Raw genomic sequence first — 46,157 nt, 5'->3', positions numbered from 1 at the left:
CGGCCGCCGGCCCCCCGCCCCCCCGGTGTGGGTTTCGGGCCGGGGGGCTCCCTGGCGCGGGGGGGGCCCCCGGGGCCGCCCCCCCCGGGGGCCCCCCCCGCGCAGGGGAGGGGCGGCGGCTCCCGCGAATCCGCACGAAAGCGTGCCGTTCGCGGGCGGCCGGTACGCACGGGCGGCGCTGCCCCTCCGGGGGCGGAAAGGCCAGCTCACGTCGCGTGTCGGCATCGCTCGACAACGGTCCCTCGCTCGCCGCTCACCCCCTTTTCCATCCGTGTCGGAGATTCGGACATCGCGGCAGGTCTTGACAGAAGCCGGTAGGGATTACAGCCTATGGCAACGTTGTCATCCGAGTTGAGAGCCGGGCCGATCGTTCCGTCGGCTCACGTGGGATTGGACTTTTTGAACATGTCGGATCAGCCGCACCTTTCCCGGCGAAGGATCGTCGCCACCGGCTCCACCCTCCTGGCGGGCTTCGGCCTGGGCACCGCCTTTCCCACGGCTGCCTCCGCTTCCACCCCGGCCCCCGCCGCCGGGCCCGCGGCGCCGTCGGGGACCGCCGCCGCGCGGGCCGAACTCGCCGCCTACCGCCCGATCACCGTGTCGTCCACGGACTACGCGCCCACGCCCGGCGAATTCGCGGTCGACGGGATCGGCACCGTCGGCGTACGCGGCACCGGCTGGCGGGCCGCGGCGGGCGACCCGCAGTGGATCTGTGTCGACCTCCAGGCGGACTGCGAGGTCGACTCCGTGAAGCTGACCTTCGAGGCCACGGTCAACGACCCGGTCTTCACCCCCTCCGACAGCGGCAATCCGCGCGACAGCACCACAGGGCAGGAGATCCTGTCGAGCTGCGCGGTGGACTTCGTCATCGAGACCTCGCGCGACCAGCACGCCTGGACCACCGTGTACCGGACCACCTCGGGCACCGGCGGCGTCGTGGACATCGCGCTGGACCGCAAGGTCACCGCGCGCTGGGTGCGGCTGACCGTGCGCAAGCGCTCCAACGCCAACCCGCTGGGCCTCAACGGCTTCGCGGTGTACGGCACTTCGCGCGCCCACCGCCCCGCCGCCACCGGCTGGACCGACTGGGGCACCCATCACCACCACGCCCCCGCGCTGAAGACCGCCGCCGACGGCACCGTGCCGCTGGAGTCCGGCTGGACGCTCACCATGGACGACTGGGCGGGCGGCGAGGGCGCCGACCTGTCCCGCCCGTCGGTGGACACCAGCCGCTGGCTGCCCGCGACCGTGCCTGGCACGGTCCTGGCCTCACTGGTCGAACAGGGCCATCTGCCCGACCCCGTGTCCGGCCTGAACAACCTGCACATCCCCGAGGCGCTGTCCCGCCACTCGTGGTGGTACCGGCGCGGCTTCGAGCTGCCCCGTAACCTGACGACCGGCTCGGGCCGCCACATCTGGCTGGAGTTCGACGGCGTCAACCACACCGCGGACATCTGGTTGAACGGCAAGCGGGTCGGCGGCCTGACCTACCCCTTCGCCCGCTCCGCCCACGACGTGACGGCGCTGCTCACCGCCCGCGGCGAACAGGCCCTCGCCGTGAAGATCACCCCGATGCCGTTCCCCGGCAGCCCCGGCGACAAGGGGGCGGCCGGACTGGCCTTCGTGGACGCGGGCGCCACCATGATGAACCGCAACTCGCCCACCTACCTGGCCTCTTCCGGCTGGGACTGGATGCCCGCCGTACGCGACCGCGTCTCCGGGATCTGGAACCACGTACGGCTGCGCTCCACCGGCCACGCCGTCATCGGCGACCCCCGCGTCGACACGGTCCTGCCCGACCTGCCCGACACCCGCAGCGCGGAGGTGACGATCGTCGTCCCCGTGCGCAACGCCGACACCACCGAGCGGCGCGTCACCGTCACCGCCGCCTTCGACGACGTCAAGGTGACCCAGACGGTTACCGTGCCCGCGGGCGGCGGCAAGGACGTCACCTTCACCCCGTCCGTGTACGGCAAACTGCGGCTGCGCAACCCCAAGCTGTGGTGGCCCAACGGCTACGGCGAGGCCGCCCTGCACGACCTGACACTGACCGCGACCGTCGACGGCCGCACCAGCGACCGGCGCACCACCCGGTTCGGCATCCGGCAGTTCGGCTACGAATTCGCCGTGCCGCTGCCCTTCACCGCCGGCGGCGACGCGTACACGCAGTCCGTCGACCTCGGGGCGCGGACCGCGCGGTACGTACGGGTGCGCTGCCTGACCCGCGCCACCGCCTGGGGCTCGTCGTTGTGGAGCCTGTCGGTGGTCAACAGCGCCGCGCCCGGCACCGACCTCGCGCTGCGCAAGACGGCCACCGCCTCGTCGGTCGACGAGGACGACCACCAGCCGGGCAATGTCACCGATGGCGACCAGGGCACCCGCTGGTCCTCGTCCTTCGAGGACGACCAGTGGGTCCAGGTCGACCTCGGCGCCCAAGTCGCCTTCGACCGCGTCGACCTGACGTGGGAACAGGCGTACGCGCGCACGTACGTCGTCCAGGTCTCGGCCGACGGCTCGGCCTGGACCGACGCGAAGTCCGTCGACAACTCCGCGGTCCCGCTGCCCTTCAACGGCGGCGACGCCAGCCTCCAGACCGAGGACTTCAGCGCGGTGACCGCCCGCTACGTCCGGATCAACGGCGGTGCCCGCGCGACCAGTTGGGGCAACTCGCTGTGGACGCTCTCCGTGGTCGACAGCGCCAGGCCCGGCACCGACCTCGCGCTCCACAAGACCGCGAGCGCCTCCTCCGAGGACTCCGGCAGCCCGGCGTCCCACGCCACCGACGGCGACCCCAACTCCCGCTGGTCGTCGGAGTATCTGGACAACCAGTGGATCCAGGTCGACCTCGGCTCGGCCCAGAGCTTCGACCGCGTCGTCATCGTGTGGGAAGCGGCCTACCCGAAGACGTACACGATCCAGGTGTCCGCCGACGCGAAGACCTGGACGGACGTGAAGTCCGTCGACAACACGCCCGAACCGCTGAAGATCAGCGTCAACGGCGTCCGGGTCTTCTGCCGCGGCGGCAACTGGGGCTGGGACGAACTGCTGCGCCGGATGCCCGCCGCGCGGATGGACGCCGCCGTGCGGATGCACCGCGACATGAACTTCACGATGATCCGCAACTGGGTGGCCAGCAGCAACCGCGAGGAGTTCTTCGCCAGTTGCGACGAGCACGGCCTGCTGGTGTGGAACGACTTCCCCAACGCGTGGGGCATGGACCCGCCGGACCACCAGGCGTACAACGACCTGGCGCGCGACACCGTACGGCGCTACCGCGTCCACCCCAGCGTCGTCGTGTGGTGCGGGGCCAACGAGGGCAATCCGCCCGCCGCGATCGACACCGGCATGCGCGACGCCGTCACCTCCGAGGCGCCCGGCGTGATGTACCAGAACAACTCCGCGGGCGGCATCATCACCGGCGGCGGCCCCTACGGATGGGTGGAGCCCGCCCGTTACTACGCGCCGTCCACGTACGGCAGCGGCAGCTTCGGCTTCCACACCGAGATCGGCATGCCGGTGGTTTCCACGGCCGCCAGCATGCGCAATCTCGTCGGCGACGAGCCGGAGTGGCCGGTCGGCGCGGCCTGGTACTACCACGACTGGAGCACACGCGGGAATCAGGCGCCGCAGAACTACCAGGCCGCCATCGAGGCCCGCCTCGACACCGCCACCGGCCTCGACGACTTCGCGCGCAAGGCGCAGTTCGTCAACTACGAGAACACCCGCGCCATGTTCGAGGCGTGGAACGCCAACCTGTGGAAGGACGCCAGCGGCCTGATGCTGTGGATGTCCCACCCGGCGTGGCACAGCACGGTGTGGCAGACCTACGACTACGACTTCGACGTCAACGGCACCTATTACGGGGCCCGCAAGGCGTGCGAGGCGCTGCACGTCCAGGCCGACCCCGACAAGTGGCAGGTCATCGCCGTCAACCACACCCCGCACACGGTCACCGGCGCCCGGGTGACGGCCAACTACTACGACCTCGACGGCCGCCGGCTCGTCCCGGAACAGCGCAAGTTGGTGAACATCGCGCCGTCGTCGTCGGTCACCGCCTTCACCGCCGACCGGATGGACACCCTGCCGTCCTTCCACCTGCTCCGGCTCCGCCTGGAGGACCCGCTCGGCCGCGTGCTGTCCGAGAACACCTACTGGCGCTACCGCGACACCAAGGACATGCGGGCCCTGAACAAGGCCAAGCAGACCCGCCTGTCCACCGACCTCGGCCGCCTCTCCCACTCCGGCGCCCGCCGCAACCTCACCGCCACCGTCCGCAACCGCGGCTCCGCCGTCGCCGCCATGGTCCGGCTGTCGCTCCTCGACGACCACACCGGCGAGCGTGTCCTGCCCACCCTCTACAGCGACAACTACCTCTGGCTGCTGCCCGGCGAGTCCCGCACCCTCACCCTGACCTTCCCCGCCGCCGCCCTCCCCTCCTCCCGCCCCGCCCTGCGCGCCGAGTCCTACACCACCCCCACCACCCTCACCCGCCCCTGACCCCGGGACGCGAGGCGGGCGGCGGCGGGGGAATCCGCAGGTCAGTCCTACCCCCGCCGTCGGCGGACGGCGGGGGACACGGAGAATGGGGGCATGGATTCGGTGGATATACGTTTTTCGCGTGACGAGCTGATCGACCATCTGCGACGGACCCGCATCGCCGGGGACGTCGCCACCCCGCGGCAGGGGAATCTGCGCCACTACAGCGAGCTGGTGAAGGGGAACCGGCGCTTCTGGCTGGGGCTGGAGCTGGGGGAGCGGTGGACCGAGGAGACGGTGCTGGCCGTGATGGCCGAGCGCGTCGGCGTGGTGGCCGACCCCGGACACCTCCAGGGTCAGGACACCATCGACGCGCGGCTCACCGTGGAAGGACTCGACCGGATGGCGGCCGTCCTGCGGGAGGCGGCCCGGCAGTGGTGGCGGGTGCTGGTCGCCACCGGGCACCCGGGCGGGCTGCTCGATGTGCACCAGGCCATCGCGCGGGCGCTGCGCGCGGCCGGGGCCACCGTCGTCGCCATTCCCAAGGGCCTGTCCACCACCGAGGGCGACGACGACTCCTACGGCGACGTCCGTCAGTTCGGCAGCGTCGCCGTGCTGGAGGACGGTGCCACCCTGTGGCACACCCACGCGCCGCAGCCGATGTCGGCCATTCTCGACGCGCTGACCGCCGCGGGCGAGCCGCTGCCCGACCTGGTGGTGGCCGACCACGGCTGGGCGGGCCGCGCGGGCCAGCGCGGGATCAGGACCGTCGCCTTCGCCGACTGCAACGATCCGGCGCTCTTCCTCGGCGAGGCGGAGGGCACCATCGCGGTGACCGTCCCGCTCGACGACCACGTGGTGGACCCGCAGGCGTACGAGCCGATGACCGCCTATCTGCTGTCGGAGGCCGGGCTCACCGCCTGAGACCCGCGCGAGCCCGTACGACGCGCCGGTACGACCGCGACCCGTCCCGTACGACCCCGCGGAACGCAGCCGCGTCGCCCCGGCGGGACCCACCGGCCGCCCACGGCCAGTAGGCTTCCCGTGGGTGCCCGAAGCACCGCAGAGGCCGCCGCGGACGCCCCGGAACACGGGGCGTCCGCCGTGTGTTACCGCCATGGAACACGAGGAGGACTGAGATGACCGCTCAGACACAGAAGGCCGTCCTCGCCGGCGGATGCTTCTGGGGCATGCAGGACCTGATCCGACGCCTGCCCGGCGTGACGGACACCCGGGTCGGGTACGCGGGCGGCGACGTGCCGAACCCCACGTACCGCAACCACGGCACCCACGCCGAGTCGATCGAGATCACCTACGACCCGGAGCGGACCGACTACCGGGCGCTGCTGGAGTTCTTCTTCCAGATCCACGACCCGAGCACGAAGAACCGCCAGGGCAACGACATGGGCCTCAGCTACCGCTCGGCCATCTTCTACGAGGACGACGAGCAAAAGCGCGTCGCCGAGGACACGATCGCCGACGTCGACGCCTCCGGCCTGTGGCCAGGCAAGGTCGTCACCGAGGTGTCGCCCGCCGGTACCTTCTGGGAGGCCGAGCCCGAGCACCAGGACTACCTGGAGCGCTACCCCGACGGCTACACCTGCCACTACGTACGCCCCGGCTGGCGCCTGCCCGCCCGTACCAAGGACTGACGCCCGGCACGCCCAGCAAACTCAGCAAGCCCGGCACGCCCGGCGCCGCTGGTTACGGCATCCGGCCTTTCCCCGCCGGCCGTCCGACGCCCCATTGATAGCGTCGGACCGTGGCGCATACAGTGCGCGCGGCGACTGGTATCCGGGGAGGCCAGATGTCGGGTTCACCGTCGGGCGGGACGCCGAGGCGCGCCGTGGGGCGAAGGGCTCTGCTGCTCGCGGGCGCCGCCTCCGCGGCGGCGGCCGGCGCCGGATCCCTGGCCTCCGCGGAGCCCGCGCACGCGCGCCCCGGTGGCCCGGGGGCCGAGTGGGTCGGCAGTTGGGCCGGGTCGCCGAACGCCGCGCCGACGGCCGCCGTCGTACACCTGGAGAACCAGACGGTCCGCCATGTGCTGCGTCTGAGCCTCGGCGGCTCCGCGCTCCGGTTACGGCTGACGAACGAATTCGGTGAGATCGCCGCGTCCATCGGCGAGGTACGGGTCGCCCGCCGCGCGGGAACGCGGGGCACGGCGATCGTCCCGGCCACCGACCGCCGGGTGACGTTCGGCGGCAGCGGTTCCGTCCTGATCCCGGCCGGGGCCCCGGCCGTCAGCGATCCCGTCGACCTGGCCCTGCCCGGCGGCGCCGACCTGGTCGTGAGCCTCTACCTGCCGGAGCGTACGGCGGCCACCAGCCTGCACGCGTACGCCCTCCAGAAGAACGCCGTGGCCGCGGGCAACGTCACCGGCGCGACGACGGTCACGCCGACCGCCGAGCCGCAGGCGGTGTATCTCGTCTCCGGTGTCAGCGTCCGGTCCGGACGGCAGGCGTCCGCGATCGTCGCGCTCGGGGACTCGATCACCGACGGCGGCAAGAGCACCGTCGGCGCCGATCTGCGCTGGCCTGACCAGCTCGCCGCGCGGCTGCGGTCGTCCCGCCCGGCCGCCGACCGCGCGGTGGTGAACGCGGGCATCTCCGGCAACCGCCTGCTGCACGACCCCAATCCGCCCGCGGGCGACCCGGCCGAGGCGTACGCGCTCAACTTCGGACCGAGCGCCCTGCGCCGCTTCGACCGCGACGTGCTCGCCCAGCCCGCGGCGGCGTACGTCATCACCCTGATCGGCGTGAACGACCTCGGCCACCCGGGCACCGTGGCGCCGCTGTCCGAGACGGTGACGGCCGAGCAACTGATCGCCGGGCACGGGCAGTTGGCGGCGCGCGCGCACGCCGCGGGCCTGATCGCCATCGGCGGCACGATCATGCCCTTCAAGGACGACACCTTCGGCTTCTGGAGCCAGGCCAACGGCGAGAAGCGGAACGCCGTCAACGACTGGATCCGCACCAGCGGTGTGTACGACGCCGTGATCGACTTCGCCCGCGTCACCGCCGACCCGGCCGACCCGGACAAGCTGGCCGCCGCGTACAGCAGCGGCGACGGCCTGCACCCGAACGACGCGGGCCACACCGCGATGGCCGCCGCCGTTCCGCTCGACCTGTTCCGCTGAGCCGTCCCCGTACGGCTCGGCGGCCACGGCGCGCGGCGGCAGGACGTCCCCGGCCTCGGCCTTGAGCGACCCGTGCCCGGCACTCCGGCACGGCCGCCCCGGCACGCCACCAAGCCCTCCTGGACGGGTCGCTGACTGGCCGTCGGACGCGCGGCGGTCGGCGCCGAGCCCCGTACTAATACGTATTATCCCTTGACTTCCGGGAATCCGGAAGCCACGATCCCTCACGGCGCCGAGCGTCTCCCGATCGGCCGCGCCGCTCCCGTGGCCGATGTCCTCCCCCCCAACCGTGAGGGTGCTCCATGTCCGTTGACCACTCGTCCCGCGGCCTCACCCGTCGCTCCGCCCTGATGGCCGGCGCCGCGCTGGCCCCCGCGTGGTTCCTCGGCACCGCCGGCGCCGCGCCCAGCCGCGCCGCCGCGGCGACGGCCTCGGACTTCGCGACGGTCCGCACCCAGTGGGGCACCACGCTGATCGGCAGCTACGACGCCTCCGACCAGGTGATCTCCGCCTACGCGCAGGCGATGGCCGACACGGCGAACGGCCTGTGGTCGACGCTGAACACCGCCAACTCCCGCACCTACCTGTGGGCGGACCTGAACAGCTCCACCGTCTCGGCCGTCCAGCGCGACGTGATCGGACGGCTGCGCCAACTCGCCCTCGCCTACGCCTCGCCGGGCTCGTCGCTGGCGGGCAACGCGACGCTCCTGGCGGACCTCACATCCGCGCTCGACTGGTTCCTCGCCCACAAGTACGGCGTCACCGCGCGGTACGACAACTGGTGGGACTTCGAGATCGGCATACCGCTGGCCCTCAACGACACCTGCGTCGCCCTGTACGACCACCTCTCGGCGAGCCAGATCTCGACCGCGATGGCCGCGATCACCCGCTACGCGCCCGACCCGACCAAGGTCAACGGCGGGACGGCCACCGGTGCCAACCTCAACTGGAACTGCGCCATCGCGACCGTGCGCGGCGCGCTGAGCCAGGACGCGGCCGTCATCGACAGCGCCATGGCGGCGATCGCGCACCTCTTCCCGTACAGCACCAGCGGCGACGGCTTCTACCCCGACGGCGGCTTCATCCAGCACGCGGTCTACGCCTACAACGGCTCCTACGGGGTGTCGCTGCTCCAGTACCTGACCTACCTGCTGGTCACCGTGCAGGGCACCCCGTGGGCGGCGACAACGGACCAGGTGCAGCGCGTCTACACCTGGACGCAGGCGAACTACCGGCCGTGGATCTACCGCGGGGCGTTCATGGACATGGTGCGCGGACGCGCGCTCTCCCGCTTCTACGAGACCGACCACCGTATCGGCCGCCTCACCACCGCCACCCTGCTCCAACTCGCCCGCGTCTTCCCGGCCGACCAGGCGCTCACCGTCCGGTCGCAGGCCAAGGGCTGGATCGGCGCGGACACCTACCAGGACTTCTTCGCCTTCGACGCGGCGCCGCTCGAACAGGTGCGGATCTCGTCCATCGCGCTCGGCCGCGCCGTCGTCGCCGACAGCGCCATCCCGGCGGCGGCGGAGTCCACCACCTCCGTCGTGTCGACCTCGATGGCGCGGATCGTGCACCGGCGGCCCACGTTCGCCTTCGGCATCGCGATGGACAGCACGCGGATCAAGCCGTACGAGTCCGCGAACAACGAGAACCTCCAGGGCTGGTACACCGGCGAGGGCGCCACGTACCTGTATCTGCCCACGCAGCCCGGTCACTGGGTGAACGGATACTGGCCGGCCGCGGACAAGTACCGGCTGCCCGGGGTCACGCTCGACACCAAGACCCTCGCGCTCGGCGCGAACCGCGGCTCGACCAACACCTGGGCGGGCGGCGCGCTGCTGGACGGGAACGTGGCCGCCGGTATGGGGCTGTCGTTCGCCGTCCAGACCCTCAAGGGCCACAAGTCGTGGTTCTGCGTCGACGACATCGTCATCTGCCTGGGCGCGGGGATCACCAGCGACGACGGCCATACGATCGAGTCGGTCATCGAGAACCGCAACACCGGCCCCAACGGGCAGGCGAACATCCACGTCGATGGCAACGTTGTCCTGTCCACGCCGAGCAACACGCCGACGGTGGTCCAGCCGCGGTCGATCTTCGTGGACAACCTCGGCGGCTATGTCTTCCCGGTCGGCGGCCACGTCACCCTCCTGCGCCAGGACCGCACCGGCAAGTGGACCGACATGGACCACCGCGGCGTCTACGACGACACCGCCGCGTACACCCGCAGGTTCGTCACCATGTGGGTCGACCACGGCGTGAGCCCGACCGCGGGCAGCTACCGCTACATCCAACTGCCCGCCGCCACCTCGGCCCAGACCTCGGCGTTCGCCGCGTCGAACGACGTGACCGTCGCCTCGAACACCGCCGCCGTGCAGGCCGTCAGCCGTTCCGGCTCCGGCGTGGCCATGGCCAACGTCTGGCAGGCCGGAGCGCCCAAGGCCGCCGGAATCCAGGTCGACAGGACCGCCTCGGTCGTCACGCACCGGACGAACGGAACGCTCAGCGTGGCCGTGAGCGACCCGACCCAGCAGCTCACCGGGTCGGTCGTCGTCACCGTCGACGGCGCCGTCTCGGCCGCCACCTCCGTCGACCCCGGGGTGACGGTCCTCGCCACAGCGCCCGACCTCCGCCTCTCGGTAGCGGTCGCGGGAGCGGCCGGAAAGACCTTCGTCGCACGCTTCACCGTCTGACAGCCGTCGGCCCGGCACCCCGTCGGTCCGTCGGCCCGCGAGGTAAGGAAGTCGCACATGCGCATGAGGGCTTTAGCAGTGGTGATCGGCATGCTCGTCGCGAGCTACGGCGTGACGTCGGGCTCGGCGCACGCCGCGTCATCGCTCTACGAGGCGGAGAACGCCACCGTCTTCCACGGGACGGTGGACCGCGACCACCTGGGATACACCGGGACCGGCTTCGTCAACACCGCCAACGAGGCGGGCGCGTACGTCGAGTTCAGCGTGAGCGCACCGGCCGCGGGCGGTTTCGCGCTGGCCCTGCGCCACGCGAACGGGACGGGGGAGGGACGCGCGGGCACCGTCAGCGTCAACGGCACGGTGATCTCCGCACCGGCCTTCGCCGCGACCGCGGACTGGAACACCTGGGCCGTCACCCGGATACCGGTGACGCTGCGGGCGGGAACCAACGCGATCCGCGTGACCGGCGCCACGGCGGGCGGCCTGCCCAACCTCGACTCGCTGACCGTCTCAGACCCGCGGGGCACGGACTGGGCCGACGCATTGGTCGACTCCACCATGCGGCGCTACACCCCCGCGACCGTCGGCGGCTGGAGCTACCCGGTCGCGCTCTACCTGATGGGGCAGTACCAGGTCGCCCGGCACACGGCGGACCCCGCGCGCCGGGCGGCCCTGATCGCGTACATCAAGGCGTGGGCCGACCGCTTCGTGGACGCCTCGGGGCACATCGGCATCACCTTCAACAGCCTGGACAGCATGATGCCGGGTCAGGTGATGATCGCCCTGTACCGCGAGACCGGTGAGGCCAAGTACGGCCTGGCCGCCAAGCAGATCCACGACCGGCTGCTGCCCGGCGCCGGGTACCCGACCACGAGCGACGGCGGCTTCTGGCACGCCAACAGCGCCGACCGGGCCAACCAGCTCTGGTCCGACGGCACCTTCATGGCCGACCCCTTCATGGCGCAGTACGGCAGGTACATCGGCGACAGCGCGCAGTCCTACGACATCGCGGCCAAGCAACTCGTGGTCTACGCCGGCCATCTGCAACAGGCGAACGGGCTGCTGAAGCACGCCTACGACGCGTCCAAGGCGGCGACCTGGTCCGACCCGACCAGCGGCCTGTCCTCCGAATACTGGTGCCGCGCCGTCGGCTGGTACGGCGTCGCCGCCACCGAGATCCTCGACCTGATCCCGGCCGACCACCCGCTGCGCGCCCAGTTGACCGCGACCCTACGCGATCTGGTGCGCGGCATCGCCGCCTACCAGGACCCGGCCAGCGGGCGGTGGTTCCAGGTCGTGGACAAGGGGAGCAGCGCGGGGAACTGGACCGAGACGTCGTGCTCGGCGATGTTCACCCTGACCGCCGACGCGGCGATCAAGCGCGGATACGTCCCCGCCGCCACGTACCAGGTCACGGTGGACGCCGGAAAGCGCGGCGCATTGGACCGGATCTCCCTGCACAGCGACGGTCTGACGTATCTGACCTCGATCTCGGTCGGCACCAATGTCGGGGACTACGCGTATTACACCGCCCGGTCCCGGGCCACGAACGACTTCCACGGGCTGGGCGCCTTCCTCTACTTCTTCGAGCAGGTCAACGGCTGAACCCGGCTCCTGCGAGCAGATCCGCGGCGGGGGAGTGGCGGTGGAGCGCCGTTCCCGGTTCTGGAACGCTACGACCGTCGGCCCGACAGGCCGACGGCACCGCTCTCCTCGACCCGGTGAAGGAACGACGCCATGACCACCGCGCACCCCATCGCGCTGGAGCCCACCGCGATCCATGTGGCCGACCGCGTCCTCGACGACCTGCGCACCCGTCTCGAACTGACCCGTCCGCCGCTGGACGAGGGGAACGAGGACTGGTCGTACGGCGTCCCGGCCAGCTATCTGCGGGAGTTGGTCGCCTACTGGAAGGACGGCTACGACTGGCGGGCGGCCGAGCGCGCCATCAACGCCTACGAGCACTACCAGGTGGAGGTCGCCGGTGTCCCCGTGCACTTCCTGCGCAAGCCGGGGCGCGGCCCAAGCCCGATCCCGCTGATCCTCACCCACGGCTGGCCGTGGACGTTCTGGCACTGGTCGAAGGTGATCGACCCGCTCGCCGACCCGGCCGCCTTCGGCGGCGACCCCGCCGACGCCTTCGACGTGATCGTGCCGTCCCTGCCCGGCTTCGGTTTCCCCGGCCCGCTCACCGGCTTCCCCGACGTCAACTTCTGGAAGGTATCCGACCTCTGGCACACCCTGATGACCCAGACCCTGGGATACGAGAAGTACGCCGCCGGGGGCTGCGACATCGGCGGGATCGTCACCAGCCAGCTCGGCCACAAGTACGCCGACGAGCTGTACGGCATCCACATCGGCTCGGGGCTGCCCCTCGACTTCTTCACCGGCCCCCGCGCCTGGGACTTCGCCCGGAACCGGCCCCTCACCGACGACCAGCCCGCCGACATCCGCGCCCGCATCATCGAACAGGACCGCCGCTCGGCGACCCACCTGGTGGCGCACATGCTCGACGGCGCCACCCTGGCCCACGGGCTGAGCGACTCACCCGCGGGACTGCTCGCCTGGCTGCTCGAACGCTGGAACGCCTGGAGCGACAACGGCGGCGACCTCGAATCCGTCTTCACCAAGGACGACCTGCTCACCCACGCCACGATCTACTGGGTCAACAACTCCATCGCCACGTCGATGCGGTACTACGCCAACGCCAACCGCTACCCCTGGACCCCCGCCCACGACCGCACCCCGGCCGTCGAGGCCCCGGTCGGCCTCACCTTCGTGACGTACGAGAACCCGCCCGGCGTTCACTCCGCCGCCGACCGCGTCCAGGCGTTCAAGACGGGGCCGCAGTCCCGCTGGTTCCACCACGTCAACGTGAACGCCCACGACCACGGCGGCCACTTCATCCCCTGGGAGAACCCCGACGCCTGGGTCACCGACCTCCGCGGCACCTTCCGCACGCGCAGGCCCTGAGCGCCGGAAGGTCGCTCCCTCCCCGGACGGCAGAATTGACACAGCGGTGATAAAAATCGACACGGTGTAGACTTTTCGATGTGGGAGGACGTCGACTCCCCGCGTGACCGCCGAGGAGGAGCACATGGAGACGCGGAACTGGCTCATCACGGGCGTCAGCACGGGCCTCGGGCGCGCTTTCGCCCGGGCCGCGCTGACAGCCGGGCACACCGTCGTCGGCACCGTCCGCTCGGAGAAGGACCTGCGGGCCTTCGAGGAGCTGGAATCCGAGCGCGCGCACGGCCGCGTCCTGGACGTGACCGACGGCGACGCCGTCACGGCCGTGGTCGCCGAGGTCGAGCGGAGCGTCGGCCCGCTGGACGTCGTCGTCGCGAACGCCGGCTACGGCCTGGAGGGCACCTTCGAGGAGACGCCGCTGGCCGAGGTGCGGCGGCAGTTCGAGGTCAACGTGTTCGGAGCCGTGGCCACCTTGCGGGCCGCGCTGCCCCCCATGCGGCGCCGTCGCCGCGGACACCTGATGGCCGTCACCTCCATGGGCGGGCTCATGGCCGTGCCCGGCATGTCCGCCTACTGCGGCAGCAAATTCGCCCTGGAAGGCATCCTCGAAGCGCTGGGCAAGGAGGTCGCACAGTTCGGGATCCATGTGACGGCGATCGAGCCCGGCTCCTTCCGCACCGACTGGGCCGGACGGTCCATGACGCGCGCCGAGCAGTCCGTCGACGACTACGACGAGCTGTTCACCCCCATCCGCGAAGCGCGGCGGAAGGCCGGCGGGAACCAACTGGGCAACCCGGCCAAGGCCGGAGAGGCGGTCGTGCACATCGCGTCGGTCGACCGGCCGCCCGCCCACCTCGTCCTGGGCTCGGACGCGCTGCGCCTGGTCGCCGCCGCGCGCACGGCCGTCGACGAGGACATCCGCGCATGGGAGACGCTGTCGCGTACGACCGACTTCGCCGAGGGCGCTCAGCTCTGATGCCAGGCCACGAACCCGCCCGAGGCCGCCGGACCGCCGAACGCAAGGGCGATGTCCGGGAGCGCGCCATCCTCGACACCTGCGAGGCACTGCTGGCGACCAAGGGCCACGAGGCCATGACGGTCGCCGACATCGCCCAGGGCGCGGGCATCACCCGCGCCGCGCTGTACTTCTACTTCGGCTCCAAGCAGGAGGTGGTCACCGCGCTCGTGGCCAGAACGGTCGAGCACCTTTGGGAGCGGTCCAGGACCACCGCCCAGGCCGACGAACCGCGCCAGGCCGTCGCGGCGGCCATGCGGCGCACGGTCGAGCTGTGGAACGCGCACGGCCTGGTCATGCGCACCGCGATCGACCTGTCCTTGACCGTGCCGGAGATCGGCGAGCTGTGGAACCACACGGCCGACCTCTTCATCACGGCCATCACGGCCGTCCTGGAACGCGCCGGAATCGCACCGGGCACCGCGCCCCACCAGTCCTCCGCCCTGGCCCGCGCCCTGTGCTGGATGATCGAGCGGACCTTCTACCACGCCTCGCGGGAGTCCCCGGAAAAGCTGCGCGAGGCGTCCGCGACCTGCGAACACATCTGGCTGACCACCGCCGGCCTGACCGCGTGAGCCGTCCGCGGCGACCTCCCGACGATCGAACGGCATGTGCGCACCGGACACTTCGATGTCCTGCTCACCCCCCCAACCGCTGGACCCTGGTCAACCGTTTCGCCGGTCCGCTCATCGACCTGGCGGTGTCGATGAACGCCGGGGTCGTCAACGCCGCCGTGTCCGGCGGCCAGATCCTGGCGACCGGCGTCGGCGGCTCGCGGCGGTGCCCCTACCGCGAGAGGCCGAACTGCTCGCCGCCATCGGCGCGATCGAAGAGGCGTGCCGTGACCGCGGTGTGCCGCTCGCAGCGGCGGCGGTGCGTTTCTCCACGCGCGACCCGCGGATCGCCAGCACCGTCATCGGCACCTCGCGGCCCGAACGGATCGAGCAGACCCTCGCGCTCGACGCGACCGAGGTGCCCGACGCGCTCTGGGACGACGTGGACGCCATCGCCGCGCGCGTCGATCCCGCACACCTGCCCGCCTGGGGCCGACGCGCCGTCATCTCGAAGCCCTCGAAGTCCTCGGAGTCCGATGAGGAGCCCCATGTCCGACCCCCTGCGCGTCCTGCTGTTCGGCTACGGCCTGGCGGGCCGCGTGTTCCACGGCCCGCTGCTCGCCACGAATCCGCACTACACGGTCCGGGCGATCGTCACCTCCGATCCGGCCCGCGCCGCCGCCGCGGCCCGACCACCCGGACGCCCGCGTGGTGGCCGACGCCGACACGGCGTTCGCGGCGGCCGACGGCTACGACCTCGCGGTCGTGGCCACGCCCCACCAGACGCACCTCGAACTTGCCGGGCGCGCTCTGAAGGCGGGTCTGCACGTGGTCGTGGACAAGCCGCTCGCGCTCACCGCCCGTGACGCGCAGGAGCTGGCCGACGCCGCCGACGCCGCGAACCGCGCCCGGTCGGTCTTCCAGAACCGGCGCCGGGACGGCGGCTTCCTCACCCCCGCTTCGGCGCCACCGCGCTCGTGGTGGGCGGTTCGATGACCGGCTCCTGGGATCTGATCAGCTCGGCACTCACCGCGGGGCTCCCCGTCGGCCTCCCGCCGCCGCTGCCCGCGGCCCGGCCGGCCGAAGCCGGGCTGATCGGCGCGGCGCGGTACGCGGCCGAGGTTCCGGAAGACAACGATGCCTCTATTCTCTAGTCAACGAGCCGAGAGGGAGACCACCGTGGCCGGCGCGCCGCTCACCACCGCACCACCGACCATGAAACAGGTCGCCGCCCTCGCCGAGGCCAGCGCGATGACCGTGTCCCGCGTCCTGCGCGGCGACACCGGGGTGTCGGCGGACAGACGCGCATGCGTCGAGGCCGCGGTACGGCAGCTCGGCTACCGGCCCAACGCTCTGGCCCGCAACTTCCGGCACGGACAGGGCACCGGCACCATCGGCCTGATCGTCACGAACCTCGCCAACCCCTCCTGCGCCCGGCTCGCGCTCGGCATCGAGGCGGCGGTCGCCGAGGAGGGACTGCGGGTGATGATCACCAACACGGCCGGTGACGCGGGCCGCGAGCGCGACGCCGTCCGGCACTTCTCCGCGCGCCGGGTCGACGGCGTGATCCTCGTCCCGGCGGGGGCCGACCAGGCGTATCTGGCCGAGGAGTTGCCCACCTCCCCGCCCGTGGTCACCGTCGCCCGGCCCCCGGCCGGATTCGAGGCGGACTGCGTCCTGGTCGACGACTTCGGCGGCGCGTACGCGGCGATCAGCCGACTGCTGGCGGCAGGACACCGCAGGATCGGCTTCCTCGGCAACCCGCCCTCGGTGTACACCGGTTCCGAGCGCTACCGCGGCTACAGCGCGGCCCTCCTCAAGGCGGGCATCGACCCCGACGACGCCCTGGTCAAGCGCGGCCAGGAGGATCTCGCCTCCGCCGAGGCGGCTGCCGCCGAACTGCTCGCGCTGCCCGAGCCGCCCACCGCGGTGTTCTGCACCGACAACCGCAACACCCTGGGCGCCTACCGGGCGTTGCGGCACCACGGCGCCAGCGCGACGCTCGCGGGGTTCGACGGCTTCGACCTCGCCGACGTGCTCAGCGTGCCCGTGCTGGTGGTGGACCACGACCCCGACGAGATCGGACGCCGCGCCGCCCAGTTGCTCGGCGAGCGCCTGGCCCGCCAGGGCGCCGGAGCGCTGCCGCCGCGCCGGGTCGTGGTGCGCACCACGATCATCGCCCACGGGGAGGACCGCGGCCCGGACCGGGACGTGTCCTAGCCGCGCGCCACGGACAACGCGCCCCGGAAGCAGGCGCGTTGCCCGTCCGGAGCCTCGCGGTCCCCGAGCCCCGCCTCCACCGCGCCACGTCCGTCAGCCACTCGACCCGGCCGCCCACCACACCCCGGAGCCCGTACATGCACGACGACCGCAGCCTCATCGAGTCCCGCCTGGAACGCGTCCTCAACGAGCGCGTCCGCCCCGCGGTCTACGGGGAGCGGGTGCCGCTGACCGTCGGCATCTGGGACGCGCCCGACGAGCCGGTCCCGGTGGCCGAAGGCATCGCCGCGGCCCGCAGGCCGATCGCGCCCGGCGAGCCGTGGGGTCCGCCATGGGGAACGAGCTGGCTCACCGTCAGCGGTACCGTGCCCGAGGAGTGGGCGGGCCGCACCGTCGAGGCGCTGCTGGACCTCGGCTTCGAGCGGGACACCCCCGGCTTCCAGTGCGAGGGCCTGGTCTACCGGCCGGACGGCACCCCGGTGAAGGGCCTCAACCCGCGCAATCAGTGGGTGCGCGTCGGCGACCCCGTCACCGGCGGTGAGCGGATCCTGCTGCACGTCGAGGCCGCCTCCAACCCGATCGTGCTGGACAACCCGCCCTTCCGCCCGACCGCTTTGGGCGACAAGGCGACGGCGGGCCGCGCGCCGCAGTACGTCCTGGGCCGGATGGACCTGGCCGTGCTGGACCGCACGGTCTGGGAGCTCGTGCAGGACCTCGAAGTGCTGGGCGAGCTGATGCCGGAGCTGCCCGCCGACTCGGCCCGCCGCTGGGACATCCTGCGCGCGGTGGAACGGGCGCTCGACGCGATCGACCTCCAGGACGTGGGCGGCACCGCCGAGGCGGCCCGAGCCCTGCTGGCCGACGTGCTGGCCGCGCCCGCGCACGCGTCGGCCCACCGGATCAGCGCGGTGGGCCACGCGCACATCGACTCCGCGTGGCTGTGGCCGCTGCGCGAGACCGTCCGCAAGGTGGCCCGGACCACCGCGAACATGACGGCCCTGATCGAGGACGAGCCCGACTTCGTCTACACCATGTCCCAGGCGCAGCAGTACGCCTGGATCAAGGAGCACCGCCCCGAGGTCTACGCCCGGGTCCGACAGGCCGTCGCCGACGGGCGGTTCGTGCCCACCGGCGGAATGTGGGTCGAGTCGGACACGAACATGCCCGGCTCCGAGGCGATGGCCCGTCAGTTCGTGCACGGCAAGAGGTTCTTCCTGGACGAGTTCGGCATCGAGAGCGACGAGGTGTGGCTGCCGGACACCTTCGGCTTCGCGGCCGGGCTGCCGCAGATCATCCGGGCGTCCGGGTCGAGTTCGCTGCTGACCCAGAAGATCTCCTGGAGCCGCACCAACTCCTTCCCGCACCACACCTTCGCCTGGGAAGGCATCGACGGCAGCCGGGTCTTCACGCACTTCCCGCCGATGGACACCTACAACGCGGGCCTGGAAGGCCGCGAAGTCGCCCACGCCGCACGCAACTTCAGGGAGAAGGGCATGGCCGGGCGGTCGCTGGCGCCGACCGGGCTGGGCGACGGCGGCGGTGGCACGACCCGCGAGATGATCGCCAAGGCCGCCCGGCTGCGCGACCTGGAGGGTTCGGCCCGGGTGGAGTGGGAGTCCCCGGCGGAGTTCTTCGCCAAGGCCCGCGCCGAGTACCCCGAACCGCCTGTCTGGGTCGGGGAGTTGTACCTCGAATTGCACCGCGGCACGTTGACCAGCCAGGCCGGCACCAAGCAGGGCAACCGCCGCAGCGAGCACCTGCTGCGCGAGGCGGAGCTGTGGTCCGCGACCGCCGCCGTACGGGTAGGACTGCCCTACCCGTACGAGGAGTTGGACCGGATCTGGAAGACGGTGCTGCTGCACCAGTTCCACGACATCCTGCCCGGCTCGTCCATCGCGTGGGTGCACCGCGAGGCCGAGGCGACGTACGCGGCCCTCGCGGTGGAGCTGCGGTCGATCATCGACGCCGCCCAACTCGCCCTGGCCGGTGGGCCGTCGCGGGAGGGGGACCAGGAGGGAGAGGGGGCCCTGGTCTTCAACGCGGCCCCGCACGCCCGCGGCGGTGTCCCGGCAGGAGGCGCCGCGCCCGTCGCCGACCCCGGCGTCGACGGGACGGTCACCGCTTCGGCCCGCCCCGGCGGCGGCCACGTACTGGACAACGGCCTGCTGCGGGTCGAGATCGACGACCGCGGCCTGGTGGTGTCGGTCCACGACCTCGCCGCGGACCGCGAGACCCTCGCCGAGGGACGCCCGGCCAACCTGCTCCAACTCCACCCCGACTTCCCCACCATGTGGGACGCCTGGGACGTGGACGCGTACTACCGCAACACCGTCACCGACCTGACCGCCGCCGACCGCGTCGAGGTGACCGCCGCGACGGCCCACGCCGTCACCGTCCGGGTCGAGCGCTCGTTCGGCCACTCGCGCGCCGTGCAGGACCTCACCCTCACCGCCGGGCACAAGCGCCTGGACGTCTCCACCGAGGTCGACTGGCGCGAGACGGAGAAGTTCCTGAAGGTGGCCTTCCCGCTGGACGTCCACGCCGACCGCTACGCGGCCGAGACCCAGTTCGGCCACGTCTATCGGCCCACCCACACCAACACCAGTTGGGACGCCGCCCGTTTCGAGGCGTGCAACCACCGATTCCTGCACCTCGCGGAGCCCGGCTGGGGCGTGGCCCTGGTCACCGACTCCACCTACGGCCACGACGTCACCCGCTCCACGAGCGGCAGCGCCCCCGGCGCCGCCGTCACCGTGCGCCTGTCCCTGCTGCGCGCGCCCCGCTTCCCCGACCCGCGGACGGACCAGGGCGTGCACCGCTTCCGCTACGCCCTGCTTCCCGGCGCGTCCATCGGCGACGCCGTCCGCGAGGGGTACGCCATCCACCTGCCCGAGCGCCGCGTGCCGGGCGCCGCCGCGGTCGAACCGCTGGCGACGGTCGGCCACGAGGGCGTCGTCGTCAGCGCCGTGAAGCTCGCCGACGACGCGAGCGGCGACATCGTCGTACGTCTCTACGAAGCCAACGGCGCCCGGACCCGCACCACCCTCACGCCCGGCTTCGCCCTCCACACCGCCACCCCCTGCGACCTGCTGGAACGCCCCCTGACCGACCAGCCGCCCGCCGAGATCCGCGACGGTGCCGTGGACCTGCGCCTGCGACCGTTCGAGATCGTCACGCTGCGCCTGACCCCCTCGACGGACACCGCGCCGCCCCTGGCCGAGCACTGACCCGCCCGTCGTCGGCACCGCCCGCTGTCGGCTTGCGCTTTACGCCGCGTCAACTTCTACGGTCGTCCATGTGGCCGGAACGACCGGCCGGCGAGGGGAGGCAGGGCGATGGCCTGGTCGATCGCGGACGTGGCCCGGCTGTCCGGAGTGACGTCCCGGACGCTGCGGTACTACGACGAGATCGGTCTGCTGCCCCCTGCGGGGACCGGCCGCAACGGGCACCGCTCCTACGAGCAGCGGGATCTGCTGCGGCTGCAACAGATCCTGCTGATGCGGGAGTTGGGCCTGGGCCTGCGGGACATCGCGGCGGTCCTCGACAGGCACGCGGACCGGGTGGCCGTGCTCCGGGAGCACCACCGGCGTCTGCTGGCGGAGCGGAACCGGCTCGACACCCTGGTCCGCACGGTCGGCCGCACCATCGCGGAGTTGGAGGAAGGAAAGGACGGGGACGACATGGCGGAGATCAACAGGCCGGAGAATCTGTTCGAGGGCTTCGACGCCTCGCGCTACGAGGACGAGGCGCGCGAGCGGTGGCCGCGCGAGTACGAGCGGTCCCGGCGGATCGCCGGCCCGCTCACGGCCGAGGACCAGGAGCGGACGCAGCGCGAGATCACGGCGCGGATGGTCCGCATGGCCGATTTCATGGCGGTTGGCACGCCAGTGGCCGACCCGGCGGTGCAGGCCGAGACGGATGCCCACTACCAATGGCTGTGCGGGTTCTGGACCCCCAGCGCGACCGCGTACAAGGGACTGGGGCAGATGTTCACCGACGACCCGCGCTTCCGTTCGGCGTACGACAAGATCGCGGCCGGGCTGGCGGAGTACCAGCGCGACGCGATGGCGGTCTACGCCGACGCCCGGCTGAGCTGACCCACCGCTGACGCCCGTCGGGCACGCGGTCGTCGCCGCTGTCACCCGCTCAGCGCGCGCCGGGCTTCAGACGGCTCGCGCGGGACTCCAGGAAGCGGCGCTCGGTGAGGCTGGCCGTGCCGCGCGCGGCCAGAAGATAGTGCTCGCGGGCGGCCGGGAGGTCGCCGGAGCGCTCCAGGAGATGGGCGCGGACGACATGGAGCCGGTGGTGGCCCTCGACGCGGGCGTCGTCGTCCAAGGTGGCCAGCAGGTCGAGCCCGGCCCGCGGCCCCTGGATCTCGGCGAGGGCGACGGCGCGGTTGAGGGTGACCATCGGGTTGGGCGCGATCCGCTCCAGGATCTTGTACAGGGTGTGCACCTGGTGCCAGTCGGTGTCCTCGGTGCGCTCCGCGGCGGCGTGCGTCGCGGCGATGGCAGCCTGGAGCTGATACGGCCCGAGCGCCGAGCGGGCCATGGCCGTACTGATCAAAGCGGTGCCCTCGGCGATCAGGTCGGCGTCCCAGAGCGTACGGTCCTGCTCGTCCAGCGGGATCAGGTCGCCGCCGGGCCCGGTCCTGGCGGCGCGGCGCGCGTCGGTGAGGAGCATGAGGGCGAGCAGGCCGGCGACCTCGCCGTCGTCGGGCAGCAGCCGATCGACCACACGGGTCAGCCGGATCGCCTCGCGGGCGAGGTCGGCGCGGTGCAGCGCGGCCCCGGAAGTCGCGGTGTAGCCCTCGTTGAAGATCAGGTACAGCACGTGCAGGACGACCCGCAGCCGTTCCTCGCGCTCGCGTGCCTCGGGCAGGGTGAAGCGGCTTCCCGCCGCCTTGATCCGCTGCTTGGCCCGGCTGATCCGTACGGCCATGGTGGCCTCGGGCACCAGGAACGCGTGGGCGATCTCCGCCGTGGTCAGACCGCCGACCGCGCGCAGGGTCAGGGCGGTCTGCGAGCCGGGCGTCAGCGCCGGGTGGCAGCACAGGAACAGCAGTATCAGGGTGTCGTCACCCTCCGGCGCGCCGTCCTCGCCGGGACCCGGGCTGACGCCCGCCTCCCGCTCGGGGGACTGGGCCGCCGCGGCCGTCTCCCGCGCCTTGCGGGCGTGGTCGCTGCGGATCTGGTCGATCAGCCGACGGGAGGCAGCGGTGATCAGCCAGCCGCGCGGATGGTCCGGCACACCGTCGGCCGGCCACTTCACGGCCGCGGCGAGCACCGCCTCCTGCACGGCGTCCTCGCACTCCTCGAACTGGCCGTGCCTGCGGACCAGCACACCGAGGACCTGCGGCGTCAGCTCGCGCAGCAGGTCCTCGGTCACGGTGTCGGTGCTCACATCTCCAATTGTCCACCGGAGAACATCACCTGGCGCACCTCGATGCCCAGCCCCTCCACCTTCGCGTCGGGGATCATCGCGGCGAGCTCCAGAGCGCGCTCGCGGTTCTCGCAGTCGACCAGGTAGAAGCCGCCGAGGTACTCCTTGGTCTCCAGGTACGGCCCGTCGGTGACGACCCGCTGCCCGTCGCGGACCCGCACGACGGCGCTCTGCGAGATGTCGGCCAGGCCCTGGGTGAGGATCATCTCGCCCGACTCGGTGACCGTGTTGATGAAGGCGTCGTGGCCGCCCATGACCTCGTTGCGCTCCTCCTCGGTCAGCGCGTTCCACACCGCCGGGTTCATGTGCATGATCAGCAGAAACTTCATCGCCACTCCTCTGTCCCGCGTGGACGCCGTCCGCCGATGTCCTGCTCGGACGTCCCGCGCGTATGTCGTACGTGTGTGCCGTACGCCGAACCCCTTCCGGGTCCGTGCACCACACGGTCGGAGCCGCGGACGGCTTCTTGACATCGGCGGCGCATCGAATTCCGGCCCGTTCCGATCCGTGCCGATACGTTTCGATCCGTGCCGATCCGCTCCAATACGGCCCGCTCCGAAAAATTCTTCCAGCCGGACCTCAAGAAGCCCGTCGCCGCTCCGACCGGTGCGGGAAAGAGACCCGACACGGCGGAGGAGCGGACATGCCGGACAACGGGGATACGGGCGCGCCGGGCGGACCGGCGCGAGTGGCTGGGCCCGACCCTGCTCGCCCTGCCGACGCTGCTGGTGGCGACGGACATGACCTCGCTGTTCCTCGCGCTGCCCCGAGTGACCGCCGACCTCGGCGCGAGCGGTGTCCAGCAGCGGATGTCGGGCGCGCCGCCCGACGCGGTCCCCGCCGCCGTCGGCCGTACGCTCGCCGGTGCCACCGCCGCCAGTGACCGGCTCCCGCCCGGTCCGGCCGCCGAGCCGGTGCGCACGGCCAGGTCGCCCTTCACTGCCGGGGTGAACCTCACCGGAGTCAGCGCGACCGGGGTTGACGTACGGCGGGCGCGGTCATCTAAGCTCCATTGAGTTCACAAGGACACTCATCGTTCATGTCCTTGAATTCGCCGGTGAGTGGGCGTCCCGTACGCGCCACCCGCGCGTCACCCGCATCAAGAGCCGAGAGCCGAGCCGTACCGACGCCACCACCGGCCGTCCATGCCCGCAGCGCACCTAGCACGCACGGCACTTGGAGACTCCGATGGACCGACGCCACTTCCTGATCGGCGGTGCGGCACTCGCCGCGACCGCCACCGCGACCGCGATCCCCGCCACCGCCCGCGCCGCGGCCTCTGCCGCCGCCCCGCCCTCCCCGGTGCTGCCCTCCAGGGCGGCCGTCGTCACCGCACTGCGCCGCGTCGCCGACCACTGGATCGGCGCCCACACCGACCCCGGCAACAACCAGTGGGCCAACGCCACCTTCTTCAGCGGCCTGACCGCCCTGTACCGGCTGACGTCCGACACCCGCTATCTGGCCTATGCGCGCTCCTGGGCCGAGCGGAACAACTACGGCCTCAACGGCGGCACGACCACCCGCAACGCGGACAACCAGTGCGCGGGCCAGGTGTATCTGGACCTGTACGAGATCGAACCCGACCCGGCGAAGCTGACCGCGATCGAGACCTGCCTGCACCGCATGGTCTACACCGACCAGGCCGGCAAGGACGACGACTGGTGGTGGGACGACGCGCTGCACATGGCGATGTCGCCCTTCGCCCGCCTGGGCGCGCTGCGCGGTGACGCGAACTACCACCGCAAGCTGCACGACCTGTACCGGCACACCAAGTCGGCCGAGGGCGGCCCCGGTCTCCACGACCCGGCCACCGGGCTGTGGTACCGCGACAAGAACTTCCTGCCCGGCGGCATTCTCTCGCCCTCGGGCAAGCCCGTGCTGTGGTCGCGCGGCAACGGCTGGGTCGCCGCCGCGCACACCAAGACCCTCAAGGCGCTGCCCGCCGATCAGGCCGACACCGCCGAATACCGCGCCACGCTCAAGGAGTTGGTACGGGCGGTCGCCGCGGTGCAGCGCTCCGACGGCTTCTGGAACGTCAACCTCGCCGACCCCGCGCACTTCCCCGGCCCCGAAACGAGTGGAACCGTTTTCTTCGCCTACGGCACCGCGTACGCGGTACGCGCGGGACTCGTCGACCGGGCCACGTACCTGCCGGTCGCCGCGCGCGCCTGGAACGGCCTGCTGGCCACGGCGGTTCACCCCGACGGCATCCTCGGCTGGATCCAGAAGGTCGGCGACCGGCCGGACTCCAGCCAGCCCGTGACGTACGACAGCACGGCCGACTTCGGCGTCGGCGGATTCCTGCTCGCCGGGACCGAACTCGCGGCGCTCGCCACCTGATCGCGAGCCGGGTTCGGCCAACTCCCGCACCGCGCAGGGGCTTGACGGGGGTATTAGTCCGTACCTATGGTCTGCGGTCAGTCAAGTGTTCAGAAATGCAAGCTCGGTTCACACTCAGGAACGCCATGGTGCACACCGGGGAACACGCGCTCACCAACGCGCTCACCCGGGAACGCGCCCGCTCACGAACAGCCCCCCACTCAAGATCGGATGGTCACCGCATGGCAGGCACCCCCACGCCCTCGCCCGCGCGCCACCGCCGCCGCGTACGGCGCCCCGTTCTGCTGGTCACCGCCGCCTGTGCGGCCGCGGCCCTTGTAACCGGTTTCTCCGCCTGGCCCGGAGGCGCCCAGCGCGCCAGCGCCGCACCGGCCGCCTTCGTCCACCCCGGAGTGACCGTCTCCGCCGCCCAACTCGACTTCGCCCGCGCCAAGGTGCAGGCCAACGCCGAGCCGTGGAAGAGCGCGTACAACCAGATGATGGCCAGCTCGTACGCCTCGCTGACCCGTACGCCCAAGCCGCGCGCGAACGTCGAGTGCGGCTCCTACTCCAACCCCAACAACGGCTGCACGGACGAGCGCGAGGACGCGATCGCGGCCTACACCGACGCGCTGGCCTGGTACTTCACCCGTGACGCGCGCTACGCGCAGGAGTCCATCAAGCTGATGGACGCGTGGTCGGCGACGATCACCCAGCACACCAACAGCAACGCCCCGTTGCAGACCGGCTGGGCGGGCTCGTCGTGGCCCAAGGCCGCCGACATCATCAAGTCGACCTACACCGGCGGCTGGCCGAACGCCGGGCGCTTCGGCACCATGCTCCGCAACGTCTACCTGCCCGAGATCATCAACGGCTCGAACAGCAACGGCAACTGGGAGCTGTCGATGATGGAGGCCGCCGTCGGCATCTCCGTCTTCCTCGACGACAAGACCGACTACGACAAGGCGATGGCCAAGTTCCGCACCCGCGCCGCGGCCTATGTCTACATCGCCGCGGACGGGGCGCTCCCCAAGACGGTGCCGAGCCAGAACCTCGACACCAAGGCCAAGATCGTCAGCTACTGGCAGGGGCAGTCCACCTTCGTCGACGGGCTGACCCAGGAGACCTGCCGCGACTTCACGCACACCGGATACGGCATCTCCGCGATCTCGCACATCGCCGAGACCAGCCGCATCCAGGGCGACGACCTGTACGGCACGGACATCGGCGAGCGGCTGCGGCAGGCGCTCGGCTTCCAGTCCAAGTACGAACTTGGCACGGCGCCGCCGAGCTGGCTGTGCAATGGCAGTGTCAACCGCGGCCTCGGCCCGATCACCGAGACCGGCTACAACGCGCTGCACACCCGGCGCGGGGTCGCGATGACCAACACGCAGACCCTCACGCAGAACAACCGGCCCGCCGGTTCCAACAACCTTTTCGTGGCCTGGGAGACCCTTACGAACGCCGAGAACCCCAACTGACCCACGCGGACGGCGAATCACGCGAGGGCCGCGCACCCCACCGGGCTGCGCGGCCCTCGTCGCGCGCTCTGCGCGGAGCCCCGCGGCCACGGCGTCCGGCAAGCGCCTGACGGACACCGGATGTTCGGCCCCGGCAGCGGCGGCCGACAGTGTCGCCGAGAGCGAAAACCGGAGGGAATCACGCGGCGCGGTGCGTACCGTCTGCCGGATGACTCTCTCTTACGACACGGCGGGCGACGGCCCCGCACTGGTATTCCTGCACGCCGGGGTCTGCGACCGGCGGATGTGGGACCCGCAATGGCAGCCGCTGGCCGACGCCGGTTACCGCGTCATCCGCTGCGACCTGCGCGGCTTCGGCCGGACCCCCGCGCCGGACGCGCCGTACAACAACGCCGACGACGTGATCGGACTCCTCGACACGCTCGGCATCGGTCAGGCGGCGCTCGTCGGCGCCTCCTACGGCGGCAAGACCTCGCTGGAGATCGCCGCGCGCCACCCCGAGCGGGTCGGCGCGATGGTGCTGCTGTGCCCGGGATTGGCCGGGCACGAAGCCTCCGCCGAACTCGACGCGCTGGACGAACGCGAGGAGGCGCTGCTGGAGGCGGGCGACCTCGCGGGCGCCGTCGAGCTGATGGTCGAGACCTGGATCGGCCCCGAGGGCGACGAGGCCGCCCGGCGGGCCGTACGCGTCCAGCAGCGGAACGCCTACGAAGTACAGCTCGCCGCCGGGGAGTTCGACCAGCTCCGCCCGCCGTACGACCTCGCGGCGGTACGGGCGCCGTCCCTCGTCGTCTCCGGCGCCCACGACCTGGCGGACTTCCGGCAGATCGCCGCCCGGCTGCCCGGACTGCTCGCCGACGCCGGCCACCTCGAACTGCCCTGGGCCGGACACCTGCCCAGCATGGAACGGCCCGCCGCCGTCACCCACCTGCTGAAGGACTTCCTGGGGGAGCGGTGGAGCGAGACCCCGCGCGCGCGGCTCAGGTGACGCCGAAGGTCACCCGGTAGTCGCACCGCCCCTTGCACGACATCGTCGCCGCGTCGTCGAAGGCGTACGAATAGGCGTACGGCGCGGCCTTCTTGAACACCTGCGTGTAGTCCACCGGCCACTTCGACGGCACGCAGTTCTCCCGCCCGGCCCACGCGCCTTGGCAGCAGTAGGTGTCCCCGCCGAAGGCCGCGCACGGCGGCTTGCAGCCGACGACCCGGCCGCCCGACATGGCCCGCATGGCGCTGGGGCAGTCCACCGGCTTGGTGCACGCGCCCTTGTAGCAGCCCGTCGCACTCACCGGATCGGCGGTCACGGTGTGCGAGATGTTGATGTACATCGGCAGATTCGCGCCGTCGACCATGCTCACGTCGTAGAAGTCGAGCCCGGCGTACGCGTCGAAGGTGAACTCACCCAGTGTGGTGGGCGGGTTGGCGCCCGAGCACTGCGACGTGCAGTCCCCGGTCAGGCACGCGCCCTGGCCGCCGGACGTGCAGCCGGTACGGCCCCAGATCCGGCCGCCCCATTTGTTGCCCACGGTGAGGGACGTGCTCTGCCCCGGCCGCAGCTCCCGGCCGTTCGGATACGCGGCGGTGCCGGTGACGATCGCCCACACCGTCTCCTGCGTGCGGTTGACGACGGTGATCGTCCGCCCGCCGCCCGAACCGGCCCCGGCCGCCGCTGACTTCGGCGCGGACGGCTTCGGCGGCGACGGCTTGGGACTCGGCCGCTGCGACGGGCGCGCGGTCGCCGACGGCGAGGCGGACGCGCGGGTCGCGGCCGCGGACGCCGTCGGCGACCCGGACATGGTCGGGGCCGCCGGAGCCGAAGCCGCGGCCTGGCGGGTCACCGCCTCCGTACTCGCGGACCCGTCACCGCCCGGCGAGGACGGCCAGTAGTAGACCACCCCGCTCGCGACCACGGCGGCCACGACCAGCCCCCACCAGCCCCGTACGGATCTCGTCCGCCGCCTGCGTCCCATCGTGCCGCCTCCAGCCGTGCCACGTGCATCGGTACACGTCGGAGACCCCGTGGGACGCGGCCGGATAACACAAACCGTCCGGCGACGGCATGGCGAAGGGCGGGAACACCCCCGTGGCTCCCGCCCCTGTCATTCGGACCGCAACCGCCGTCGCGCCCCGGCCGTCCGGCCGAGGCGCGGAGGAAGGGCCGGCGCCTGCCGTCCGGGATTCCGCTAGGTCTCGTCGTCGTGGAACGGGAGCCAGTTGGCGCGGCGGCGGGCCGCCTTCGGCTTGTTGAGGTGCATGATCGGTTCCTGTCTGTCGGCGAACCGTCCGTGGACCGCCCTCATGGGCGACGGACGGGCCGCCCCGTGGCCGGGGTCCGCGGGTGGCGGGTCCGACCTGGGGCATGCACAGGCAAGCCTGCCGGTCACGGCGCCTGCCTGTCGTTAGCAGCCGGTCGCCTGACGACTTGGCAATGCGTCCACAACGGCCGGAGCCACCCTAGGAACCCGCACCCGGACGTACGGACCGCTGGCGGTGGTCGGTGGGCGCCGCCCCGTGGACGGCGCGGTAGGCGCGGCTGAAGTCCGCCGCCCGCGGAAAGCCCCAGCGGGCCGCGATGAGATGGATCGGCGTCTCCAGCAGCGCCGGATCGGCCAGGTCGCGGCGTGCGCCCTCCAGCCGCAGGCGGCGTATGTACGAGGCGACCGTCTCGTCCTCCGCCTGGAAGAGCCGGTGCAGGTAACTGCGCGAAATGTGGTGCACCGCGGCGATATGACGAGGCGTCAGCTCTGGGTCGTGGAGATTCTGCCGGATGAAGGACTTCACCCGCAAGGTGAGCGCCCGGGTCCGCGTCTCCGGTGTCAGCGCCGCCTCGGCGTCCAGGGCGTTCGCGAGGAGCGCCGCCACCAGGTCGACCAGCACGGCGCCCAGCCGAGGACCGTCGGAGGGCGCGTACGGCACGGTGTCCGCGGCGAGCTGGGTGAGGAACTGCGCGAGCAGCGCGCCCACGCCCTCGCGTCCGGTGATGTGCCGCCCGATCACCTTGTCCAGCCGGTGCTGCGGAAGCGGCAGCAGCACCTTGGGGATCTCGACGCCCACCGAGGAGATCGACCCGTGCCCGGTCCAGATCTCGTACGGCCGCGAGGAGTCGTTGGTGTGGATGTCGAACGCGCCGTAGGAGTTCTCCTCCCGGCCCCACGACACCCCGGCCTCACCGCTCAGCAGGAGCGAGAGGTGGTAGACCTCGGGGTCCGACTGCCGGATCAGCTTCGGCGTGCGCAGGAAGACCAGCTGCTCGAAGGTCGCGGGCCAGATCGACACCGCGCCCAGCCCGATCAGCCGCTGATGCGCCTTGAAGTCGGCCGCGCACTCGCTCTCCAGCCGCATCGGGGCGTGCGTACGGTTCATGCACTCGCGCCAGGCGTCGAATCGGTCCTCGACCGCCAGGTCCTCGCTGCGGAAGACCGTCTCCGCCAGCATCGCCACACCCACTTCCGCACCGCGACATCGCGCCGCCGACGTGGTGCCCGCCCCGGCCGTCCCGGAAAGCGGAACGTACGGCGCCGCGTCGGCGACCCCGGTGAGTTTGCCATGCGCCCCGGCGAGCCCCGCACGGCACCCGGCCGGGCCGCCGCCCCGGCACACCCTCCGGTCAGGTCCTTCGCGCGTCACCGCGCCGGACGCGGTGCCCGTACTCGGCGATCAGCGGGTCGAGGTCCGGCTCACCGAATTCGGCGATCAGCGCGCGGAACGCGACCACCTTGTCCGGGCCGAACCGCGCCACCTTCCCGGCGTACGCGGCGGCGTCCAGGAACTTCGGCGGGCTCGACTTCGAATGGAACTTGTCCGCGTACATCACCAGCCGCTCCTCGACGGACTCGGCGACGTACTCACCGGGCGGGATGGGCAGCCGCTGTCGCTCGATGTCGGCGCGCGTCAGCCCGACGCCGGTGTGGTGGGAGGCGAAACGGCACAGCTCCTCCGGCAGGCCCTCCGCGCGCAGCAGCTCGTGGCCGAGCACACCGTGCCGGACGTACGCGTCGTCGCCCAGCCGGTAGACACCGATGTCGTGCAGGAGCGCACCGGTCTCGACGAGCCCGGTGTCCACCGGCTCGGGCGAACGCGCGGCCAGGTCGAGGGCGATCCGCGCCACGATCTCGCAGTGGGTGCGGACGAGGGACAGGGACTCACGGGTCGGAGCGTACTTCTCGTGCAGCGCGCGCACGCTCTCGGCGGTGGGAAGAATCACTTCCGCAGCGTATGACCCGACACCCCGCGCCGGGGGCCCGCGGGCGGCCGTACGGAGTGCGATGCTCTGCTGATGACCACAGAACCGGACGCGGCGCGGCGAGCACGACGACACGGGGCACCGCCGTGCTGAACGTCCTGAACTGGCTCCGCACCCGCGACGCGGACCTGTCCGCGCTGCGCCGCGCCGGACGCGCAGCGATCGTCATGCCCGCCCTGTTCGCCCTGTGCGACAAGGTCGTCGGCAACCCGGCCATGGCCACCTTCGCCTCGTTCGGCGCGCTGTCCGGCCTGCTCTTCGTCGACTTCAGCGGCGCCATGGGCCAACGGCTCGCCGCGCAGACCGGTCTGGTGGCGGCGGGCGCGGTCCTGGTCACCGTCGGGACGCTCGCCTCGCGGACGGCGTGGCTGGCCGTCCTGGTCACCCTCGTCGTCGGCTTCCTCGTGCTGTTCGCCGGGGTCGTCAGCTCGGTGCTGGCCAGCGCCTCGACCGCGCTGCTGGTCGCCTTCGTGCTGCCGGTGACGCTGCCCGCCCCGGTGAGCGCGCTGCCCGACCGGCTCGCGGGCTGGCTGCTGGCCGGCGCGGCGTCGGTGATCGCCGTCGGCCTGCTGTGGCCCGCGCCCCGGCGCGAACCGCTGCGGCTGGCCACCGCCACGGCGTGCGCGCTGCTGGCCCGGCGGCTGCGCTCCGAGGTCGACTGCGTCCGCGGCGGCTTCGGACCGGTCGGCGCGGCCGAGTACCGGGCGCTGTCCGACGAGGCGGGCACCGCCGTCGCCGCGCTGCGCACCTCGTTCTTCGGGACGCCGTACCGCCCCACGGGGCTGTCCACGTCGGCGCGCACGCTGGTCCGGCTGGTCGACCAGGTGGTGTGGCTCGACGCGATCTTGGAGCGCATGCCGCTCGACGAGGAGCCCGGGCCGACGGACGCGGTCGTCTGCGACGTGAAGGTGGCCGCCGCGACCCTGCTCGAACACGGCGCGGCCAGCCTGGAGTCGGTCTCCGACAGCTCCGCGGAGCTGGAGCGGGACCTGCGGCGGCTGGAGGCCGCCCGCGAGGCGATGGAGACGGCCGTCACCGGCGATCTGCCGCTGCACCGGCCCCGGACGACGAAGTCAGGCTCCGCCGGCGCGCCGGGCCCGTCCGGCGCGCCCGACACCCCTGCCGCCGACGACGCCATGGCCGGAATCCTCGGCGCCCTCGAACCGAGCTTCCGCGCCCAGGAGATGAGCTTCGCGATCTCCGCCATGGCCACCAACATCGGCCTCACCGTCGCCGCCCTGCGCCGCGGCTGGTGGGACCACGTCCTGGGCCGCGGGCCCTCGGGCGTGCCGTCCTTCCTGTCCTCCGCGCAGGAACGCGCCGGGGCCCACGTCGAGCGCCACTCCGTCTGGCTGCACAACAGCGTCCGCGGCGCCATCGCGCTCGCCCTGGCCGTCCTGCTCGCCGAGTCGACCGGAGTCCAGCACTCGTTCTGGGTCGTCCTCGGCACCCTCGCGGTGCTGCGCTCCAACGCCCTGAGCACCGGCCAGAACGCGCTGCGCGGCCTGCTCGGCACGGGCGTCGGCTTCGTCATCGGCGGCGGCATCGTCTACGGCGTCGGCACCCACACCACCGCCCTGTGGCTGCTGCTGCCCTTCGCCGTGGCCTTCGCGGGACTCGCGCCCGCCGCCATCTCCTTCGCCGCCGGACAGGCCGGATTCACCACCGTCCTGCTCATCCTCTACAACATCATCGAGCCCGCGGGCTGGCAGATCGGGCTCGTCCGCGTCGAGGACGTCGCCCTCGGCTGCGGGGTCTCCCTGGTGGCCGGGGCGCTGTTCTGGCCACGCGGGGCAGGACGCGCCCTCGGCCAGGCACTGGCCGACGCCTACGAGGAAGGCGCCCACTATCTGCGCGGCGCCATCCAGTACGGCGTCGCCCGCTGCGACGCCGCCGCCCCCGCGCCCGCCACCCCGCAGGACGAGCGGCGCCGGGCCGCCGCCGCCTCGCGCCGCCTCGACGACGCCTTCCGCGGCTTCCTCGCCGAGCGCGGCACCAAGCACATCCCGCTGGCCGACGTGACGACCCTCATCACCGGCGTCGCCGCACTGCGGCTCACCTCCGACGCGATCCTCGACCTGTGGGAGCGCGAGACCGTCACCTCGCAGGAGGACAGGACGGCGGCCCGCGGCGAGATCCTCTACGCGGGCACCTTGCTGGTCGACTGGTACGAGGCCGCCGCGCGGGCCCTCGCGGGCTCCGGCGCCGTCCCCGACCGTGCCGCCCGCGACGAGGCCGCGGACGGGCGGCTGCTCGACGCCGTACGCCGCGACCTCACCGCCGACGACGGGCGCGGCACCTCCACCGCCGTCAAGATGATCTGGACCTTCGACCACATCGACGCGGCCCGCCGCCTCCAGGCGGGCATCCTGCGCCCGGCGCGGGCCGCCGCGACCCTGCGACAGGGCCGCGGCCCGTTCGGCCCGCGTCCGGCGCTGCGGGTCAGGTCGTCGCGGGCGTGAGGCTCAGGTCGAGCCGCTGCGGACCGCGGACGAACACCCCGCTGTCCGGGGCCGGCGTCCCGTCGGCGAAACCCATCTCGGTGAAGGCGTCCAGGAGTTGGTTGGCGCCGACCTCCACCTCGGCCTTCGCCAGCAGCGCGCCCACGCAGAAGTGCCGCCCGAGCGCGAACGCCAGGTGGTCGGCGGCGGCGCTGAAGGCGTTCGCGGTGGTCAGGTCCGTGCGGTGGATGTCGAAGGTGTCGGGCCTGTCGTAATGCCGCTCGTCCCGGTTGGCCGCGCCGATCAGACAGGTGACCGTCGCGCCCGCCGGGATGGTGACGCCGTGGAGCGTGACGTCCTGGGCCGGCTGCCGCATGATCATCTGGAGCGGGGGAGTGAACCGCAGGGACTCCGCGAAGGCCGCCGCCACCAAGTCGCGGTCGGCCCGCACGGCCTCCAACTGCTCGGGGTTGGCCAGCAGATTGCGGAACATCCCGGAGATCGCCTTGTCGGTGGTCTCGCCGCCCGCGGACAGCAGCAGGCTCACGAACGAGGTGATGTCCTGGTCGGTCATCACCGTGCCGTCGATCTCCGCCGTGCACAGCGACGACAGCAGGTCCTCGCCCGGCTCGGCCCGCCGCCGGTGGACGATCGGCACCAGATACGCGGCCAGCTCCCGGCTCGCGCGCATCCCGGCCTCGGCGACCTCGGGGTCCTGCGCGAGATTGGCGAAGAAGCCGACCACGGCGGCGTACCAGGCGTGGAAGCGGTCGTGGTCGTCGCGGTCGAGCCCGAGCATGTCGACGATCACATTGACCGGGAAGCGGGTCGCGAACTGATCGACCAGGTCCGCCTGTTCGGCGTCACGGAAGGCGTCGATCAGATCGCGCGCGTTGCGCTCGATCACCGGCAGGAACCGCTCCCGTAACTCCCGGCCGCGGAAGGCCGGTGCCACCAGCGCCCGGTGGACGGAGTGCTCCCGCCCGCTCATCTGCACGATGGTCCGCCCGCCGTGCACCGGTTCGAGCTGCCAGGCGTAGTTGTCGGTGGTGAACACCGGGTCGCGGAAGGCCCGTTCGACGTCCTCGTACCGCGACAGCAGCCAACTGCCGGTGCCCTCGTGGAAGACGACGGGGTAGTGCTCCCGCAGGACGCGGTAGGCCGGATACGGGTCGGCGGCGAACTGCGGCGAGAGGATGTCGGGCGGTTGCGGTATGACGGTCACGATACGTCCTCTGCTTCCCTGCTCACGGGCGCGTACGGCATGCGGGCGGTCACGACGCTAGGGCACGGCGGGCAGCCGCACCTAGGCGCTTTCGCGCCCTGTGCGGACCTCTACACTCCTGGCCATGCTGCCTCTGGACGACCCCCGCTGGACCACGCTCGACCACCGCGACCGGTCGAACGGCAAGGGCGGTTCCGACGCCCCATGCGTGCCCGACGAACTGCGCCACCTGCTCGACCACCCCGGCGACCGCGAACGCTTCGACGACCTGTGGCCGTACCTCTGCTCCGAGGGCACCGCCTGGCCCGCCGCGTACGCCGCCGTGCCGCACATCGTCGCCATCGCGCGCGGCCTTCCGGCGGCCGAGAGGGACGACTACCTGTACGTGATCGGGCTCGTCGCCATGTGCTCGGGCGAGTACGGGCAGGTCTGGGACGGCCTGCCCGACGACCTCGCGCAGGCGTACCGGCAGGCGCTCCCCGAGGCGCTGGCCCTGCTCGGGGAGACACTGGTGGCGGGCGACCACGACCAGGTCACCACGGGTTATCTGCTCGCGGCCACGGCCGCGCTCAAGGGACACGGCGAATACGCCGAAATCCTCAACGACCTCGATGTGTACGCCGAATGCCAGTCCTGCGGCGAGCCGATGCTCGAACTGCCCTGATCCGTGCCGACCGTATACGGCGCCGAACCGGTCAGACCGATTCGCCGAAGCCGGGAAGAATGGCGAGGCGCCGCACGGTCGCCTTCTTGGCGATCTCGATGCCGGGCGCGTAGGTGTCCGAGTTGTACCAGGCCCGCGCCTGCTCCACGCTGCTGAACGACAGCAGCGTCAGGCCCTTGGCACCGTCCCACGTGCCCTCGACCGCCTCGGGCCTGGCGTTGATCATCAGGTACTCGCCGCCGAATTCGGCCACCGCCTTCTGGGCGATCTCCCGGTAGTCCGCCATGGCGGCCATGTCGGTCACTTGGATTTCCAGCAGGACGTACGCGGTCATCTGCGGTCTCCCCGAATTCGGCTGCGAAATACGTCACATGACGTGGAACGCTGTGGATCACATGTGATCCGGCGCTCAGCATGCCGAATTCGGGACGGCCGCGCAATGGCCCCAAAGTCCCCGTGCCGTGCGGGAATTGGCGTGACTGTCACGCTCCGGCCCGCGATTGGCTCACCGACCCGCCGCGGTGAACCGCCAGTGGCCGGAACCGATCGCGTAGACCGCCTCCTCGCCGTCGCTGTGCAGCAGCCGAGCGCCGTGCGTGGCCTCGACCCGCGGATGCCGTGCGTCGGGCAGCGGCAGATGGACGGTCGCGGTCGAGCCGACCGGCACCGTGACGTCGAGCGTGGTCCGGCCGTTCGCGACGGTCCAGGAACTGGCGACCGTGCCGCGCGGGGTGGCGATCGAGGCCGCGGCGTGCCGCATCCCCGCAGGGATACGCGGCGCGACCGTCACCGTACGGTAGGCCGGCCCGGTCGGCTCGATGCCCGCCAACCGCGTGTAGAGCGAGGCGTTGACACCGGCGAACATCGCGTGGTCGTGGGTCTCCATGTTGGAGTAGTACGTCCACTGCTCCCACGAACTCGTCGCGCCCTGGCCGATCTCGTACCCGAAGCCGGGGTAGGTGCGCTGGTCCAGCACCGTCATCGCCACATCGATCCGGTCGATCGCGGCGAGCGCGTCCATCAGGTAGCGGGTGCCGAAGATGCCGGTGTCGAGGTGTCCGCCGTCCTTCTCGGTGATGGTGGCGACCAGTTGCCGTCCGACGGCCGCCACATGCGCCGCGGGCACCATGCCGAAGGCCAGCGGCAGCACGCTCGTGGTCTGCCGCCCGTCCCCGTAGGTGTCGCCCGCCGCGTTGAGGAACGCGGCGTTGAACGCGTCCTTGATGTCCCGCGCCAGCGTCCCGTAGCGGGCGGCGTCCGCGCTGTGGCCCAGCGCCGTCGCCGACTTGGCGACATCCACCGCCTGGAGGTAGGACAGCGCGGTGTTCACCACCGACACCTCGCTGGTGCAGGCGCCCGCGTTCGGCCCGCCGCGACCGCCGTTGGCGTTGGCGCCGCGGTCCGGCGGACACCAGTCGCCGAAGCCCCGGTCGCTCGGCCAGATGTGCCCCGGCACATCGGCGGCGTTCTTGTCGACGAACGCCTTCATCGCCGGATACGTGGCCGCCAGCGTCGCCCGGTCGCCGTACTGCTCGTACAGCGTCCACGCCAGCGTGATCTGGTCGCCGCCCATGTCGGGCTGCTGCGCGTTGCCCGCGTCGTTCGGCAGGGCCGTGCCGGGCGGCATGTCCTGGAGGTACTTGGCGTAGTAGCGGTCCATGCCGAACTCACGGGTGGACGCGTCGTGATACGCCTGCACGTCCATGCCGGGAGGAGTCCGCTCGTCGCGGACCGGATTGTCGGTCGGGACGCTCATCGAGTTGTTGAGGACGCTCCACCGGTTGTTCCGCCAAATCTGGTTCAGCAGCGCGTCGGAGGAGGAGAAGGTGCCCGTGGAGGCCACGTCGGCGTGCACCACGCGCGCGTCCAGGCTGCTCAGGGCCGGTCTGCCGGGGAAGCCGGTGACCTCGACATAGCGGAAGCCGTGGTAGGTGAAGCGCGGCTCGTACGTCTCCGCCGTACGGGCGCCCGCCAGGGTGTAGGAATCGGTGGACGCCGCCGACCTGTTGGTGGCCGTGTCCAGCGTCCCGTCCGCGCCGACCTCCTCCGCCGTCCGCATCCGCACGGTCGTCCCGGCGGGACCCGTCACCCGCAGCCGCTCCCAGCCCGCGATGTTCTGCCCGAAGTCGTAGACGTAGACGCCGGGCTGAGGCTGCGTCAGCTTCACCGCGCGGAGCGTGTCCGTCACCCTGACCGGCGGCATGGTGTCCGCGACGAGCTTGTCGGAGGGCGCCGCCACCGTCCGCACCGGCTGCCAGCCGGAGTCGTCGAACCCGGCGCGGTCCCAACCCGGCTTGTCCAGCAGGGCGTTGTAGCTCTCACCCGCGTAGAGGTCATTGGCGGTGACGGCGCCGGTCGACCACTTCCAGGAGTCGTCGCTGACGACGCTCTGCCGGGTGCCGTCGGAGTAGCGGACATCGAGCAGCACGACGGCCTGCTTGGGCCCGGTCCAGCGGAAGCCGTACGGGCTGAACCGTGGCCCGTATCCGTTGCCCAGCCAGAGGCCGACCGTGTTGGCGCCCTGCTTGAGGGAGCCGGTGATGTCGTACGTGGCGTACAGATCGCGCTGGTCGTACGGCGTGCTCGCCGGTGCGAGCACCCGGTCGCCGACCTTCGCGCCGTTCAGGTGCATCTCGTAGAAGCCGAGCCCGTAGACGTACGCCCGCGCCCTGGTGACCTTCTTCCGGCCGTCGAGGGTGAAGCCCTTGCGGAGCAGGGGCGCCGCGGGGTTCGGGTCGAGCAGTGCCGGGTCGCCCTTGGGTTCGAGCTGCCCGTCGGTGACCGCCGAGTCGGGGAAGGACGGGTCGGGCGAGGTGGAGAAGTCGTCGGAGAACAGCGTGGCCCCGTCCAGGCCGCGCACCACGAGGTTGTCGTACAGGGCGTCCTCGGCGACATGGCCGGTGGTCGAGGTGCGGAAGCCCAGGGTGCCGGCGGTGAAGGTGGTGTCGGTCCGGGTGTCCACCCGCGTGCCGTCGACCGAGGTGGTGATCGTGGCGCCGTCCGCCCGGACGCTCAGGTGGTGGGGCGCTCCGGCGTTCGCCGTGGTGACCACCGGGCTGAGGTCGACCTCGCCGAGGGTGGCGAAGGAGCCGTCCTTCTGGACGTGCGGGCGCAGCAGCACCTTGCCGGGCGTCGAGGCCGCGTTGATCTGCCACATGTAGTAGTCGCGGCTGTCCTTGACGCGGAACAGGACGCTCGCCGCGCCCGCCTTGATGGTGAAGTCCGTGTCCAGGGTGAAGTCCGACCAGGAGGCGGCGCCGCCGGTGTCCGGGGTGATCCACCGCGCGCCCTTCCAGTCCGCCGAGTTCAGCAGGCCCATCTCCCAGCGCCCGACCGGACTCCAGGCCGACGCCCGGCCGTAGGCGTCCCAGACCTGCACCTTCCAGTAGTAGGTGCGCGAGGACTCCAGCGCGGGACCGCCGTAGGGCACACCGGTCGAATCGTCCGTCGCCACCCGGCCGCTGTCCCAGACGTCCGCCTTCGGGGAGTTCAGCCGGGCCGGGTCGCTCGCCACCAGCACCCGATAGGCGCTCTGCCGCTGGCCGTTGGCCGCGGCGCGCAGTTTCCAGCCGAGCGCGGGACGCGGATCGTCGATGCCCAGCGGATCCGTCGTGGCGTCAGCGGTCAGCTCACCCACGGAGATTCCGCCGGACGCGGCCTGCGCGGCCGGGGGGCGAGCGAAGGGCGCGCCGCCCAGGGACAGCGACGTCACCAGCACCGCGACGGCGATCCCGTACGACAGTTTTTCCCGCGCAAAACCGGACATCGGACTCCTTGCGGTGAGTGAAACGATTCACTCCATTGGGGCGTGAGAAACGTATGAGAACGCCCGGCGGGGCGTCAATACTTCTGACGCGGCCCGGTTGCGTGCAGCCGCCATCCGGGGGTGTGTACCCGATCCATCGGATCAGACATCGTTGTCGACATTGAAAGACGTTTCAATTTCCTTGTCGTGGGCTTTCGGGTAATTCCGGGCGCATGCCTATTGACCGGCCGCTGAGATGGACTTAGGTTCTCCACGGCTCCTGTTGAATCGTTATATGGTCTGCCCCGCTTCGGATACGGCGCGTCCCCCGTGGCCCGCGCCCGGCGACCGGCCCCGCACCGCCCCTGTGAGGCGGGCCCGTTCGGCGCGACGACGGAATGAATCGATTGACCGGGCAGGCGGCGCCGCACCACGGCCGCGCACCGCGCGACGTACTCCAGAGGGGACACCGATGACCGCACACCCCGCAGCGCAGCCCGACGGCGGACGGCCCGCACGGGCCCGACCCGCCAGGCTCGTACGGGCGTTGACCGCCGCCCTGCTGCTCACCTCGGCCACCGGACTGCTGCCCGCCGTCACCGGACAGGCCGCGGCCGACAGCGGCACGGCCGCCTGTCCCTGGCTGCACTCCAAGGCCGCCCCGGAACAGCGGGCCGCGCAGGTGCTCGCGCGGATGACCACCGACGAGAAGCTGTCGATGACCCACGGCAGCCAACTCCCCGGCTACGCGGGCGTGGTGGCCCCCCTGCCCCGGCTGTGCATACCCGCGCTGAACCTCAACGACGGGGGAGCGGGCGTGGTGATGGGCGGCACGACGGCCATGCCCGCTCCGGTCGCCGCCGCCGCCACCTGGGACCCGGCCGTGGAGACCGCGTACGGACAGGTCGTCGGCGCCGAGGCGAAGACCAAGGGCGTCAGCGTCAACCTCGGACCCGATGTGAACCTGGAGCGCGACCCGCGCGGCGGACGCGTCTTCGAGATGGCCGGTGAAGACCCCTACCTGTCCGGCGCGATGGCCACCAAGTACGTCCAAGGCGTCCAGTCCCAGGGCGTGATGGCCGACCTCAAGCACCTCGCGGCCAACGACACCGAGCAGAACCGCAACAACGGCAACGCCATCGTCGACGAACGCACCCTCAACGAGATCTACTACCCGGCGTTCAAGCAGGCCGTCCAGCAGGGCGACGCCGCCTCCATCATGGCCGCCACCAGCCTGGTCAACGGCGTCCACTCCAACGAGGACGCGTATCTGCTGAACCGGACCGCCAAGCAGGACTGGGGCTTCGACGGATTCGTCGTCACCGACTGGGACGGCGCCCGCAGCACCGTCCGGGCCGCCAACGCCGGTCTCGACCTCACCATGCCCGCCCCCGGCAACTTCGGCCAGCCGCTCGCCGACGCCGTCCGCTCCGGGCAGGTCGGCATGGCCGTGCTCAACGACAAGGTCGCCCGGCTGCTCACCGAGGAATTCGCCTACGGCCTCTTCGACACCGCACCGGGCTCGCCCTCCGCGACCGCGACCACCCCCGCGCACGTCGCCACCGCGCGCGACATCGCGGCGCAGGGCACCGTCCTGATGAAGAACGCGGGCCGGCTGCTCCCGCTCGACCCCGCCAGGACGCCCACGGTCGCCGTGATCGGCGCCGCCGCCAAGGACGCGCCGATCACCGGAGGCGGCGGCAGCTCGCACGTACCCGTGGACGCCTCGTCCGTCGTCACCGTCGCCGACGGCATCGCCCAACGGCTCGGGACGATGGGCCGCGTCGACTACCTCGGCGCCTGGGCCGCCCGGGCGTCCTCCTCGGCCGGCCCCTCCGACCAGCCGCACAACATGGTCGACGGCAACGCGGGCACCCGCTGGTCCAGCGGCACCCCGATGGCCGACGGCCAGTGGGTCAGCGTCGACATGGGCGCCTCGCACAGCGTCGACCAGGTCACCCTGGACGCGGGCAACAGCACCGACTACGCCCGCGGTTACCGCGTCCTGCTCTCCGCGGACGGCGCCACATGGGGCGACCCGGTCGCCGAGGGCGCCGGCACCGGACAGGTCGTCACCGCGACCTTCGCCGCCCGGCAGGCCCGCTACATCAGGATCGAACAGACCGGCACCGCCGACAGTTGGTGGTCGATCGCCGAACTGACCGCCTTCGGCGCGGACGGCGCCGGCGCCCAGGTCGCCATCGGCAGAACCGGAGTCGACGTCCCCGGCGTGACCGACAAGCTGCCGACCGTACCGGCCGCGACCTTCACCACCGCCGACGGCCGACCCGGCCTGACCACGCAGTACTTCAACAACCTCGACCTGTCCGGCGCTCCCGCGCTCACCCGCGTCGAGCCGACCGTCGACGACCACTACACGGCCGCGCCCGGCCCCGGTGTCAACCCGGCCGGATTCTCCGTGCGGTGGAAGGGCTACCTGACGGCCCCCGTCACCGGCACGTACACCTTCTCGATGGCCAACACCGGCGGCATCCGGATGACCCTCGACGGGCAGCCGGTCTTCCAGGACTGGGCGCAGTACGGCCCCGGCGTGTCCGCCATCCGTCTCAAGGGCGGCGTGCGGACCCCGATCACGGTCGAGAACTACCAGCCGGTCAACGGTCCCACGGGACCGGTCGCCGGGACGCCGACCAGCCCGCCGGGCAACGGCTCGGTCACCCTGGGCTGGCAGGTGCCCGACACCGCGGCCATCGCCGCCGCGGCGGCCGCCGCACGACAGGACAGCGTCGCCGTGGTCGTCGTCAACGACGACGAGAGCGAGGACGGCGACCGGCAGAATCTCACCCTGCCCGGCGCGCAGGACGACCTCGTCGCCGCCGTCGCCGCCGCCAACCCGCACACGATCGTCGTCCTCAACACCGGCGCGCCCGTGCTCATGCCGTGGCTCGGCAAGGTCGACGGCGTCCTCGAGTCCTGGTACGGCGGCCAGCAGAACGGCGCCGCACTGGCCTCCGTCCTGTTCGGCGACGTCAATCCCTCGGGCAAGCTGCCCCAGACCTGGCCCGCGAGCATGGCGCAACTGCCGACCGCTAACCCGTCCCGCTACCCGGGCACCGTCGATGTGGCCACCAACACCACCGACTACCACTACAGCGAGGGACTCGAGGTCGGCTACCGCTGGTACGACGCCCACCACCTCACCCCGCTCTTCCCGTTCGGCTACGGCCTGACCTACTCGTCCTTCTCCTTCAGCGGGCTCACCGTCTCACCGGGCGTCACCGGCACGACCGGGCCGGTGAAGGTCTCCGCGACGGTGAAGAACACCGGCACCCGTACCGCCTCCGAGGTCGCCCAGCTCTACGTCGGCGACCCGGCGGGCGCGGGCGAACCCCCCAAGCAGCTCAAGGGATTCCAGCGCGTCACCCTCCGGGCCGGACAGTCGCGGCGCGTCACCTTCACTCTCGCGCCCGACGACCTGCGCACCTGGGACTCCAAGGCCCACGCCTGGACGACGATTCCGGGCACGTACCGGATCTACGTCGGTAACTCCTCCCGCGATCTGCCGCTGACCGGTGCCCACACCCTCACCACGACCACCGGCGCCCGTACCGTCACCGCGCAGGTCCCCGCCGCGCTCGACCCCGTCCACGGCAACGTGGTCACCACCACCCTCACCGCGGGCGGCACGCGCACGCTCCAGCACGTCCGGCTCGGCCTCGACGTACCCGCCGGATGGACCGTACGGGCCCTGACGCCCGCCACCTTCAACCGTGTCGACCCCCGCACCCGCCCGCGCACCTCATGGCTGGTGACCCCGCCCGCCGACGCTCAGAACCGCCTGTGGCGGCTCACCGCGACGGCCACGGCGAGCGGCGGATTCAGCGTCTCCGGCGGTCAACAGGTCACCACCGCGCCGCTGGTGGCCGCGCGACTGACCTCCGCCACCGAGCTGGCACGCACCGGCACAGTGTTCCCCGCGACCCTCACCCTGCGCAACGCGACCGACCAGACCGTCACCGTCGCCGCCGACATCAAGGCGCCGACCGGCGTCACCGTCACACCGTCCCGGGCCGGGGTGACCCTGCGCCCCCGCGCCACCGCCACCACCAAGCTGACCGTCACCGTCGGCGCGAACGCCACCTCCGCGGCGCTCGACCTCACCGGCACCGCCACCGTGGCCCGCCACGACCACCCGCTCGACGGCGGATCGCTCGCACTGCCCCTGCTGTACGGATCACTCGCCGCCGCCTACGACAACACCGGGGTCGGCGACGAGACCGCCCCCGGCGCGGCCGACTTCGACGGCGCGGGATTCAGCTACTCCGCCCAGGCCCTCGCCGACGTCGGCGTCAAGCCGGGCCAGCCCGTCGCACACGGCCCGGCCACCTTCACCTGGCCGGACCCGGCACCGGGCGGCGCGGACAACGTGGTCGCGGCCGGACAGCACATCGCGGTGGACACGAGCGGATCCGCCCTGTGGTTCCTCGGCGCCGCGAACAACGGCAGCGGATCGGGCACCGGCACCCTCACGTACACCGACGGCAGCACCGCCCCGTTCACCCTCGCCCTCACCAACTGGACCCCGAGCACCCCGCTCCCCGAGGACGAACCCGTCGCCACCGCACCCCGCTGGAACCGTCCGCCGAACAGCGGCTATCCGGCCGACACCGCCGTCAGCCTGTACGCCACCAGGATCCCGCTGGCCGCGGGCAGGACGCTGGCGTACGTCACCCTGCCGACCACGGTCACCGGCGATCAGGCGGGCACCCGGCTGCACGTCTTCGGCCTGACCGTCACCTAGGGCGGACAGGACCCGCCGGACCATGAGCGCCGTTCCCCGTCCACCCCTCCCGGGCGGGGAACGGTACCGCCGAGTGCCGTACACGCCGGGCCGGGCACGACTAAGGTGTGCCCGGCCCGCACCCGCCCGGCGGGCCGGATGTTCCTTGGGGGGACCGTCATGCGTATCTCACTGCGCGCCTCACTGCGCGCCACCTTATTGACCACCGCCGTCGCGCTCGGACTTGTGGCCGGGGGAGTCGCCCCCGCGCAAGCCGCGACCGGCTACGACCGGTGCCCGCAGGGCGCCCTGTGCCTGTTCGACCAGCCCGGCGGCCAGGGGACCATGACGTCCTACACCGCCGCGCAGCCGACCCTCGGCGCGTGGGACGACAAGGCGTCCTCGGTCTACAACCGCACCGGCTACCACGCCCTGTGCATGTACAGCCTGGCCGACTACCAGTACCTCGACGCCGTCCACGACGTCGAGGCCGACACCACCGGCACCGGCGACGACCGCTGGGAGCTGTCGCGGTTCACCAGCCCGGGCGCCACCCTCGACCACAACCTCAGCTCCTTCCGCTGGGCGCACACCCTGCGGGAGTGCCAGGGAGGCCCCGAGTACCTGCCGTGGTTCGCGCCGTACGGAGTCTTCAAACGCCCCGCCCAGCCGTTCGGCGATCTCAACGGCGACGGCCGCGAGGACCTGCTGCTGCGGACGTACTCCGGAAAGCTGTGGCGGCTGCCCGGCGACGGCACCGCCGGTCTTGAGGGGTCCGGCTGGAACTCCATGTCGGCGCTGACCCGGCACGGCGATCTCAACGGCGACGGCACGGAGGACCTGCTGGCCCGCGACACCACCGGCCGGCTGTGGATGTACCCGGGCACCGGCCGCGGCACCTTCGGCGCCCGGCTCCTGGTGGGCCCCGGCTGGAACACGATGACCGCCGTGACCGCCGCCGGAGACCTCGACGGCGACGGCAAGGGCGATCTGCTGGCCCGCGACACCACCGGCCAGTTGTGGATGTACCCCGGCCGGGGCGACGGCACCTTCGGCACCCGCCTGCTCGTCGGCCCCGGCTGGAACGTGATGGGCGCCTTCGCCGCCCCCGGCGACCTGACCGGCGACGGCCGCCCCGACCTCGTCGTGACCGAGCTGTCCACGGGCAAGCTGTGGCTCTATCCGGGCGACGGGCACGGCCGCCTCGGCGCCCGCGTCCTGGCGGGCACCGGCGGCTGGACGCCCTTCACCACGCTCCTCGGCATCGGCGACCTGACCGGTGACCTGCTGCCCGATCTCGTGGCCGCCACCACCGGGCAGATGCGCGTGTACTCGGCGGGGACGTCGGAGGGCGTCTTCGACACCGGGGGGCGCGTGAGCCTGTCCGAGGGCGACGCGCTGTTCTGATCCCGCCGGGAGTCACCGGACGGGTGCGTCCGGCGGACGGCCCGCCAGGGAGTCGAGGAGGCTGCGCGTGGCGGTCGGTGCGCCGATCGCCGCGCTGGTCCGGTGACTCCCGGCGCGGACCGCTCAGGCGGAGGCGCGGACCCTGATCAGCGGCGCGTCCCGCGAGAACTCCCGGAATCCGACGCCGTAGTACAGGGCGCGCGCCGCCGGATAGCCCGGCGCGCCCAGGCAGGCGACGGTCGCGTGCGTGGCCCCGGCGGCCCGCGCGCGACGCATGCCGTGCAGAAGCATCGCCCTGGCCAGCCCCAGACGCCGGTAGTCCGGATGGGTGCCGACCGGCTCGAACTCGACGGTCGCGTTCGCCTCGTCGAACCACATGATGGTCGAGGACGCCATCGTCGCGTCCGGCGCCTCCACCAGAAGGTGCAGATCCGCGCGGTAGCCCGTCGCCCGCCGGACACCCTCATAGCTCTCGGCCGTGTACGTCGAGGGCGCCCACGCGTCCACATGGGCCCGGACCGCGGCCTGCGGTCCTGCCTCCTCGGCGGTGCGGAACCGGAATCCGTCCGGCAGCAGCGGCTCCTCGACGTCGGTCAGCTCCCGCTCGTTGAGCTGCGTCCAGGACCCCTTCTCGCCGAGCGAGGCCGGATCGGGCTCGTAGCCGTGCGCCGCCCACCGCGCCAGGCCGAACGTGTCGGCGCCGCTCGGCACCACCGTCCGCTCGACGTCCGGCGTCGTGGCGTGAAACCAGTCGATCACCTCGTCGACCAGTCCCGCGTGGTCGGGGTGGACCTGATACGCCAGATAGGCGCCGGTCGCATCCCGCACAGAACCGTCGCTGCGCCGCAGCCGGTGTGGAAGCTGGGCCCAGCCCCACGCGACCGGCTCCCCGCCGGAGAACCACAGCCGCCGCGGCCAGTTCGCGCCGCCGGCGGCGTGCCCCTTGCCCCAGTTCCACGCCAGCTCGCCGTACGACGCGTCGGTGTTCACCAGGTCAGGGCGCACGGCGGTGACGCGCTGCGCCATGTCCTGCATGAGCTGTACGTCCGCGGCGGTCAGCAGCTCGAAGTCGGTCATGGTCCGCCACAGTGTCAGTACTCGGCGGAGCCGTCGAACGGTTTTCCGGGCCCACCGGTCGCGGCGGCCGAGAACACGGGCGGGCGTGTCGTCACCGGCCTCGGGTGCGGCAGAGCCGGATCGGGCTCAGCCCTCACCGGGGCGCGGGGCGTCCGACTCGGCGGGGAAGCAGTCCAGCCGGGCGGCGGCCAGTTCCTGGAGTGTGCCGCCCGCCGTCAGCCAGCCGAGCAGGCACGACGGCAGTAACCAGGGCCGCAGCGAGGTCGTCACCGGTACGAAGGTGATCTGCCGGTCCGTGGTGTCGA

General features: G+C 72.0%; 34 protein-coding genes (1 of these 34 running past the window's edge). 24 read left to right on the top strand and 10 right to left on the bottom strand.

All coding sequences use genetic code 11. The annotated features are described in order from the left end of the window. Positions 1 to 405 precede the first annotated feature (405 nt). The 15 genes from ACIOC1_RS33200 to ACIOC1_RS33130 all read left to right on the top strand — a co-directional run bounded on the left by ACIOC1_RS33200 (position 406) and on the right by ACIOC1_RS33130 (position 21,164). Entirely contained in the window at positions 406 to 4,497 is a 4,092-nt protein-coding gene (locus ACIOC1_RS33200) for a discoidin domain-containing protein (protein WP_401857980.1), read from the top strand. Between the two features lie 93 nt (positions 4,498 to 4,590). Next, the gene (locus ACIOC1_RS33195; protein WP_401857977.1) at positions 4,591 to 5,400 is read left to right on the top strand and encodes a phosphatase; all 810 of its coding nucleotides are present in this window, start codon (positions 4,591 to 4,593) and stop codon (positions 5,398 to 5,400) included. 215 nt (positions 5,401 to 5,615) lie between these two features. Then, positions 5,616 to 6,128: a peptide-methionine (S)-S-oxide reductase MsrA gene (gene msrA / locus ACIOC1_RS33190; protein ID WP_355343668.1), complete on the top strand. Its 513-nt coding sequence runs from the start codon at positions 5,616 to 5,618 to the stop codon at positions 6,126 to 6,128. 194 nt (positions 6,129 to 6,322) lie between these two features. Further along, positions 6,323 to 7,612 (top strand): SGNH/GDSL hydrolase family protein, encoded by a 1,290-nt coding sequence (locus ACIOC1_RS33185; protein WP_401857974.1) that lies wholly within the window; start codon positions 6,323 to 6,325, stop codon positions 7,610 to 7,612. 302 nt (positions 7,613 to 7,914) lie between these two features. After that, positions 7,915 to 10,308: a polysaccharide lyase 8 family protein gene (locus ACIOC1_RS33180; RefSeq protein WP_401857971.1), complete on the top strand. Its 2,394-nt coding sequence runs from the start codon at positions 7,915 to 7,917 to the stop codon at positions 10,306 to 10,308. A 63-nt stretch (positions 10,309 to 10,371) separates the two neighbouring features. Beyond that, complete coding sequence (locus ACIOC1_RS33175; RefSeq protein WP_401857968.1) at positions 10,372 to 11,913, top strand: glycoside hydrolase family 88 protein; 1,542 nt, start codon at positions 10,372 to 10,374, stop codon at positions 11,911 to 11,913. A gap of 132 nt (positions 11,914 to 12,045) precedes the next feature. Beyond that, on the top strand, positions 12,046 to 13,281 hold the full coding sequence (locus tag ACIOC1_RS33170) for an epoxide hydrolase family protein (RefSeq protein ID WP_401857965.1): 1,236 nt from the start codon (positions 12,046 to 12,048) through the stop codon (positions 13,279 to 13,281). A 124-nt stretch (positions 13,282 to 13,405) separates the two neighbouring features. Next, on the top strand, positions 13,406 to 14,254 hold the full coding sequence (locus tag ACIOC1_RS33165; RefSeq protein ID WP_401857988.1) for an oxidoreductase: 849 nt from the start codon (positions 13,406 to 13,408) through the stop codon (positions 14,252 to 14,254). Continuing rightward, positions 14,254 to 14,868 (top strand): TetR/AcrR family transcriptional regulator, encoded by a 615-nt coding sequence (locus ACIOC1_RS33160; protein WP_401857962.1) that lies wholly within the window; start codon positions 14,254 to 14,256, stop codon positions 14,866 to 14,868. Before ACIOC1_RS33165 ends, ACIOC1_RS33160 begins: the two co-directional genes overlap by 1 nt. Positions 14,869 to 14,902: 34 nt before the next feature. Then, positions 14,903 to 15,661 carry an aldo/keto reductase gene (locus tag ACIOC1_RS33155; protein ID WP_401857959.1) on the top strand — a complete coding sequence of 253 codons (759 nt, stop codon included), beginning with the start codon at positions 14,903 to 14,905 and terminating at the stop codon, positions 15,659 to 15,661. After that, entirely contained in the window at positions 15,559 to 15,843 is a 285-nt protein-coding gene (locus tag ACIOC1_RS33150) for a Gfo/Idh/MocA family oxidoreductase (RefSeq protein ID WP_401857957.1), read from the top strand. Before ACIOC1_RS33155 ends, ACIOC1_RS33150 begins: the two co-directional genes overlap by 103 nt. Continuing rightward, entirely contained in the window at positions 15,840 to 16,001 is a 162-nt protein-coding gene (locus ACIOC1_RS33145) for a hypothetical protein (RefSeq protein WP_401857954.1), read from the top strand. Before ACIOC1_RS33150 ends, ACIOC1_RS33145 begins: the two co-directional genes overlap by 4 nt. A 61-nt stretch (positions 16,002 to 16,062) precedes the next feature. After that, entirely contained in the window at positions 16,063 to 17,067 is a 1,005-nt protein-coding gene (locus ACIOC1_RS33140; protein WP_401857985.1) for a LacI family DNA-binding transcriptional regulator, read from the top strand. A 137-nt stretch (positions 17,068 to 17,204) separates the two neighbouring features. After that, complete coding sequence (locus ACIOC1_RS33135; RefSeq protein WP_401857951.1) at positions 17,205 to 20,294, top strand: alpha-mannosidase; 3,090 nt, start codon at positions 17,205 to 17,207, stop codon at positions 20,292 to 20,294. Between the two features lie 108 nt (positions 20,295 to 20,402). Continuing rightward, a complete protein-coding gene (locus ACIOC1_RS33130; RefSeq protein ID WP_401857948.1) occupies positions 20,403 to 21,164 on the top strand; it encodes a MerR family transcriptional regulator in 762 nt (253 codons plus the stop codon). 49 nt (positions 21,165 to 21,213) lie between these two features. On the opposite strand, the gene ACIOC1_RS33125 is transcribed toward ACIOC1_RS33130, so the two are convergent. Both ACIOC1_RS33125 and ACIOC1_RS33120 read right to left on the bottom strand, forming a co-directional pair. Continuing rightward, a complete protein-coding gene (locus ACIOC1_RS33125) occupies positions 21,214 to 22,470 on the bottom strand; it encodes an RNA polymerase sigma factor (protein ID WP_401314095.1) in 1,257 nt (418 codons plus the stop codon). After that, entirely contained in the window at positions 22,467 to 22,838 is a 372-nt protein-coding gene (locus ACIOC1_RS33120; protein ID WP_391164335.1) for a YciI family protein, read from the bottom strand. The genes ACIOC1_RS33125 and ACIOC1_RS33120 overlap by 4 nt, the downstream gene beginning before the upstream one ends. A 198-nt stretch (positions 22,839 to 23,036) precedes the next feature. On the opposite strand from ACIOC1_RS33120, the gene ACIOC1_RS33115 reads away from it, so the two are divergent. The 4 genes from ACIOC1_RS33115 (at position 23,037) to ACIOC1_RS33100 (ending at position 27,297) form a co-directional block, all read left to right on the top strand. Then, a complete protein-coding gene (locus ACIOC1_RS33115; RefSeq protein ID WP_401857944.1) occupies positions 23,037 to 23,525 on the top strand; it encodes a hypothetical protein in 489 nt (162 codons plus the stop codon). 172 nt (positions 23,526 to 23,697) lie between these two features. Next, positions 23,698 to 24,849, top strand: coding sequence for a glycoside hydrolase family 88 protein (locus ACIOC1_RS33110; RefSeq protein ID WP_401857941.1), 1,152 nt, complete (start codon positions 23,698 to 23,700; stop codon positions 24,847 to 24,849). 221 nt (positions 24,850 to 25,070) lie between these two features. Continuing rightward, positions 25,071 to 26,309 (top strand): alginate lyase family protein, encoded by a 1,239-nt coding sequence (locus tag ACIOC1_RS33105; protein WP_391051866.1) that lies wholly within the window; start codon positions 25,071 to 25,073, stop codon positions 26,307 to 26,309. Between the two features lie 208 nt (positions 26,310 to 26,517). Beyond that, positions 26,518 to 27,297, top strand: coding sequence for an alpha/beta fold hydrolase (locus ACIOC1_RS33100; RefSeq protein ID WP_401857938.1), 780 nt, complete (start codon positions 26,518 to 26,520; stop codon positions 27,295 to 27,297). On the opposite strand, the gene ACIOC1_RS33095 is transcribed toward ACIOC1_RS33100, so the two are convergent. Beyond that, on the bottom strand, positions 27,290 to 27,913 hold the full coding sequence (locus ACIOC1_RS33095) for a thaumatin family protein (RefSeq protein WP_355343620.1): 624 nt from the start codon (positions 27,911 to 27,913) through the stop codon (positions 27,290 to 27,292). The genes ACIOC1_RS33100 and ACIOC1_RS33095 overlap by 8 nt on opposite strands. A gap of 10 nt (positions 27,914 to 27,923) precedes the next feature. Between ACIOC1_RS33095 and ACIOC1_RS33090 the strand changes: the two genes are divergently transcribed. Continuing rightward, positions 27,924 to 28,196, top strand: a complete 273-nt coding sequence (locus tag ACIOC1_RS33090; protein WP_401857935.1) for a hypothetical protein — start codon at positions 27,924 to 27,926, stop codon at positions 28,194 to 28,196. A 567-nt stretch (positions 28,197 to 28,763) separates the two neighbouring features. Here the strand turns inward: ACIOC1_RS33090 and ACIOC1_RS33085 are convergent. Both ACIOC1_RS33085 and ACIOC1_RS33080 read right to left on the bottom strand, forming a co-directional pair. Then, complete coding sequence (locus tag ACIOC1_RS33085; RefSeq protein WP_391051911.1) at positions 28,764 to 29,744, bottom strand: helix-turn-helix domain-containing protein; 981 nt, start codon at positions 29,742 to 29,744, stop codon at positions 28,764 to 28,766. A 172-nt stretch (positions 29,745 to 29,916) separates the two neighbouring features. Continuing rightward, positions 29,917 to 30,513, bottom strand: a complete 597-nt coding sequence (locus ACIOC1_RS33080; RefSeq protein WP_401314105.1) for an HD domain-containing protein — start codon at positions 30,511 to 30,513, stop codon at positions 29,917 to 29,919. Positions 30,514 to 30,638: 125 nt separating this feature from the next. Between ACIOC1_RS33080 and ACIOC1_RS33075 the strand changes: the two genes are divergently transcribed. After that, a complete protein-coding gene (locus ACIOC1_RS33075) occupies positions 30,639 to 33,014 on the top strand; it encodes an FUSC family protein (RefSeq protein ID WP_401857932.1) in 2,376 nt (791 codons plus the stop codon). On the opposite strand, the gene ACIOC1_RS33070 is transcribed toward ACIOC1_RS33075, so the two are convergent. Then, positions 32,995 to 34,218, bottom strand: coding sequence for a cytochrome P450 (locus tag ACIOC1_RS33070; protein ID WP_391164328.1), 1,224 nt, complete (start codon positions 34,216 to 34,218; stop codon positions 32,995 to 32,997). The two genes, ACIOC1_RS33075 and ACIOC1_RS33070, sit on opposite strands and share 20 nt — an antisense overlap. A gap of 124 nt (positions 34,219 to 34,342) precedes the next feature. Between ACIOC1_RS33070 and ACIOC1_RS33065 the strand changes: the two genes are divergently transcribed. After that, complete coding sequence (locus tag ACIOC1_RS33065; RefSeq protein WP_401857929.1) at positions 34,343 to 34,882, top strand: hypothetical protein; 540 nt, start codon at positions 34,343 to 34,345, stop codon at positions 34,880 to 34,882. Between the two features lie 31 nt (positions 34,883 to 34,913). Here the strand turns inward: ACIOC1_RS33065 and ACIOC1_RS33060 are convergent, their stop codons facing one another. Next, positions 34,914 to 35,216, bottom strand: coding sequence for a DUF1330 domain-containing protein (locus ACIOC1_RS33060; protein ID WP_391164326.1), 303 nt, complete (start codon positions 35,214 to 35,216; stop codon positions 34,914 to 34,916). 171 nt (positions 35,217 to 35,387) lie between these two features. After that, positions 35,388 to 38,648, bottom strand: coding sequence for a family 78 glycoside hydrolase catalytic domain (locus ACIOC1_RS33055; protein WP_401857926.1), 3,261 nt, complete (start codon positions 38,646 to 38,648; stop codon positions 35,388 to 35,390). Between the two features lie 451 nt (positions 38,649 to 39,099). Between ACIOC1_RS33055 and ACIOC1_RS33050 the strand changes: the two genes are divergently transcribed. After that, entirely contained in the window at positions 39,100 to 43,389 is a 4,290-nt protein-coding gene (locus tag ACIOC1_RS33050; protein WP_401857923.1) for a glycoside hydrolase family 3 C-terminal domain-containing protein, read from the top strand. 159 nt (positions 43,390 to 43,548) lie between these two features. Next, the gene (locus tag ACIOC1_RS33045) at positions 43,549 to 44,775 is read left to right on the top strand and encodes an FG-GAP-like repeat-containing protein (protein WP_401857920.1); all 1,227 of its coding nucleotides are present in this window, start codon (positions 43,549 to 43,551) and stop codon (positions 44,773 to 44,775) included. Between the two features lie 123 nt (positions 44,776 to 44,898). On the opposite strand, the gene ACIOC1_RS33040 is transcribed toward ACIOC1_RS33045, so the two are convergent. Then, positions 44,899 to 45,852, bottom strand: a complete 954-nt coding sequence (locus ACIOC1_RS33040) for a GNAT family N-acetyltransferase (RefSeq protein ID WP_391164323.1) — start codon at positions 45,850 to 45,852, stop codon at positions 44,899 to 44,901. Positions 45,853 to 45,978: 126 nt separating this feature from the next. Beyond that, on the bottom strand, positions 45,979 to 46,157 hold the end of the coding sequence (locus ACIOC1_RS33035) for a hypothetical protein (RefSeq protein ID WP_401720802.1). Its footprint extends 439 nt past the window's final position; the window shows 179 of its 618 coding nt (coding positions 440-618); the start codon falls outside the window, past its right edge; the stop codon is at positions 45,979 to 45,981.

The sequence above is a fragment of the Streptomyces sp. NPDC088197 genome (genome assembly GCF_044741185.1).
Lineage (GTDB): Bacteria > Actinomycetota > Actinomycetes > Streptomycetales > Streptomycetaceae > Actinacidiphila.
This window is presented reverse-complemented; position numbering and strand designations above follow the sequence as displayed.

What these genes read in the sequence shown, in the direction of transcription:
- ACIOC1_RS33130 (WP_401857948.1), top strand. Translation starts at nt 20,403, where the DNA reads ATGGCCTGGTCGATCGCGGACGTGGCCCGGCTGTCCGGAGTGACGTCC.
- ACIOC1_RS33120 (WP_391164335.1), bottom strand. Translation starts at nt 22,838, where the DNA reads ATGAAGTTTCTGCTGATCATGCACATGAACCCGGCGGTGTGGAACGCG.
- ACIOC1_RS33040 (WP_391164323.1), bottom strand. Translation starts at nt 45,852, where the DNA reads ATGACCGACTTCGAGCTGCTGACCGCCGCGGACGTACAGCTCATGCAG.
- ACIOC1_RS33085 (WP_391051911.1), bottom strand. Translation starts at nt 29,744, where the DNA reads ATGCTGGCGGAGACGGTCTTCCGCAGCGAGGACCTGGCGGTCGAGGAC.
- ACIOC1_RS33195 (WP_401857977.1), top strand. Translation starts at nt 4,591, where the DNA reads ATGGATTCGGTGGATATACGTTTTTCGCGTGACGAGCTGATCGACCAT.
- ACIOC1_RS33200 (WP_401857980.1), top strand. Translation starts at nt 406, where the DNA reads ATGTCGGATCAGCCGCACCTTTCCCGGCGAAGGATCGTCGCCACCGGC.
- ACIOC1_RS33180 (WP_401857971.1), top strand. Translation starts at nt 7,915, where the DNA reads ATGTCCGTTGACCACTCGTCCCGCGGCCTCACCCGTCGCTCCGCCCTG.
- ACIOC1_RS33065 (WP_401857929.1), top strand. Translation starts at nt 34,343, where the DNA reads ATGCTGCCTCTGGACGACCCCCGCTGGACCACGCTCGACCACCGCGAC.
- ACIOC1_RS33050 (WP_401857923.1), top strand. Translation starts at nt 39,100, where the DNA reads ATGACCGCACACCCCGCAGCGCAGCCCGACGGCGGACGGCCCGCACGG.
- ACIOC1_RS33060 (WP_391164326.1), bottom strand. Translation starts at nt 35,216, where the DNA reads ATGACCGCGTACGTCCTGCTGGAAATCCAAGTGACCGACATGGCCGCC.
- ACIOC1_RS33135 (WP_401857951.1), top strand. Translation starts at nt 17,205, where the DNA reads ATGCACGACGACCGCAGCCTCATCGAGTCCCGCCTGGAACGCGTCCTC.
- ACIOC1_RS33160 (WP_401857962.1), top strand. Translation starts at nt 14,254, where the DNA reads ATGCCAGGCCACGAACCCGCCCGAGGCCGCCGGACCGCCGAACGCAAG.
- ACIOC1_RS33140 (WP_401857985.1), top strand. Translation starts at nt 16,063, where the DNA reads ATGAAACAGGTCGCCGCCCTCGCCGAGGCCAGCGCGATGACCGTGTCC.
- ACIOC1_RS33175 (WP_401857968.1), top strand. Translation starts at nt 10,372, where the DNA reads ATGAGGGCTTTAGCAGTGGTGATCGGCATGCTCGTCGCGAGCTACGGC.
- ACIOC1_RS33165 (WP_401857988.1), top strand. Translation starts at nt 13,406, where the DNA reads ATGGAGACGCGGAACTGGCTCATCACGGGCGTCAGCACGGGCCTCGGG.
- ACIOC1_RS33145 (WP_401857954.1), top strand. Translation starts at nt 15,840, where the DNA reads ATGACCGGCTCCTGGGATCTGATCAGCTCGGCACTCACCGCGGGGCTC.
- ACIOC1_RS33045 (WP_401857920.1), top strand. Translation starts at nt 43,549, where the DNA reads ATGCGTATCTCACTGCGCGCCTCACTGCGCGCCACCTTATTGACCACC.
- ACIOC1_RS33110 (WP_401857941.1), top strand. Translation starts at nt 23,698, where the DNA reads ATGGACCGACGCCACTTCCTGATCGGCGGTGCGGCACTCGCCGCGACC.
- ACIOC1_RS33055 (WP_401857926.1), bottom strand. Translation starts at nt 38,648, where the DNA reads ATGTCCGGTTTTGCGCGGGAAAAACTGTCGTACGGGATCGCCGTCGCG.
- ACIOC1_RS33100 (WP_401857938.1), top strand. Translation starts at nt 26,518, where the DNA reads ATGACTCTCTCTTACGACACGGCGGGCGACGGCCCCGCACTGGTATTC.
- msrA (WP_355343668.1), top strand. Translation starts at nt 5,616, where the DNA reads ATGACCGCTCAGACACAGAAGGCCGTCCTCGCCGGCGGATGCTTCTGG.
- ACIOC1_RS33170 (WP_401857965.1), top strand. Translation starts at nt 12,046, where the DNA reads ATGACCACCGCGCACCCCATCGCGCTGGAGCCCACCGCGATCCATGTG.
- ACIOC1_RS33155 (WP_401857959.1), top strand. Translation starts at nt 14,903, where the DNA reads ATGTGCGCACCGGACACTTCGATGTCCTGCTCACCCCCCCAACCGCTG.
- ACIOC1_RS33105 (WP_391051866.1), top strand. Translation starts at nt 25,071, where the DNA reads ATGGCAGGCACCCCCACGCCCTCGCCCGCGCGCCACCGCCGCCGCGTA.